Source organism: Falsiroseomonas ponticola, from assembly GCF_016805305.1.
Taxonomy (GTDB): Bacteria; Pseudomonadota; Alphaproteobacteria; order Acetobacterales; family Acetobacteraceae; genus Falsiroseomonas; species Falsiroseomonas ponticola.
On record NZ_JAERQN010000001.1, the window covers coordinates 1,105,152 to 1,161,330 of the forward strand.

Consider the following 56,179-nt stretch of genomic DNA (forward strand, 5'->3'; position numbering starts at 1 on the left):
ATGAACACCATGCCGTTCACCTTCACAGCCTGGCTGAAGAAGGGCGGGGTCGGCGCGCATTCCGCCGACTTCACAACCTCACGCGGCATCCACTAGGCTCCTTCACGGGGAAACGAGGCATCATCGCATGAAATCCGCAGGCCGCATCATCGCCGCCGCGCTGCTGGCCGCGACACCCGCGCTGGCGCAGCAAGCGGGCACGCTGCGCATCGGCCTGGCGTCGGATATCGATACGCTCGATCCCGTGCTGTCCAACACCATCGCGGGCCGCAGCGTGCTGACGGCGCTCTGCGACAAGCTGCTCGACGTGGATGCGAACCTGAACTTCGTACCGCGCCTGGCGGAGCGCTGGGCCTGGAGCGAGGATCGCCGTGCGCTGACCCTGACGCTGCGGGCCGGCGCCACCTTCCATGACGGCACGCCGGTCGATGCGGAAGCCGTGCGCTTCAGCCTCACCCGCGCCGCGACGCTCCCTTCCTCCCGACGCCGCAGCGAGATCGCGGAGATCAGCGCGATCGAGGTGCCGGATGCGCGCACCGTCGTGCTGCGCCTCTCCGCCCCCTCCGCGCCCCTGCTGGCACAACTCGCGGATCGCGCGGGGATGGTGATGTCGCCAAGCGCCGTGCAGGCTGCTGGCAACGACTTCGCCCGCGCCCCCATCTGCTCCGGCCCCTTCGCCTTCGTGGCCCAGGTGCCGCAGGAACGGATCGACTTCCGTCGGTTCCCTGGCCACTGGAATGCGGCCGAGGTGAAGGTGGAAAGCGTCAGCTTCCGCCCCATCCCCGACAGCACGGTGCGCATCCTCAACCTGCGATCCGGCACGCTAGATCTGGTGGAGCGCGTGGCGGCGAATGACGTCGCCGGCCTGCGCCGCGACACGCGGCTGCGCTATGCGGAGGCGCGGGGCTTCGGCTTCACCTCCATCATCGCCAATGTCGGCAACGGCCCGCGCGCCCAGAACCCCTTCGGCCAGGATGCACGGCTGCGCCAGGCCTTCGACCTGGCGCTGGATCGCGAAGCGCTGAACCAGGTGGTGTTCGAGGGTGCGAATACCCCCGGCAACCAGCCCATCCCGCCCGGCAGCCCCTTTTACGCGGCTTCCTTCCCGATGGCGCCGCGCGATGTCGCGGCCGCGCGCCGCTTGCTGGCTGAAGCCGGCCAGCCCAGCCCGCAGGTCACGATGCTGGTCCCCAACATCCCCGAATTCCGCCAGATGGCAGAGGTGATGCAGGCCATGGTGCGCGACGGCGGCTTCGACCTGCGGATCGAGGTGCGCGAACTCGCCACCGCGGCCGGCATGATGAATCGCGGCGAGTTCCAGGCCTTCCTGATCGGCTGGTCCGGCCGCGTCGATCCCGATGGCAACATCTTCGCCTTCAACCACTGCCGCGGTGCCAACAACGACAGCAAATTCTGCGACCCGCGCGTGGATGCCGCGCTGGAAGCCGCGCGCGCCAGCGTCGAGCCCGCGGAGCGTGCGCGCCACTACGCGGCGGCACTCGGCATCGCGCTGCCCGACCGCCACCGGATCTACCTCGTGCATGAGGGCTGGCGCTTCGCCCACGCATCGCGCCTGTCGGGCTTTCGGGCCTTGCCCGATGGCATCATGCGGCTCGAGGGTATTTCCCTTAACTAATCCAGCTTGAGGCCCGTCCGCGCGCCGACCTCCGCCCAGTCCCGCGTCTCCGTCGCCAGCAACTCGGCAAATTCGGCGGCGGAGGAAGCCACCACTTCGAGCCCGGCCTCCAGCGCACGCCGCCGGAAGTCGGGTACCGAGGAAACCTCCCGGATCGCATCGCCCAGCACGGCGCGGATGGAATCCGGCGTCGCGGCCGGCACCAGCACGCCGAACCAGGCGCTGGTGACGAAGCCCGGCACGCCGCTTTCCACCAGCGTCGGCACGTCGGGCGCCAGCGCCGTGCGCGTGGGCGCGCTGACCGCGATCAATCGCGCGCTGTCCCCGCGGGACTGCGCCAGCGCCACGGGCAGGCTTTCGAACACCAGCTGCACCAGCCCCGCCGCGAGGTCCGGATAGACCGCGCCGCTGCCGCGATAGGGCACATGCACCATGTCCACGCCGGCGATGAGCTTGAGGCGTTCCGCCAGCAGATGCGTCGCCGATCCCGTGCCGCCGGAGGCGATGTTCAGCGCCCCCGGCCGCGTCCGCGCCATGGCCAGCACCTGCGGCAGGTCCACCGCCCCCAGCCGTGGCGAGGCCAGCAGCCCATGCCAGGCCCGCATCACCAGGCTTACCGGCGCGAAGTCCCGCGCGGGGTCATAGGGCAGCCGTCCGCGCAGCGCCGCCGCGATGGACAGCACGCCCGACGATCCCCAGAGCAGGGTCAGCCCATCCGGTGCCGCCTTCGCCACGCTATCCGCGCCGATGGCGCCGCCCGCACCGGTGCGGTTCTCCACCACCACGGATTGCCCAAGCCGCTGCCCCAGCGGCTCTGCGAGCAATCGCGCCGCGAGGTCCACGCTGCCGCCCGGCGCGAAGGGCACCACCAGCCGCAACGGCCGCGACGGCATCCAGCTTTGCGCGACCGCGGGCGAGGCGACGGTCGCCAGCAGCAGCGCGCGGCGTTTCATGCACCCGCCCTGTCGCGCGAAAGCTGCTCCAGGATCGCCGGCATGCGTGCCGTCGCGTCGGCGGCGATGCTCTCGAACAGGCTGTTGCCATGGGCGTCGATGCCGACGGTGACGGGCCCCAGCCCCTCCACCGCCACGCGCACCAGGCGGTAATGCGCGACCAGGTCATTCCACGCGACCTGCTTCACTGCCTTGATCGCGGCCGAATGCAGCGGCGCGCCGCCGCCGAGGAAGGAGAAATAGACGCAGCCCACCTCCTGCATCGCCTCCCTGCACGCCGCATCCAGCCCGCCCTTGCCGCCAACGGATGTCAGCCCGTAGTGGCGGATCAGCCGCGGCATCAGCGGATTGAAGCGCGTGCTGGTGGTGGGGTTCATGTAGAGGATCTCCAGCCCCCCATCCTCCGCATCCCGGCTGTAGGAGCCGAGATGCAGCAGCGACCCGTTCTGCAACTCGATCGGCGGCTTCTCGCCCTTCTCCATGCAGGCGAGAATGCGGTGATGCGTCGGCAGCCCCGCCGTGATGACGATCTCCCCATCCAGCAGCACCATGTCCCCCGCCCGCAGGCTCCGCGCGTCTTCGCGGGAGAGCGGCATCCGTACACGACGGTACTCGAGCAAATTCATTCAATGCGCTCCACGGAGCCATCCGCATGCAGCCGGGCGCGGGTGCGGCGGTTGATCCAGCAATTGAAGCAGACGGCGACGGGCGTGTAGCCATGGCCGCTGGCGTAATCGACATGCACCGCCAGTGCCGTGGTGTCGCCGCCCGTACCCATCGGCCCGAAGCCGGTGGCGTTGACCGCGCGCAGCAGCCTCTCCTCCATCGCCGCCAGCACGGGCTCGGGATTGGTGCTGCCGATGGGGCGATAGGTCGCCTTGCTCGCGATCTTCGCGGCCACGTCGAAGCTGCCGCCGATGCCGACGCCGATGATCACCGGCGGGCAATGCTGCGACCCCGCCTGCATGACCACCTTCATCACATAGGCCTCGATATCCGCGAGCGACGGGAAGCTGAAGGTCTCCGCCGCCGCCCAGCGGCCGGACCCCAGCGCCTTGGGCTGGCAGGCGAACTCGAGATAATCGGCGCCGCTGATCATGTCCCAGCTCACAAGCGGCATGTCCTTGCCCTTGTAGCCGCGCTCATTCGTCAGCGGGTTCGTCACATGCTTCAGCAGCGGCGGCCTGATCGTCTCCACCAACTCATCGAAGCCATCGACGATGGCGGCCTTGATATCGCCTTCCCACTTCGCGTTGGTCCCGATGCCGACCTGGAAGACGGGCACGCCGGAATCGGAGCACACGAAGCGGTCCGTCTGCTCGGCCCGCAACGCGCTGCCCAGCATGATCTCCAGCACCCGTTGCGCGCCCGGGTGGGTCTCCGTCTGGCGGGCGCGGCGCAGCCCTTCCTTCGTATCCTCCGGGATGCGGCGCAGCGACCAGTCATAGAGCTGCGCCGTCAGGGTCTTCACGCCCTGGTAGGTGATCGCCATGGCGGCTGGCCTATCCTTCCCCTGAAAAGGCCACTACCCTGACCTTTAAGGCAGTATAGACCGAGGAAACGCCCATGCCGCAACCCGCCGGGGAGAAAGTCCTCGCCATCGTGCCTGCCGCCGCCGACCTGAAGGCCGCGATCGAGGCGCAGGGGCATGTGATCACCGACCTCGCCACCCTGCCGCCCGGCCCCGTGCCCGGCTTCCGCGTGCTGCTCGGCACCGCCATGGCCGGCGCCTCCGCCGAGACCTTCGCGCGCTTCCCGGATGCGAGGCTGCTGGCCAGCATGGGCACGGGGCTCGACCGCATCGACCTCGACGCGGCCCGCGCCCGCGGAATCGCCGTGCTGAACACGCCGGATGTGCTGACGGAGGACACGGCCGATTTCGCGATCGCGCTGCTCTACGGCATCGCCCGCCGTGTGGTGGAGGCCGATGCCTTCGTGCGGTCCGGCGCCTGGGCGAAGGGGCGCCTCTCCCCCTCCACGCGCCTCATCGGCAAGACCTGCGGCATCTTCGGGCTCGGCAAGATCGGCCAGGCCGTGGCGCGGCGGGCTCAGGGCATCGGGATGCACGTCATCTGGTCCGGCCCGCGCCCGAAGCCGGAGGTCACCTGGCCCTATGTCGCGGACCTCGCTGCCATGGTGGATCAGTGCGACGTGCTGGTGCTGACCTGCCCGGGTGGGGCGGAGACTGACCGCATCATCGATGCCGCGATGCTCCAGCGCCTCGGCCCCAAGGGGTTTCTCGTCAACATCTCCCGCGGCACCGTCGTCGATGAACCCGCTCTGGTCGCGGCGCTGAAGGCCGGCACCATCCGCGGCGCCGCCACCGATGTCTTCCGCGCCGAACCCGTGCCCGACCCCGCCATGCTGGAAGCGCCCAACCTGGTGGTCGCGCCGCACTACGCGACCGTGACGCACGAAACCCGCGCCGACATGATCGCCATGCTCGCCGATGGCATTTCGGCCTTCGCCGCCGGCCGCTCCCACCACGACGCCACCAAGGGCTGAGACTGGACGCCGGGCCGGGCTTCCGCCATAAGGTCATAGTCCTGACCTTTTGGCCCGGTCCGGATCGCGCCTGCCTGGAGGAAACCAACCGTGACGACCACCCCGCCGCCGATGACGCTGCATTGGTCGCCGCGCTCGCCCTTCGTGCGTAAGGTGATGGTCTTCGCGCATGAGGTCGGGGTGGTGGATCGCCTGCGCACGGTGCGCACGCCCGTCGCCATGACCAAGCCGAACCATGACCTGCTGCCGCTGAACCCCATCGGCAAGATCCCGACGCTGGAACTGGGCGATGGCAGCGTCCTCTACGACAGCGGCGTCATCTGCGAATACCTCGACACGCTGCATGGCGGCCCGCGCCTGATCCCGGTGGAGGGCCCCGCGCGCTGGCTGGAACTCCGCCGCCACGCCATGGCGACGGGCTTCCTCGACACGCTCATCCTCTGGCGGAACGAGCGGGACAAGCAGCACGCCCTGCCCGAACTCCTCGACGCCTTCGCGCTGAAGACGCAGCACGCGCTGCGCGCCATCGACGCGGAGATCGCGGACATCGCCTCGCGGCCGATCGGCCTCGCGCAGGTCACGCTCGGCGTCGTCGGCGCCTATCTCGATTTCCGCTTCGCCGATATCGACTGGCGCACCGCCTGCCCGCGCTTCGCCGCCTGGCATGCCGAATTCGCGAAGCGGCCCTCGATGATGGCGACCGTGGTGGCTGAGGGCTGATCGCCATGGCCGGCCCGCTCTCCCACCTCCGTGTCCTCGACCTCGGCCGCATCATGGCCGCGCCCTGGGCGACGCAGATCCTGGCCGATCTCGGCGCCGACGTGATCAAGATCGAACGTCCCGGCGCCGGCGACGACACGCGCGCCTGGGGCCCGCCCTTCCTGAAGGATCGCGACGGGAACGCGACGAAGGAGGCCGGCTACTACCTCTCCGTCAACCGCGGCAAGCGATCCGTCACCATCGATATCACGCGGCCCGAGGGGCAGGCGGTGGTGCGGAAGATCGCAGAGACGGCGGACATCGTCGTGGAGAACTTCAAGGCCGGCGCGCTGACGCGCTACGGGCTGGATGCCGACAGCCTGCGCAAGCTCAAGCCCAGTCTGATCTGCTGCTCCGTCACCGGCTTCGGCCAGGACGGCCCGCGGCGCGACCAGGCGGCCTATGACTTCATGATCCAGGCCATGGGCGGGCTGATGTCCGTGACTGGGGAGAAGGAGGGCCCGCCGCAGAAGGTCGGCGTTCCCATCGTCGATCTCATGACCGGCATGTACGCCGCGACCGCGATCCTCGCCGCCGTCGCGCATCGCGACCGGACGGGGCAGGGGGAGACGATCGACCTCGCCATGCTGGACGTGCAGACGGCATTTCTCGCGAACCAGGCGATGAACTTCCTCGTGGGCGGCAAGGTCCCGCACCGCGCCGGCAACCGGCACCCGAACATCCAGCCGCAGGATGTCTTCCCCTGCGCGGATGGCTACATCGTCCTCGCCGTCGGGAATGACGGGCAGTTCGCGAAACTCTGCGAGGCGATCGGGCGCCCCGACTGGGCGCAGGACCCGCGCTTCATCAAGAACGCCGATCGCGTGAAGAACGAACTCGTGCTGACGCCGATGCTGACGGAGCGCTTCGCCGATTTCACGCGGCTGGAGCTGACCACGATGCTGGATGCCGCCGGCGTCCCCTGCGGCCCGATCAACACCGTCCCCGACGTGTTCCAGGACCCGCAGGTCAAGCACCGCGACATGCTGCGCATGGTCCCGCATCCCCATGGGCAGGTGCCGCAGGTGGTCAGCCCCATCCGCCTCAAGGACAATCCACTGAGCTTCGATCGCCCGCCGCCGCTGCTCGGCCAGCACACGGCGGAGGTGCTGCGCGAACTCGGCATCGATGACGACGAACAGGCGGCGCTCGCCGCCGCGAAGGTGACCTGACCATGCCGCGCATCCCGCTTCCCTCATCGCGTGACGAGCTGGACGAGGCGCAGCGCAAGGTCTGGGACAGCGTCGTCTCCGGCCCCCGCGGCCAGGTGATCGGCCCGCTGCGCGCGGCCATCCACAATGCCGAACTTGCCGGGCGCTGGTCCGCGCTGGGCGAGTCGCTGCGCTTCTCCACCAGCCTCGACAAGCGCCTGTCCGAACTAGCGATCTGCGTCACGGGCCGCCGCTGGAGCAGCCAGGTGGAGTGGTTCGTCCATGCCGCCACCGCCGCCAAGGTCGGCGTCTCCGCGGCGGTGCTCGATGCCATCCGCGAAGGCCGCGCACCGGCCTTCGACAAGCGCGACGAGGCGGTGGTCTATGAATTCGCCCGCACGCTGCAGGAAGATGGCCGCGTGCCCGACGCGATCTATGACGAGGCGCGCACGCTGTTCGGCGTGAAGGGTGTGGTCGAGCTGACGGCGCTGGTCGGCTACTACACCATGGTCTCCATGACGCTGAACGCGCATGGCGTGCCGCTGCCGGAGGGAGAGGCGGAGCCGCTGGTGCCGCCGCCCTCCGGCCTCTTCACCCTGGCGCCGCTGCCGTGAACGCGACCGTCCCCGCGCCGAGCCTCTCCCGCCCACGCCAGGCGGTGCCGGATGGCGCCTGGGACACGCATACCCATGTCTTCGATGCGCGCTTTCCCGCCGGCGCCTCGCCCTATGCGCTGCCGGAGGCGATGCTGGAGGTGCATGCGGCGATGCGCGCGCAGCTCGGCACCGCCCGCGCCGTGCTGGTGCAGCCCGCCCCCTATGGCCGCGACCCCGCCTGCCTGCTGGACGCGCTGCGCCGCGATTCCGCGCTGCGCGGCGTGATGATCGCCGATGAGACCGTCACCGACGCCACGCTGCGCGATTGGCACGAGGCCGGCATCCGTGCGCTGCGTTTCGTGGAGATGCGCGCCCCCGGCGGCACCGGCCGCTATCCCGGCGCCATCGGCGTGGACACCTTGAAGCTGCTCGCCCCGCGGCTCCGCGCGCTCGGGTGGCAGGCGCATCTCTGGGCCAGCGCGTCCCAGCTCGCGGAACTGCTGCCGGACCTCGCGCCGCTCGGCGTGCCGCTCGTCATCGATCATTGCGGCATGCCGGCCGGGGCCGATGATCCCGGCTTCGCGCAGCTGCTGAGCCTGCTGCGCGATGGCCTGGCCTGGGTGAAGATCACCACCTGCCGCCTGTCCTGCGACCCGCGCCCCATCCAGGATGCGCTGGTGGCCGCCAATCCGGACCGGCTGCTCTGGGGCTCCGACTGGCCCTATGTGCGCATGACGCCGCCGCCCGATGCGGGGGCGATGATGGATGCCTTCAGGGCCGCGCTGGGCGACCCGGACCTGGCGCGCCGCATCCTGGTGGAGAACCCCACCCGGCTCTTCGACTAGAACGAATGAAACAACGGCGGAGGAAACACCCATGAACATCGGACGACGCGGCGCCCTCGGCGCGATGGGCCTGCTGGCCATGCCCGGCCTGGCCCAGGCGCAGGCCACCTTCCCCGACCAGCCCATCCGCATGATCGTGCCCTTCGCGGCCGGTGGTCCCGCCGACATCATTGCCCGCGTCGTCGCCCGCGCCATGTCGGAACGCCTCGGCCGGCCCATCGTGGTGGAAGCGCGCGCCGGCGCGGGCGGCCTGATCGGCGTCGATGTCGCCTCCAAGTCGCGGCCGGATGGCCACACGCTGGTCATGGCGTCCTCCGGCGCCATCGTCATCATCCCGCATATGCGCAGCAACATGCCCTACGACCCGCTGCGGGACCTGACGCCGGTGACGCAGGTGCTGGCGGTGCCGCAGATCGTCTCCGTCGCGCCGAACCTCGCCGTGCGCAACCTGGCGGAGCTGGTCGCCATGGCGAAGGCGAAGCCGGGCGAGCTCACCTTCGGCTCCGCCGGTATCGGATCCTCGCTGCACATGGCGGGTGAGCTGCTGAAGCTGCGCGCCGGCATCGACATCACCCACATCCCCTATGGCGGCGCCGCGCCGGCGGTGACGGATCTGCTCGCGGGCCGTATCCAGATCCTGGCCGCCGACGTCCCCGCGCTGATCGGCCAGGTCCGTGCCGGCGCGCTCCGCGCCCTGGCCGTGACGGCGCAGGAGCGCCTGGCCATCCTGCCGGACGTGCCGACCGCCATCGAGGCCGGCGTGCCCAACATGATCAGCGAGACCTGGTATGGCCTCTTCGGCCCCGCCGCCATCCCGCAGGACCGCGTGGACATCCTGGTCAACGCGGCGCGCGCTTCCCTGCAGGATGCGGAGGTGCGCCGCGTGCTCGGCGAACAGGGCGGCCGCATCGTCGGCAGCACCCCGGCCGAATTCAACACCTTCATCCGCGAGACGAATGCCACCTGGGGCGACGTGGTCCGCACCACCGGCGCGCGGCTGGAGTAGCGCCATGCGGCGACGCACCCTCCTCGCCGCGCCGCTGCTGCTGCCCGCGGTGGCGCGTGCGCAGGCGCCCGGGGCGCCCCCCTGGGCGCCGACGCGCAGCCTCCGCATCATCGTGCCGCAGGCGCCGGGCGGCACGGCGGATACGCTGGCCCGCCTGGTGGCCGTGCCGCTCGGCGCGGCCTATGGCCAGGCCGTGGTGGTGGAGAACCGGCCCGGCGGCAACCAATCCGTGGGCGCCATCGCCGTCGCGCAATCGCCACCCGATGGCCACACCATGCTCTACGCGCCGCCCGGCGTGCAGATCCTGAACCCGCTGATGATGCGCAGCGTCCCCTACGACGCCTTCAACGATTTTTCTCCCGTTATCGCCCTGATGAGGGCACCGAAGCTGCTCGTCGTGCGCGGCGACTCGCCCGTGCGCAGCACGGCGGAGCTGATCGCGCTCGCCAAGGCGCGCCCCGGCCAGCTCACCTATTGCAGCGCCGGCATCGGCTCCGCCGGGCACCTCGCCGCCGCCCTCTTCTCCCAGATGGCGGGGATCGAGATGCTGCACGTCCCCTATCGCGGCACGGCACCCGGCGTGCAGGACCTGCTCGCGGGCCGCATCGACCTCACGCTCGACACCGCCGCGGCGCTGCTGCCGCTGGTGCGGGAAGGGCGGCTGCGCGCGCTCGCCGTCAGCACGCGGGACCGGGCGGAGGCCGCGCCCGACCTTCCGCCGATCGCCGACACGCTGCCCGGCTTCCATGACGCCAGCTTCAACTACCTGCTCGCCCCCGGCCGCACCCCGCCCGAGATCACCGCCAGCCTGAACACCACGCTCGACCGCGTGCTGAAGGACCCCGCCATCCGCGCCCGCTTCGCGACCCTCGGGGCCGAGGCGCTGGGCGGCACGCGGGAGGAACTGGCCGCGATGATCCAGGAGGAGATCGCGCGCTGGCGCGGCGTCATCACCGCCCAGGGGATCACCCTCGAATGACCGCGCGCCGCACGCTCCTCCTCTCCAGCCTCGCGCTGCCCGCCTTTGTCCGGAAGGGGTGGGCGCAGGCGCCCTGGGCCCCGTCCCGCCCCATGCGCATGGTGGTGCCCTTCGCGCCCGGCGGGGCGGCCGATACCGTCGGGCGCCTCATCGCCGAGCAGCTGGCCGCACAGCTCGGCCAGCCCATGACGGTGGAGAACCGCCCCGGCGGCGGCACCACCATCGGCGCCGTCGCCGTGGCGCGCGCGGCGGCCGATGGGCACACGCTGCTCTACGCCACGCCCAATGTGCAGATCCTCAACCCGCATCTCATGCGCTCCCTGCCCTATGATCCCGTCGCGGATTTCGCGCCGGTGATCGCGGTGCTGAAGGCGCCGAAGCTGCTGGTGGTGCGGCCCGATTTTCCCGCGCGCGACATCCCGGGCCTCATCGCGCTGGCGCGGCGGGAAGCGAATGCGCTGACCTTCGCCTCCGCCGGCGTCGCCTCCTCCGGCCACCTGGCCGCCGCCATGCTAGGCCAGATGGCGAATGTGGAGATGCTGCACGTGCCCTTCCGCGGCACCGCCCCCGCGGTGCAGGAGGTGATGGGCGGCCGCGTCGATTTCATGATGGACAACATCGCGACGCTGCTGCCGCTGGTGCGGGACGGCAGGCTGCGCGCGCTGGCCGTCTCCACCGCCGATCCGGCGGCCGCAGCGCCCGAATTGCCGCGGGTGGCGCAGACGCTGCCGGGCTACCACGACGCCAGCTTCAACTACCTGCTGGCGCCGGCGCGCACGCCGCCGGAGGTGATCGCCGTGCTCAACGCCACGGTCAACGCCATCCTCGACCAGCCGGCGATGCGCGCGCGGTTCGAGGCGCTGGGCATCGAGAAGCTGGGCGGCACGCCGGAGGCGCTGGCCGCCATGGTGCGGGAGGAATCGGATCGCTGGGGCCCGGTGATCCGCAGGGGAGGGATCACCGCCGAATGAGCATCACCCGTCGCGCCGCCATCGCCGCGGCGCTCGCCACGCCCTCCCTGGCCCTGGCGCAGGCCTTCCCCAACCGCCCGCTGCGCATGATCTGCCCCTTCGCCGCCGGCGGCTCCGCCGATGCCAGCGCGCGCCAGGTCTCGGAAGCGCTGGCGCCGGTCCTCGGCCAGCCCGTGGTGGTGGAGAACCGCCCGGGCGGCGGCGCCACCATCGGCGCGCAGGTGGTGGCGCGCGCGCAGCCGGATGGCCACACGCTGCTCTACGGCACGCCCGGCCCGCAGATCATCAACCCGCACCTCATGCGCAGCGTGCCCTATGACCCGGAGCGCGATTTCGCCCCCGTCGCCGGCTACAAGCGCGCGCCGAACCTGCTGGCCGTGCATCCGGGCCTGCCCGTGCGGAACGTCCAGGAGCTGATCGCGCTGGCCAAGGCGCGGCCCGGCACGCTGACCTTCGCCTCCTCCGGCATCGGGTCATCCTCCCATCTGGCGGGGGAGATGCTGAAGTTCCTCGCGCAGATCGACATCACCCATGTCCCCTATCGCGGCACCAGCCAGGCGCTGACGGACCTCATGGGCGGCACGGTCAGCATGGCGCTCGACACGCTTTCCATCCTGCTGCCGCCGTCGCGTTCCGGCCATCTCCGCGCGCTCGGCGTCACCACGCCGCAGCGCTCCGCCCTCGCGCCCGACCTGCCGGCCCTGGCGGAGGCGCTGCCCGGCTTTGATGCCGCGCCCTTCAACTACATCGCCACCACCGGCGGCACGCCGGCGCCCATCGTCGCGCGGCTGAACCAGGCCGTGGTCGGCATCCTCAATGATCCCGCCTACCGCGCCCGCATGGAAGCGCTGGGCGAGGAAGCCACGCCCTCCACGCCGGCGGAACTGGCAGCGACCATCCGCGCGGAGAGCGCGCGGTGGAAACAGGTGATCGAGGCAGCGGGGATTCGAGCGGAATGAGTGAGTATGAAACGCTGACGCTGGAGGTGGCGGACTACGTCGCCACCGTCACGCTGAACCGCCCGCCGGTGAATGCGATGAACCTCGCCATGCGGCAGGAGATCGTGCGCGTCTTCGACGAGCTGCATGACCGCGCCGATGTCCGCGCCGTGGTGCTGACGGCGAATGGCAAGGCCTTCTGCGCCGGCGCGGACCTCAAGGAACGCCCGAACATCGCGGGTGAGCCCGGCGCCTATCCCCGCCACAACCGCCTGACGCGCGCCGTCTTCGACAGCGTGATGGAATGCGGCAAGCCCGTCATCGCCGCGGTCAACGGCCTCGGCATCGGCGCGGGCTGCGTGCTGGCGCTGAGTGCCGACATCATCCTGGTGGCGGAGGAAGCCTACCTCGCCATGACGGAGGTCGATGTCGGCCTGGCCGGCGGCGTGCGCCATGTGCTGCGCCATCTCGGCCAGTCCGATGCGCGGCTGATGATCTACACCGCGCGCCGCTTCACCGGCCCCGACCTGCTGCGCATGGGCGCGGCCTCGCTCTGCCTGCCGCGCGATGCGCTGCTGGCGGAGGCGCAGAAGATCGGCCGCGAGATCGCGGGCAAGGTGCCGCTCGCGGTCCAGGCCGCGAAGAAGAGCTTCCAGGTCACCGAATACATGCCGCTGCATGAGGGCTACCGCTTCGAGCAGTCGCAGACCGTCGCGCTGGCCTCGACGGAAGACACGCAGGAAGCCTGGAAGGCCTTCGCGGAGAAGCGCAAGCCTGCCTTCAAGGGACGCTGACGCCATGCATCGCCGCGCGCTCCTCGCCACGCCCCTGCTGCTGCCCGCGCTGGCGCGGGCGCAGGAGCCCTGGCCACAGCGCGCGGTGACGCTGGTGGTGCCCTTCGCCCCCGGCGGCCCGGTGGACAACATCGCCCGCCCGGCGGCGGAGGGGCTGCGCCGGCGCCTCGGCCAGCCGGTGGTGGTGGAGAACCGGGCGGGGGCAGGGGGCGTCGTTGGCGCCCGCTACGTCGCCGCCGCCAGGCCGGATGGCTATACGCTGCTCGTCGGCTCCTCCGGCCCGCTGGTCATCGCGCCGGCGGCGGGGGGTGCCGGCGCGCCGGACCTGTTGAATGCGCTGGCGCCGGTCGCGCTGATCGCGGACAGCCCGCAGATGCTGGTCGTCACGCCCGGCCTGCCCGCCCGCAACCTGGCCGAATTCGTGGCCCTGGCGAAATCGCGGCCGGGCGAGATCAACATGGGCTCCGCCGGCATCGGCACCACGCCACACCTGGCGGCCGAACTGCTGGGCCAGCTCGCCGGCATCCGCCTGGAACACGTGCCCTATCGCGGCACCGGCGCCGCGCTGCCGGACCTCATGGGCGGCAAGATCGAGGCCCTGTTCGGCGACATCTCCGCCGTGCTGACCCTGGTGGAGAATGGCCGCCTGCGCGCGCTGGCCACCACCGCGCCGCGCCGTTCACCCCTTGCCCCCGCCATTCCGACCACGGCGGAGGAAGGCTTCCCGCAGCTGATCGTCCGCAACTTCCAGGCGCTGCTCGCCCCCGCCGGCACGCCGCGCCCGGTCCTGGACCGCATCGCCGGCGCGCTGGCGGAGGCGCTGGGCGAGGAGGCGGTTCGCGGCGCGGTCGCCCGCCAGGGCGCCGAGCCCGCCGCCAGCGGGCCCGAACACCTGGCCGCCTACCTGGCCGAGGAACGCGCGACCTGGACGCCGGTGATCCGCGCCATCGGCCTGCGGCTGGATTGACGCCCCGGGGATTGATGCACGAAACGGCACGGCCCGCGCATTCTTTCCATTTGTCGCATGGCGCGCCCGGGGACAGGATGCCCCGCTTTGCACGAGGCGGCATCACGACCGCCCGACGGGAGAATGGAACGACCATGACGATCGCGCGGCGCGCCTGCCTCGCCCTGCCCCTGCTCGCCGCCCCCGGCCTGGCCCGCGCGCAGGGCGCGCCCTGGCCGAACCGGCCGGTGCGCATCGTCGTCGCCTTCACCCCGGGCGGCACCACCGACATCATCGCCCGCCTGATCGGCGCCCATCTGGCGGAGCTATGGGGGCAATCCGTCGTCATCGACAACCGCCCGGGCGCGGGCGGCAACATCGGCACGGAGCATGTCGTCCGCTCCGCCCCCGATGGCTACACGCTGATGGTGGGCTCCGTCGGGCCGCTGGCGGTCAACCAGTCCCTCGTCCGCAACATGCCCTATGACACGCTGCGGGACCTGGCGCCGGTCACGCTGCTGGCCGGCGTGCCGAACATCCTCGTCGTCGCGCCCAACCATCCCGCGCGGGATGTCGCGGGGCTGGTGGCGGAGGCGAAGCGCCGGCCCGGCCAGCTCTCCTACGGCTCGACGGGTGTGGGCACCTCCTCCCACCTCTCCGGCGTGATGCTGGACCAGATGGCCGGCATAAGGACGGAGCATGTGCCCTATCGCGGCGCCGTCGCGCTGAATGACCTGCTGTCGGGTCGGCTCGACTTCATGTTCGCCACCATCCCCTCCGTCATGGAGCAGATCCGGGGCGGGCGCCTGCGGCCGCTCGCCGTCTCCTCCACCCAGCGGTCGCGCTCCAACCCGGATGTGCCGACCATGGTGGAACTCGGCTATCCCGAATTCGACGCCTCCTCCTGGTTCGGCATGGTGGCGCCGGCGCGAACCCCGCCCGAGATCATCCGCAAGGTGGCGGAGGATTGCCACGCGGCATTGCGCGTGCCCGCCATCGAACGCACCATGATCGAACAGGGCGCCGACCCCGTGGGCAATGGCCCGGAGGCCTTCGGCGCCTTCATCGCCCATGAGATCCGCCGCTGGTCCGCGATCGTCCGCGCCTCCGGCGCAACCCCTGAGTAAGTCACGAGGGAACCGTCCCATGCCCGACAGCGCCGCCGAACGCTTCCAGATCCCCTCCATGCGCGACCGCGTCTCGCCGGAGGAATGGCAGGCCCGCGTGGACCTCGCCGCCTGCTACCGCCTCGTGGACCTCTACGGCATGTCCGACATGGCCGCGAACCACATCTCCGTCCGTGTGCCCGGCGAGGAAGGGGCGTTCCTGATCAACGCCTACGGGATGCTGTACGAGGAGATCACGGCGTCCTCGCTGGTGAAGATCGACGTGCACGGCAACGTCCTGGCGAAGCCGGACTTCCCGGGCGGCCTCTCCTACGGCGTCAACCGCGCCGGCTTCGTCATCCATGGCGCGATCCATGAGGCGAAGCACGAGATCGCCTGCGTCATCCACACCCATACCTGGCCGGGCATGGCGGTCTCCTCGCTGGAATGCGGGCTGCTGCCGATGAACCAGACCTCCATGCGCTTCGCGAAGATCGGCTATCACGATTATGAAGGCGTGGTGCTGGACCTGGAGATGCAGGAACGGCTGGTCCGCGACCTCGGCGACAACAACGCGCTGATCCTGCGCAACCACGGGCTGCTGACGATCGGCCGCACGGTGGGGGAGGCGTTCAACGCCATGCACCGCCTCGAACTCTCCTGCCGCGCGCAGCTCGCCGCGCAGGCGACGGGGCAGAAGCTGGTGGAGGTGCCGCAGGCCGTGGTGGACGCCACCTGGAACAACTACCAGCCCGGCACGCGCCGCCCCTATGGCGTGATGGAATGGCCGGCGCTGCTGCGGAAGCTGGACCGGCTCGACCCCTCCTACCGCGACTGATGCCAACGGCCGCCTCCGGCGACCCGCTGGCATCGCTTTTCGTGCCCTCGGATGCCGGGCGCCGGCTGCGCGGCCCTTGCCGCGGCGCCCGTTCGGGCGCTCGGACCGGTCGTTCGACCGGTCCGGCGGCCTGAGATGCCATTCCCTTCCCTGCTCTGGACGCCGCCCGGTACAGCCGGACGGCGATGAGGACCGCCTTGCCCCTCACCACGCTCCGCGCCGCCATCGGCGCCTATCCCGAAACCGCCGCGCTGCTGGAAGGCCGCCTGGGGTCGGACCTGCTGGCGCTGGACAACATCCGCCACACGCCGCCGAGCAAGGCCTTTCCCGCCATGGTGCGGCAATCCGCCTTCGAGGTCAGCGAGATGGCGATCGCCACCTTCCTGATGGCCAAGGCCTATGGGAAGCCCATGGTGCTGCTGCCCGTGGTGCTGGCCGAACGCGCGCAGGAATCGGCGCTGCTGACGGCGGTGGATGGCCCCGTGCGCGGCCCCGCGGATCTGGCCGGCGCCCACATCGCCGTGCGCGCCTACAGCCAGACCACGGGCATGTGGCTGCGCGGCAGCCTGGCGGAGTTCCACGGCATCCGCGCCGACCAGCAGCGCTGGACGACCTTCGAGGATGCGCATGTCCCCGAATTCACGGACCCGCCCTGGGTCACGCGCGGCACGCCCGGCCAGGAGCTGCTGGCGATGACACGATCGGGAGAGGCCGCGGCCGGCATCTTCGGGAACGACCTCCCGGAGGGCCTGCGCACCGTCTTCCCCGACCCGCAGGCAGCCGGCGAGGAATTCCGCCGGAAGCACGGCTTCATCCCCGTCAATCACCTGGTCGTGGTGCGGCGCGATGTGGCGGAGGCCCGGCCGGAACTGCTGGTCGAATTGATGCGGCTCTTCGCCGCTTCCGGCGCGCGCGTGCACCGGCGGGAAAGCCTGCGGCCGGCCCTGGCGCTGGCCATCCGCTACTGCACGGAACAGGGCATGATGCCGCGGCCGCTTTCCGTCGAGGAAGCCTGGGAAGGCCTGCCGGCCGCGATCGCGTAGCGGGGAAGGGGCGGCCGGCCGGCCCGGCCGCCCGCCCGGTCAGCCCTGGGTCTTCAGGTAGGCGATCAGGTCGTTCAGCTGCTGCTCGTTCCGCAGGCCCGGATAGGACATGCTGCCGCGCGGCAGGACGTCCTTCGGGTTGGTGATGTAGCGGCGCAGGTTTTCCTCGGTCCAGGTCTGGCCCGTGCGCCATTCCTGCATGTTGGCGGAGTAGCGGAAGCCCTCGATGGACCCCGCCGCGCGGCCGACGATGCCATGCAGGTTCGGGCCCACGCCGTTGCGGCCCCCGGCATCGATGGTGTGGCAGGCACGGCACTGGTTGAACACGCGGCCGCCGGCGGCGGCATCCTGCGCCTGGGCGGCGAAGGGGGCGATGGCAAGGGCCGTCACCATGGCCAGGGTCACATGTCGCATCCGAGCGATCCTCCTTGAACGTGTCTCGTCGAAACGGCCCCGCCGCTGGCGTGGTCGGGCGCGGCGCAGGTGGAACGAGCCTCAACGCTTATGGCGTCTTTCCCGCCCGGCGCAAGGTGGCGCCAGCACCGGAGGGCGCAACCCTCCCAGCGCATGAAACTGCCTACAGGTTGCCACCCGCCGCGCTACGATTGCGTGCTGAAGGGCAGGAATGCGCGCATGGATGACTTCTTCGCCTCCGGGCGCGTCGCCGACCTGGTGCTGCTGGTGCTGCTGCTGGAAGCGGCGCTGCTGCTGGCCTGGCACCGCCGCACCGGCCGCGGCCTGGCGCCGGCCGCCATCCTCGGCCTGGCCCTGCCGGGCGTGGCGCTGGTGCTGGCCCTGCGGGCCGCCCTGGTCGGTGCGGGCTGGCCCTGGGTGGCGGCGGCGCTCAGCGCCGCCTTCGCCGCCCATCTGTTCGACCTCCGGCTGCGGCTGCGCCGCTGAGGACGAGCCTCAGCCGAAGATGTCGGCCGGGCTGTCCCGGCGCAGGCTCTCGCCCAGTTCCCGCCCCAGCGCCGCGGCATCGGCCTTGGCGCCCCAGAGCTTCCGCTTCAGCAGGAAGGACCCGTCCGGCCGCGCCACCAGGCCCGTCAGCATCAGGCGCCCATCAGGCATCACCTGCGCATGGCCGCCGATCGGCGTGCGGCAGGACCCGTCGAGCGAGCCCAGCAGCGCACGCTCCGCCGCGCTGACATGGGCGGCCTCCCCATCCTCGATGGCGGAGAGAAGTTCGCGCAGCTCCACGTCATCGGCGCGGACGGTGACGCCGACGATGCCCTGGCAGGCCGCCGGCACCATCGTCTCCGCATCCAGCACCACCGCGGCCTCGTGCTCCATCTCCAGCCGCTTGAGCCCCGCGATGGCGAGCAGCGAGGCCTGCGGCCCGCCCTCCGCCCGCACCTTGGACAGGCGCGACTGCACGCTGCCGCGGATGATCTCCACCTGCAGGTCGGGCCGCGCATGCAGCAGCTGGCTCTGCCGGCGGACGGAAGCGGTGCCGACCAGCGCGCCCTTCGGCAGGCAGGCATAGGGATCGTCCCGCGTCACGCCGGCGCAATCCGGGCCGATGACGATGGCGTCGCGGCTGTCCTCCCGCTTCAGCGCGCAGGCCAGCACGATGCCGGGGGGCAGCTCCGTCTCCAGGTCCTTCATGCTGTGCACGGCGAAGTCCACGCGGCCATCCAGCAGCGCCTCATGGATCTCCTTCGCGAAGAGCCCCTTGCCGCCGATATCGGCCAGGCGCTTGTCCTGGATCTTGTCGCCGCTGGTGGCGATGACGCATTCCTCGAAGGCCTTCACCTCCCGCAGCAGCGGGCAGACCTTGGTGATGAGGTCGAGGAAGTGCCGCGTCTGCCACAGCGCGAGCGGCGAGCCGCGCGTGCCCACCTTCAGCGGCAGGGTACGCGTGGACTGGCGGTGATGCGGCGAATGCCCGTGCAGCGCGCCCCGGTGCCGATGGCCTTCCTGGGTCTGGTCGAGTGAGGACAGCAGCATGCTCAGGCGTCTCCGCGCGCGGGGAGGAAGGGGAGGTGCGTCATGCCCGGGCGAAGCCGAACAGATGCGCGAGGTCCTTGAAGAAGATCCGCACATGCGCCAGCGGGTCGCGGCGCACGAGTTCCTTGTTCATGTAGGATTCCCAGGTCAGGCGCTGGACGTCCTTGTCCTGGCAGATCTTGACGAATTTCTCCCGCCGCTTGTCGGAGGAGTACCAGAAGTACTGCATGATCCCGAGGATCCAGAAGACGCGCCCATGCGCCTTCATGAAGCGCTTGCGCGCCGTGGCCAGCGCCCGCGGATCGCCCGTGGCGACGAATTCGGCGGCGGATTCCGCGGCGAGCCGCCCGCAGAGCATGGCGTAGTAGATGCCCTCGCCGGAGGCCGGCGCGACCACGCCCGCGGCATCGCCGGCCAGCACCACGTCGCGGCCGTTGTCCCACTTCTTCAGCGGCTTCAGCGGAATGGGCGCGCCCTCCCGCCGGATGGTCTTCACCTTGTCGAAGCCCGTCGCGGCGCGCAGCTCGCCGACCGAACCGCGCAGCGAGAAGCCCTTATGCGCCGACCCCGTCCCGATCGAGACCTTGTCGCCATGCGGGAAGATCCAGCTGTAGAAATCCGGCGAGAAGCGGCCGTTGTAGACGACGTCGCAGCGCTGCCCGTCATACTTCGCGACCTCGCCCTTCGGCGCCTCCACGATCTCGTGGTAGGCGAAGACGCAGGGGATCTTCTCCGCCCCCGGCACGGTCTGCTTGCCCACCTGGCTGCGCGCGCCATCGGCACCGATGACGCAGCGCGTGCGCAGCCGCTGGGGCGTGGTGCCGTCCGGCGCGCCCTTCGGCATCCACGTCACGACGGTGACGCCATCGGCGTCGCGCTCCACCGCCTCGAAACTCCCGGTCAGGCGCTCGGCGCCCGCCTCCGCCGCGCGGGCGCGCAGGAATTCGTCGAAGACGTCGCGGTCCACCATGCCGACGAAGCCGTTCTCCACCGGCATGTCGACCTCCTTGTCGGTGGGGGAGATCATGCGCGCGGCGTTGATGCGGGCGACGATCAGGTGGTTCGGGATGTCGAAGTCCCGGATCGCGCGCGGCGGGATGGCGCCGCCGCAGGGCTTGATGCGCCCCGCCTTGTCCAGCAGCGCCACGGTGCGGCCCTGCCGCGCCAGGTCATGCGCGGCGGTGGCGCCCGCGGGGCCGCCCCCCACCACCACCACGTCGAAGATCCCGGCGCTGTCCATGGAGGCCATCCTTCCGTTCAGTCGCCACTGGCCAGCCGCGCATCGCGGCCGTTCATCGGAGCGTAATCGTGTGACTTTTCCGTTGCCGCCCGCCCGATGCGCATCGCCAGCGCGGCGGAGGCCAGGAACAGCAGCCCATCCGCCACGAAGACGGTGACGTAGCCGCCCCCCGCGCTGCCCGTGACCAGCCGCCCGAGGTCCAGCACCACCGTGCCCGCGAGCCCGCCCGCGCCGAAGGCGATCGCCTGCGCCGCGCCGAACATGCCCATCCGCACGCCTTCGCGCCCGTCCCGCCCGCGGGAGACCAGCTGCATCATCGCGGCGATGGCCGCCGCGGCGAAGGCGCCATTGGCGACGCCCAGCGCGAAGAAGGCTTCCCGGATCGGGAAGCCGAGGCCCGCCATCCCCGCGCCCGCCAGCGTCGCCAGCAGCGCCGCCGCCACCAGGCAGCCGCCGATGATCCAGCGCCGCAGCACCGCCACGCGCCCGCCGGACAGGCTGCCGACGATGGCGATGACGATCATCCCCGCCAGCACGCCGCCATGCTGCAGGGAGGAAAGCCGCGTCGTCTCCCCCAGCGTCATGCCGAAGACGGTGCCGGCGAAGGGCTCCAGGATCAGGTCCTGCGCGCTGTAGGCCAGCATGGAGACGAAGACGAAGATGGTGAACTGCCGGGCCTCGGGCTCCGCCCAGACCTGCTTCAGCGCCACCATGAAGGGCGCCTTCGACGCCGCCTCGGCCTGCCGCCGCGCCGCGCCAGGCCCCTCGATCCCCGCCACCGCGAGCACCGCCAGCATGAAGGCGAGCACGGAGACGCCCGCCGCGACGGCCACCAGCCGCGGCCCCGAATAGGGGTCGAGCAGCCGGCCGGAGATCGCCGTCGTCACCACGAAGCCCGCGATCATCATGATCCAGACCAGGGAGGCCGCCGCCGGCCGCCGCGCCGGCGCGACCCGCGCCGCCAGCAGCACCAACAGCGAGGTCCCCGCCGCGCCCACGCCGACCCCCACCAGCAGGAAGGCCAGCACGGCCAGCGCGATGCCCGGCACCAGCGCCGTGCCCATCCAGGCCGTCGCCACCGCCGCCAGCACGCCACCCAGCCCCAGCACCGCCATGCCACCGATGATCCAGGGCGTGCGCCGCCCGCCCTGGTCCGACCCGTGGCCGAGCCGCGGCCTGAGCATCTGCACGGCGTAGTGCAGCGCCACCAGCACGCCCGGCAGCGTCGCCGGCAGGGCGTGTTCCACCACCATCACGCGGTTCAGCGCCGCCGTGGTCAGCACCACGATCGCGCCCAGCGCCGTCTGCACCAGGCCGAGGCGCAGGATGCCGAGCCAGCCGAGCGGCGGCAGCGCGTTCACGGCAGGCCGCCAGACAGCGCCACCGCGCTCACCATCATGCCCGACACATAGAGCGTGATGCCCGTGCCGTTGTACCAGGGCGCCAGGCCGCGCGGGTCCCGCAGCAGCTTCCGCATCAGCAGCCCCTGCGCCACCAGCACGCCCGCCACCATCGCCGCCTGCAGCGGTGCGCCCCAGGCCAGCAGCAGCGCCACCACCACCGCCTGCGGCGCCGCCATGAACAGGCAGGCGACCTTCGCCGCGCGTTCCGCCCCCAGGATCACCGGCAGGGACCGCAGCCCGAAGCGCGTATCGCCCTCGATCGACTTGAAGTCGTTCAGCGTCATGATGCCATGCGCGCCGAGCCCGTAGAGCACGGCGACGATGACGACCTTCACATCCGGCGCGCCGCCGGACAGCACCGCCGTCGCGGTGATCCAGGGCAGGGTCTCGTAGCTCATCCCGCAGGCCAGGTTGCCCCACCAGCCATTCTGCTTCAGCCGCAGCGGCGGCGCGGAATAGATCCAGGCCATCACCACCGCCAGCACCGTCGCGGCCAGGCCCCAGGGCCCCAGCGCCGCGCCCACCAGCAGGGAGGCGAAGGTCCAGCCGATCGCGACGTAGAGCCCGCTTCGCCCCGGCATCCGGCCCGACGGGATCGGCCGCTGCGGTTCGTTGATGGCGTCCACATGCCGGTCGAACCAGTCATTCACCGCCTGGCTCATGCCGCAGACCATCGGCCCCGCCAGCAGGATGCCGAGTGCGATCATCGGCCAGACATCGAGGAAAGCGGCGCCCGAGGCCACCGCGCCGCAGGCGAAGGCCCACATGGGCGGGAACCAGGTGACGGGCTTCAGCAGCTCCAGCACCGCCGAGGGCTGCAACCGCTGCCCCCCCACGCGCCCGGCGATCTCGGTCCCGCTCGGCATGGTCAGTCCTGCGCCTCATCGGCGCCGAGGTCGCCAAGCCCGTAGCGCCGCAGCTTCACATAGAGCGATTGCCGCGACAGCCCGAGCATCTCCGCCGCCGAGGCGCGGTTGTCGCCCGTCAGTTCCAGCGCGGCCTCGATGCACAGCCGCTCGATCGCGTCGGTGGCTTCCCGCACCAAATCCTTCAGCGGCACGCGGCCGATCAGCTCCGTCAGCTGTTCCACCGACCGCGTGGCGCCTTCCTGCGCGCGCACCGGCGGGCGCAGCCGCGGGCCGATGTCGCGGATGGCGAAGCCGAAGCAGGGCTGGCCGCCATTCATCACGGAAACGGCGGAGATCTCGACCTCCGACTGCCCGCCCAGCTCGCCGCGCAGCGTGGAGGCATAGAGCCGCACGGAACCCCGGCTGCGCAGCGTGGAGAGCAGCACCTCCACCTCCACCCCCTGCCGGCCCAGCCAGCGGTCCAGCGGCTCGCCCCGCGCCTGCTCCTCCGTCGTCACCTGCGCCATGTCGAGGAAGGCGGCGTTGGCCGTCAGGATTCGGGCGGTATTGTCGGTGACGACGAAGGCGTCCGGCACCACCTCCACCACCTTCAGCAGCTTGGTCTTGGCCTCCGGCAGCACCAGCGCCTGGCCGGCATCGCCGACCAGGGAGAAGCGCACCAGGAACAGCAGCCCGCCTTCCTGCCGGAAGGTGGAGGCGGAGACGAGGACATCCTGCGCGCCTTCCGCCAGCCGCGCGCGCACATCATCCGCGCGCCCTGCGCTGCGGACGGTGGCCAGCAGCGCCTGGACGGCGGCGCGATCCTCGGGCGCGAAGACATCGGACAGCACGCGCCCCGGCATGCGCCGCGCGGTGCGGCCGAACAGGCGCTGGGCGGAGGGATTGGCCTCCATGATCCGCTGCGACTCGGCATCCAGGATCAGGACGGGGTCCACGGACATCTGGAACAGCAGGCGGTAGCGGGTTTCCGCCTGGCGCAGGCGGGAATAGTCCCGCTCCATGGATTGCTGGACCTCGACCAGCCGCTGCTGCAACTGGGAGACGGGGCGGAGGTCCCGCCCGAACACCACGCGGCGCCCCTGCCCGCCGACGGGCGCCACGGAACACAGAAGGGGGATGGAGGTGCCGCGCGCCGAAAGCTGGTTCACATGCCGCCAGCGCGGGGCCTCGCGGGCCGGCGGCTGTTCCAGCATCGCCTCCACCTTGGGCCGGCTGTCCTTCGCCACCGTCTCGGCCCAGGGACGCCCGAGCCAGCCATCATGCGTGTCGAACTCGCGGGCGAGTTCCTCGCTGCTGAAGGCCAGGTCACGGATGGCCCCCGTCTCGTCAAGCACGAGCGCGATGTCCGCGGCAGCCGCGATCAAGCCCGCGGTTGCATCCGCATCGAGCTGACCGAGCGACGTCCTTGGGGCATTGAACGATTTCACGAGGCATCCCGTCCTTCATCCCAGGGGCCCCCCTTCTCAACCCACCCCTCACGGTCGTCAACATACTGATCCAATGTGTAAAAACCGGCCGACCTTCCGGCCGGTCAAGCTTCCCGCATCAGCAGCGCCAGCAGCGTCTCCGCCTTCAATGCTGCCTGCTGCCCGTCCGGAGCCGTGGCATCGGCGCCAACCAGCGCCGCCAGCTCCGGCCGGTCGATGAACACCCGTCCGCCGACGAGCACACCGATCTGCGGATTCCGCGAGGCCCTGCGCACCTCCCGGATCGTCGTCGCCAGCACCTCCAGCCGTTCCTCGCAGGCCAGCGAAAAGCCGACCGCGGCGAACCATTGCCGCCGCACCATGGCGGCCAGTTCCTTGGTGGTGGTGCCGCTGCCGGACGTCACGTCCCAGCCCTGGCGGCGGAAGAACTCGCCCACCATCAGCAGCCCGAAGCTGTGCTGTTCACCCGGCACCGGCGCCAGCAGGATGCGGCGATCGACATCGGCGCGGCCGATGCGGGGCTGGAAGGCCGGGCTGTTCTCCAGCACCACCTGCTGCAGGCAGCACAGCCCCACCGTCACGGCCGTGAAGTCGCAGCGATCCTGTTCCCACAATTCGCCGAGGCGCCGCGCCACCGGCGCCAGCAGCTGCAGATAGACCATCTCCAGCGGCATGCCGCGGGCGCGAAGCCCGCCGATATACTCCAGCGCCCCGGACAGGTCGCCCGTCATCGCCAGGCCGGCGACCACCGAAATATCCTCGGGCTGCGGGAAGGCGCCGCCCGGCGTCTCGATATAGGCGGGGGCATTCGCCTCCCGCCGCGCCAGCACGAGACGGGGAATGACCTCCGTCTCGAGCGTCCGGGCCAGCAGCGCCACGCGCCGCCTCTCGCCGCCCGGGGGCTTGGCCTGCCGCGGGGGTGCCCGCGGATTGGATGGCGGGGATTGTCGATCGCCATCGCCGGCCTGGTCGCGCGACAGGCCCGTGGAGCCGGATGCCCCACCCTCCCTGGCCTGTGTGCCGACCTCGCTCATGGCGCTTCCCGTATTGGTGGGCTTCGGCGACATCGCCCTGCTCCCGTGATGACACTTCAACCGCCACGCCCCGTCCTGTCAATCGTGATTTACGTCAATCGCGCTTGACACTGTGAGGTCGGGGCTTCTAGCCTCCCTGAACAAGGACGAGTGGGAGAGAAAGAAATGCGCGGTTCCAGGCCTTCGGGGCCAGTCAGCGCAGCCTTTCTCGGTGATTCCTCCCCTCGTCGGCCGTCGTGCAGGGGCAGCGGCGGCCTCAACGGGCCAACGGACCGCCTTTGACGGAGGGTTGTCAAGCAATGCTTACAACGAACGGTTTGGCTGGCCTTCTGGACGCGCTCGATGCCTCCCCCTGGGGTGCAACCAGCGGTCGCTCTGCCCGCCATGCGCGGGCCCAGGCCGGCCAGCGTCAACCGCTCTACACGGCGGAGGAACGGCGGCGCCGTGACGCCTCTCCCTGGACGCTGGTCCAGGGCATCCTGGCGCCGCTGCAATTCGCGGTCTTCCTGGTCAGCCTCGGCCTGGTGCTCCGCTACCTCGGCACCGGGGAAGGCCTGGCCGTCGCCACCGCCTCGGTCGTCGTGAAGACTCTCGTCCTCTACGTCATCATGGTCACCGGCTCGATCTGGGAGAAGGTGGTCTTCGGCCGCTGGCTCTTCGCCCCCGCCTTCTACTGGGAAGACGTCTTCTCCATGCTCGTGCTGGGCCTGCACACGGCCTATCTCGGCACGGTCCTGTTCGGCATCGGCGATGGCCAGGGGCAGATGTTCCTCGCCCTGGCCGCCTATGCGGCCTACGTCGTCAACGCGGCCCAGTTCGTCCTGAAGCTGCGCGCCGCCCGCCGGGATGAAGCCCAGGCCCGTGGTGGCCCGGCCGGGATGTCGGCCGCATGAGCGCCGCCGCAGCCTTCCCCGTGTCTTCCGTGCCCGGCTGCGGGGATGCCCCCGTCCTGCGGGAGCGGGGGCAGCGGGAAGTGTTCTGCGGCCTCACCGGCATCGTCTGGCTGCACCGCAAGATCCAGGATGCCTTCTTCCTGGTGGTGGGCAGCCGCACCTGCGCCCACCTCCTCCAATCCGCCGCCGGCGTCATGATCTTCGCCGAGCCCCGCTTCGCCACCGCCATCATCGATGAGCGTGACCTGGCGGGCCTCGCCGATTGCAATGACGAGCTGGACCGCGTGGTCACGCGGCTCATCGAGCGTCGCCCCGACATCAAGCTGCTCTTCCTGGTCGGCTCCTGCCCGAGCGAGGTCATCAAGCTCGACCTCTCCCGCGCCGCGCAGCGCCTGTCCCGCCGCTTCAGCCCCGGCGTCCGCGTGCTGAACTACAGCGGCAGCGGCATCGAGACGACCTTCACGCAAGGGGAGGATGCGTGCCTCGCCGCCCTGGTGCCGGAGATGCCCGCGGAGCCCGGCACGGCGCGGTCCCTGCTGGTGGTCGGCGCCCTGGCCGAGGTGGTGGAGGACCAGTTTCTCCGGCTGTTCGCCGCGCTCGGCGTCGGCCCTGTCCGCTTCCTGCCCAGCCGCCGCGCCGCCGAACTGCCGCCGATCGGCCCCGGCACGCGCTACATCCTGGCGCAGCCCTTCCTCAACGATACGGCTCGTGCCCTCGAAGCCCGCGGCGCCACCCGCATCGCGGCGCCCTTCCCGCTGGGCGTGGAGGGCACCACGGCCTGGCTGACCGCCGCCGCGGAAGTCTGGGGCACGCCCGCCGCCCGCATCGCGGAGGCCATCGCCCCCGCCGCGACGCGCGCCCGTGCGGCACTCGGCCGCATCAAGGAACGACTCCAGGGCAAGAGCATCTTCTTCTTCCCCGACAGCCAGCTGGAAATCCCGCTGGCGCGCTTCCTCTCCCGCGAACTCGGCATGAAGCTGACGGAGGTCGGCACCCCCTACCTCCACAAGCAGCATCTGGCCGAGGAACTGGCCATGCTGCCGGAAGGCACGATGCTGTCCGAAGGCCAGCATGTGGAGCGCCAGCTCGACCGCTGCCGGGCGGAGAAGCCGGACATCGCCGTCTGCGGCCTCGGCCTCGCGAACCCGCTGGAGGCCGAGGGCATGACGACCAAATGGTCGATCGAGCTGGTCTTCACCCCCATCCAGGGCTTCGACCAGGCCGCCGACCTCGCCGAACTCTTCGCGCGGCCGCTCGTGCGCCGCGCCAAGCTGATGGTGTAGCGCCATGCAGCTCGCCGTCTGGACCTATGAAGGCCCGCCCCATATCGGGGCCATGCGCATCGCCACCGCGATGGAGGGCGTGCACTACGTCCTGCACGCGCCGCAGGGCGATACCTATGCCGACCTGCTCTTCACGATGATCGAGCGCCGGTCGAAGCGCCCGCCCGTCACCTACACCACCTTCCAGGCGCAGGACCTCGGCGGCGATACCGCCAACCTGTTCCGCGAAGCCGTGCTCGATGCCTATGAACGGTTCCGCCCGCAGGCGCTGCTGGTCGGCGCCAGCTGCACGGCGGAACTCATCCAGGATGATCCCGGCGGGCTTGCGAAGACGCTCGGCCTGCCCATCCCCGTCGTGCCGCTCGAACTCCCCGCCTATCAGCGGAAGGAGAATTGGGGCGCCTCCGAGACCTTCTACCAGCTCGTCCGCGCCTGCGCGGCGCCGCATGTGCCCCCGCCCGGCACCAGGCGCCTCCGCGGCGCCGTGCCCCGCTGCAACATCCTCGGCCCCACCGCGCTCGGCTTCCGCCACCGCGACGACGTGCCGGAAGTGGAGCGGCTGCTGGAGACGCTGGGCATCGAGGTGAACGTCATCGCGCCCATGGGCGCGACGCCGGCGGACCTCGCGCGACTCGGCGATGCCGATTTCAACGTCGTGCTCTACCCGGAGGTGGCGGGGCAGGCGGCCTCCTGGCTCAAGCGCAGCTTCGGCCAGCCCTTCACCACCATCGTCCCGATCGGCGTCGGCGCCACGAAGGATTTCGTGGCGGAGGTCGCGCAGATCGCCGGCGTGGCGGCCGCCACCGCGAACGGCACGCTGCGCCTGCCCTGGTATTCGCGCTCCGTGGACAGCACCTACCTGACGAACAAGCGCGTCTTCATCTTCGGCGATGCGACCCACGCCATCGCCGCCGCGCGCGTCGCCAGCCAGGAACTCGGCTTCCAGGTCGTGGGCCTCGGCAGCTACTCCCGCGAATTCGGCCGGGAGATCCGCGCCGCCGCCACCGCCCATGGCGTGGAGCCGCTGATCACCGACGACTACCTGGAGGTGGAGCAGCAGATCGCGGCGCTGCAGCCCGAACTGGTGCTGGGCACGCAGATGGAACGCCATGTGGCCAAGCGCCTCGGCATTCCCTGCGCGGTCATTTCCGCCCCGGTCCATGTGCAGGACTTCCCCGCCCGGCATTCGCCGCAGATGGGGATCGAGGGTGCGAACGTGCTGTTCGACACCTGGGTCCACCCCCTGATGATGGGGCTGGAGGAGCATCTCCTCGGCATGTTCCGGGAGGATTTCGAGTTCAACGACGGCGTGTCTCCTTCGCACCTCGGCGGGCATGCCATGCCCCGCCCCGGGCATGGCGCGCCGTCCGAGCTGGGTAAGGAGGCAGCGCCCGCCGCGCAGCCCCTGCCCGCGCCCGCGGCAGTGACTCCCCACGCTGCCGCGGGCGACCCCTCTGCTGCCGTCACCGGCACGCTGGTGGTCGCCTGGGGTGCCGATGCCGAGAAGGAGCTGAAGAAGATCCCCTTCTTCGTCCGCGGCAAGGCGCGTCGCAACACCGAACGGTTCGCGCAGGAACGCGGGATCGGGACCATCACGCTCGAGACGCTCTACGATGCCAAGGCGCATTACTCGAGGTGACATTCGACCACACACGCAGGGGGCACCATGCCTGAGGGCGTGAACAGAGTAGGCACCGCGATGCGCGTCGTGGTCGTCACCATGGATAGTCACCTGGCCGGCGCCATGATGCAGGCGCGCGCCACGCTGCGGCGGGAGATCCCGGGCCTCGAACTCTCCGTCCATGCCGCCGATGAATGGGGCGCCGATGCCGCGGCGCTGGAACACTGCCTGGCCGACATCGCCCGCGGCGACATCGTCATCGCCACCATGCTGTTCCTGGAAGACCACATCCGCCAGGTCCTGCCCGCGCTGAAGGCGCGGCGCGATGCCTGCGACGCCATGGTCTGCTGCATGTCGGCGGGCGAGGTGATGAAGCTGACCCGCATCGGCCGCTTCGACATGGGCGCCGAGGCCACCGGCATCATGGGCATGCTGAAGCGGCTGCGCGGCGCCAGGAAGGAAGGCGCGCCGGCCTCCGGCAAGGGCCAGATGAAGATGCTGCGGGAGCTGCCGAAGCTCCTCCGCTTCATCCCCGGCACCGCGCAGGATGTGCGCATCTACTTCCTCGCGCTGCAGTACTGGCTGGCCGGCAGCCAGGCGAACCTGGCGAACCTGGTCCGCATGCTGGTGAACCGCTACGCCGCGGGCCCGCGCGCGGGGCTGGCCGGCACGCTGAAGGTCTCGCCCCCCGTCGAATATCCCGAAGTCGGCCTCTACCACCCGCGGCTGCGCGGCCAGGTAACGGAACGCGTGGACCAGCTGCCGGCCGAGGGTCGCCTCGGCACCGTCGGGCTGCTGGTGATGCGGTCCTATGTGCTGGCCGGCAATGCCGCGCATTACGATGGCGTGATCGCGGCGCTGGAGACCAAGGGGCTGCGCGTCATTCCCGCCTTCGCCTCCGGCCTCGACAATCGCCCGGCGATGGAACGCTTCTTCATGCGGGATGGCGCGCCGGCGGTGGACGCCGTGCTGTCCCTCACCGGCTTCTCGCTGGTCGGCGGCCCCGCCTACAACGATGCCCATGCGGCGGAGGAGATGCTCTCCCGCCTCGATGTCCCCTACCTCGCCGCCCACCCCCTCGAATTCCAGACCATCGAGCAGTGGAACGAGGATGCGCGCGGCCTGACGCCGGTGGAGGCGACCATGATGGTCGCGATCCCGGAGCTGGATGGCGCGATCTGGCCGATGACCTATGGCGGCCGCTCCACCGCGGGGGCCGAGGATGTGCGCCGCGACATGATCCCGCATCGCGAACGCGCCGCCACGCTGGCGGACCGCGTGGCGAAGCTGGTGGCGCTGCGCCGCGCCGCGCGGCGGGACCGCAAGGTGGCCGCGGTGGTCTTCAACTTCCCGCCCAATGCCGGCAATACCGGCACGGCCGCCTATCTCTCGGTCTTCCAGTCGCTGTTCAACACGCTGAAGGCCATGAAGGCCGCCGGCTACACGGTGCACGTGCCAGCGGATGTGGATGCGCTGCGCGACGCCATCATCCTCGGCAACGCGGCGCAGTTCGGCGCCGTCGCCAATGTCGCCGCCCGCATCCCGGCCGATGACCATGTGCGGCGCGAACCCTACCTGCGCGACATCGAACGCCAATGGGGCCCGGCCCCCGGCCGCGCGCAGTCGGATGGCGCGACGATCCATGTGCTGGGTGCCCGCTTCGGCAATGTCTTCATTGGCGTGCAGCCCGGCTTCGGCTGGGAAGGCGACCCGATGCGCCTGCTCTTCGAACGCGGCTTCGCCCCCACCCACGCCTTCAGCGCCTTCTACCGCTGGATCCGGGAGGATTTCGGCGCCCATGCCGTGCTGCATTTCGGCACCCATGGCGCGCTGGAATTCATGCCGGGCAAGCAGGCGGGGCTGTCCGCCGATTGCTGGCCGGATCGCCTGATCGGGGACCTGCCCAACCTCTACCTCTACGCCTCCAACAACCCGTCGGAGGGCATGCTCGCCAAGCGCCGCGCGGGCGCGGCGCTGATCAGCTACCTGACGCCGCCGGTGACGAATGCCGGCCTCTATCGCGGCCTGCTGGACCTCAAGGCCTCGCTCGATCGCTGGCGGGCGCTGGAGCCGGATTGCGACGCCACCATCCGCGCCTCCCTCGCGCAGCTGGTCCAGGCGCAGGCCTCCGCGGTGGATCTCGCCCCGGCGGAGCCCGCCTGGACCGCCGATGCGGCGCCGGAGGCGATCCGCCTGCTCGGCAACGCGCTGCTGGAGTTGGAATACACGCTGATCCCGCACGGCCTGCATGTGGTCGGCGAGGTGCCGAACCGCGAACAGCGCGCCGCCATGCTGGATGCCGCCGGCGTGCCGCTGGGGGAGGAACGCTCGCGCCTCGATGCGCTGCTGGCGGCGGAGCATGAGATCCCGGCGATCCTGCATGCGCTGGATGGCGGCTATATCCGCCCCGCGCCCGGCGGCGACCTGCTGCGCAACACCGCCGTGCTGCCCACGGGCCGCAACCTGCACGGCTTCGACCCCTTCAAGATCCCCTCCGCCTTCGCGGTGAAGGATGGCGCCCGCCAGGCGGATCGCCTGCTGGCGCGCCACCAGGCCGATGGCAAGGGCCTGCCGGAGACGGTGGCGATCGTCCTCTGGGGCACCGACAACCTCAAGACCGAAGGCGGCCCCATCGCCCAGGCGCTGTGGCTGATGGGCGCGGAGCCGCGGCATGACAGCTATGGCCGCCTGACGGGGGCGAAGCTGATCCCGCTGGAGGCGCTGGGCCGCCCGCGGATCGACGTGATGGTCACGCTGTCCGGCATCTTCCGCGACCTGCTGCCTCTGCAGACCCGCCTGCTGGCCGAAGCCGCGCTGCTGGCCGCCGAGGCCGACGAACCCGCGGAGCGCAACTTCATCCGCAAGCACGCCCTCGCCTTCATCGCGACGCATGGTGGCACGATGGAACAGGCGGCGCTGCGGGTCTTCGGCAATGCGGAAGGCGCCTATGGCGCCAACGTCAACCAGATCCTCGATGCCGGGCTCTGGACGGATGAGGACGAGCTGGCCGAGGCCTATGTGAAGCGCAAGGGCTTCGCCTATGGCATCGACGGCAAGGCCGCGCGGCAGGACAAGGTGCTGGGCCACATGCTCGGCAGCGTCGATGTCACCTACCAGAACCTCGACAGCATCGAGGTCGGTCTGACCACCATCGACCAGTATTTCGACACGCTCGGCGGCATGTCCCGCGCCGTGCGCCGCGCCCGCCACGGCCAGGAAGCCGCCGTCTATGTCGGCGACCAGACGCGCGGCGAGGGCACCATCCGCACCGTCGCCGAACAGGTGGCGCTGGAGACGCGGACGCGCGCCCTGAACCCGAAATGGTTCGAGGCCCTGCTGGCGCATGGCTATGAGGGCGTGCGCCAGATCGAGGCGCAGGTCACCAACACCATGGGCTGGTCCGCCACCACCGGCCAGGTCGCGCCCTGGATCTACCAGCAGATGGCAGAGACCTACATGCTCGACCCCGCGATGCGGGAGCGGCTGGCGAAGCTGAACCCCACCGCATCCGCCAAGATCGCCAACCGCCTGATCGAGGCGCAGGAGCGCCGCTATTGGGAACCGGATGCCGAGGTCCTGGAGGCGCTGAAGCGCGCCGGCGAGGAACTCGAGGACCGGATCGAAGGAATCACCGTGGAGATGGCCGCATGACCGTGATCATGAGACCACCGCCGGGCACCAGCATCTCCCGCCGCGGCGATGGCGATGGCAGCGTGCAGGTCCATATGGACGACCCGCTGAAGATCGAGGGCGCCAAGGTCTTCGCCGTCTATGGCAAGGGCGGCATCGGCAAGAGCACGACGAGCTCCAACCTCTCCGTCGCCTTCGCCAAGCTCGGCAAGCGCGTGCTGCAGATCGGCTGCGATCCCAAGCACGACAGCACCTTCACCCTGACCGGCCGCATGATCCCGACGGTGATCGATGTGCTGGACGGCGTCGGCTTCCATTCGGAGGAGCTGCGGCCGGAGGATTTCGTGGTGGAAGGCCGCCACGGCGTGATGTGCGTGGAAGCCGGCGGCCCGCCGGCCGGTACGGGCTGCGGCGGCTATGTCGTCGGCCAGACGGTGAAGCTGCTGAAGGAGCATCACCTGCTGGAAGACACGGATATCGTGATCTTCGACGTGCTGGGCGACGTGGTCTGCGGCGGCTTCGCGGCCCCCCTGCTGCATGCCGATCGCGGCGTGATCGTCGCGGCCAACGATTTCGACAGCATCTTCGCGATGAACCGCATCGTCGCCGCCATCAAGGCGAAAGCGGCGAATTACGGCGTCAGGCTGGGGGGCGTGATCGTCAACCGGTCGAAGGACACCGACCAGATCCAGAAATACAACGAGGCGACGGGCATGAAGATGCTCGCGCATCTCCCGGACCTCGACGTCATCCGCCGCTCCCGCCTCAAGAAGGCGACGCTGTTCGACATGGACAGCTCGCCGGAGGTCGAGGCCGTGCGCGCCGAATATCTCCGCCTCGCCGCCGGCCTGCTGGCGGGCGTCACGCCGCTGGACGCGACGCCGCTGAAGGACCGGGAGATCTTCGACCTGCTGGGGTATGACTGACATGCCGACCGCGACCTACCAGACGCGCCGGGGCGAGCTTGAGACCTACTTCGACCGGACCGCGGTCAAGGCATGGGAGAGGCTGACCTCCGACGCCCCGGTCGGGCGCATCCGCGCGACGGTGCGGAAGGGGCGGGAGGAGATGCGCAACACGCTCCTCTCCTGGCTGCCCGCCGACCTCACCGCGCGCCGCGTCCTGGATGCGGGCTGCGGCACCGGCGCGCTGGCGGTGGAAGCCGCGCGGCGCGGCGCCGATGTCGTCGCCGTCGATATCTCACCGACGCTGGTGCAGCTCGGCCGTGACCGCACGGCGGGCCGGCATGGCACCGGCCAGGTCAGCTTCCATGTCGGCGACATGCTGGATGAGGGCTTCGGCGCCTTCGACCACATCGTCGCCATGGACATCCTGATCCATTACCAGCCCGCCGACGTCACGCGCGTGCTGGGCCTGCTGGCGAAGCGCACCGCGGGCTCCATCGTCTTCACCTTCGCGCCCCGCACGCCGCTGCTGGCCGCCATGCACAACGTCGGAAAGCTGTTCCCGCGCGGCGATCGCGCGCCCTCCATCGTCCCCGTCGCGCCCGGCCACCTGCGCGCGCTGATCGAGGCCGATCCCGCGCTGCGCGACTGGACCATCGGGCGGGAGAGGCGCGTCGCCGGCGGCTTCTACATCTCCCAGGCCCTGGAGCTTCGCCGGCGATGAGCAACCAGCCCGGCCGCATCATCCGCCTCTGGCAGGGCGTCGGCCCGCACCTGCTCCCCTTCGCCAGCGCGACCTCGGATCGCCTGCCGATGTCGCGGCTGCTGCGCCTGTCGCTGTTCCAGATCTCCTGCGGCATGGCCGCCATCCTGCTGGTCGGCACGCTGAACCGCGTGATGATCGTGGAGCTGAAGGTGCCGGCCTGGCTGGTGGCCAGCATGGTGGCGCTGCCGCTGGTCTTCGCGCCGCTCCGCGCCCTCATCGGCTTCCGGTCCGACAACTACAAATCGGTGCTCGGCTGGAAGCGCGTGCCCTATCTCTGGCTCGGCACCACCATCCAGTTCGGCGGGCTCGCCATGATGCCCTTCGCGCTGCTGGTGCTGTCTGGCGATACCTGGGCCGATCCCTGGGCCGGGCAGCTCGCCGCCGCCATCGCCTTCCTGATGACGGGGGCGGGGATGCACATGGTGCAGACGGTCGGGCTCGCCCTGGCGACGGACCTGTCGCCGCGCGACCAGCAGCCCAATGTCGTCGCCATGCTCTCCGCCATGCAGCTCTTCGGCATGGTGCTGGCGGGGCTGATCTTCGGCGCGCTGCTGGCGGATTTCTCGCAGCTCCGCCTCATCCAGGTGGTGCAGGGCGCAGCCGCGCTGACGCTGGTGCTGAACTTCATCGCGGCCTGGCAGCAGGAAGCGCGCGACCCCAGCCGCACCGCGCAGACGGATGCGGAGGAGCCGGGCTTTCTCGAAAGCTTCCGCATGCTGCGCCGGACCGGGCCCTGGAACCGGCGGCTGCTCGGCGCGGGGCTGGGCACTGCGGGCTTCGCCATGCAGGACGTGCTGCTGGAACCCTATGGCGGGCAGATCCTCGGCCTCAGCGTCGGCGGCACCACGGCGCTCTCCGCGGGCCTCGCCGCCGCGGCGGTCTGCGGCTTCCTGCGCGCGGCGCGGCGGCTCAGCCAGGGGACCGATGCCCATATGGTCGCGGCCCATGGCGCGCTGTTCGGCATCGCGGGCTTCACGCTGATCGTCTTCGCCGCGCCCTTCGACACGATCATCCTCTTCGCCCTCGGCATCCTGCTGATCGGCTTCGGCGCGGGGCTCTTCGGCCATGCCACGCTCACCGCCTGCATGGCCTCCGCGCCGGCGGACCAGGTGGGCCTGGCGCTCGGCGTCTGGGGCGCCGTGCAGGCCACCGCCGCGGGCTGCGCCATGGCCTTCGGCGGCGGGCTGCGGGATGCCGTCTCCTCGCTCGCCGAATCCGGCGCGCTGGGCGATGCCATGATGAGCCCCGCGACCGGCTATGTCGGCGTCTATCTCATCGAGATCGCGCTGCTCTTCGTCACTCTGGCCGTCGTCGGTCCGCTGGTGCGCAGGCACCACCAGGCCGCGCTGCGGTCGCAACCCGGGACCGGCCTCGCCGGCCCCGCGCCCGTGTAACCCGAACAGGATCCAAGGAAGCGGAGGCCGCATGTCCACGCCCGTCAACTTCGATATCGCCGCGATGTCGCTCTACGTCTTTTTCGCCTTCTTCACGGGGCTCGTGCTCTGGCTGCACCGGGAAGGGAAGCGGGAAGGCTATCCGCTGGTCTCCGACCGGCCGGAGAAGCCGCTCCGCGCGCCCATCCAGGGCTTCCCGGGCGTGCCGGAGCTGAAGACCTTCAAGCTGGCGCATCCCGAGCACATCCCGGCGCGGGAGGCCGAGCGCGACATCAGCGCCCATGTCGTGGCCGCGGACCCCTATCCGGGCGCGCCGCTGATCCCGACCGGCAACCCGATGCAGGACGGCATCGGCCCGGCATCCTGGGCGCATCGCGCCGATGTGCCGGACATGACCTTCGACGACAACGTCCCCAAGATCGTGCCGCTGCGCGCCGCCGCCGGCTGGTCGGTGGAGGAGGATTGCCCCGATCCGCGCGGCAAGCCCGTGCGCACGCTGGATGGCAAGATCGCCGGCGTGGTCGTCGATCTCTGGGTGGACAAGTCCGAATACATCCTCCGCTACCTGGAGGTGGAGGTCACCGGCAGCGACCGCCGCGTGCTGGTGCCCATGTTCCTCGCCACCGTGAACGGCAACGGCGTGGTCCGCGTCGTCTCCGTCACGGCGGAACAGCTGGCGGCCGCGCCCGGCATCAGGAATCCCGAGCAGATCACGCTGCTGGAGGAGGACAAGGTCTCCGCCTATTTCGGCGGTGGCCACATGTACGCCACGCCGGACCGGATCGGGCCCTTCGTATGAGCAACCCGGCGAAGCTGCCCATCTTCGAGCATGACGGGGAGCCCATTCCGGGCCTCCCGGCCGTGCTGCCGGAAGGGGAGGTGATCCTCTGGCAGGGTGCCCCCCGCTGGGGTGGCATCGCCCGCCGCGCGCTCCATCTCCGCGGCCTCGCGCTCTACTTCGCCCTCATCGGCGTGCTGCGCGGCACGGCGATGGCGGCGGAGGGCGCCTCCACGCTGGATGCCACGCTGGGTGGCCTGCTGATGCTGGTGGTCGGCGCCGTGCCGATCGGCCTGCTGGCGGGCTTCGCGGTGCTGGCCGCCAGGACCACGCTCTACACCATCACCAACCGCCGCGTGGTGATGCGCGTCGGCGTGGCGCTGCCCATGACCATCAGCCTGCCCTTCGCCCTGATGCAGAGCGCGGGCGTGATGAAGCATGCGGATGGCACGGGCGACATCAGCATGGCGCTCGCCGCGCCGCACCGCGTCGCCTGGATCGCGATCTGGCCGCACACGAAAAGCTTCCGTGTGGCGCGGCCGGAGCCCACACTGCGCGCACTGGCCGATGCGGACCAGGCCGCGCAGATCCTCGCCCGGGCGCTTGCCGCCCATGCGGCGATGCCGGTCCCCGCGATGGCGGCGGACAGCAACCGCCAGGCCGCGCGCCCCGGCGCCGCGGCCCTGGCCTGAGAAGGGGAGGGAGGACCATGGCGCAGGCGATCCGGCATCCGCTCTCCGGCAAGGGCCCGCTCCTTGCCGCCGCGCTGCTCATCGCGGCGACGCTTGCGCTGACCACGGCGCCGCCGCCCGGCGGTGGCGTGCAGTACCAGGGCGAGGTTTCCGCGCAGCGGGAGCTGCTCTTCGCCGATCGCGCCGATGGCGGCGTCACCGTCACCGATGCGCGGACCGGCCAGGCGATCGGCGAACTCGCCCCGGGCGAGGATGGCTTCATCCGCGGCGCGCTGCGCGGCCTGGTGCGCGAACGCCGCATCGGCGGCCTGGGGCCGGAGGCACCCTTCCGCCTCACCGGCTGGTCGGATGGAAGACTGACGCTGGAGGATCCCGCAACCGGCACGCGGCTCGACCTTGCCGCCTACGGCGCCACCAACGCCGAAGCCTTCGCACGCTTCCTGTCAACCAAGGAGAACCAGAGATGAACGGCCACTGGGGAGTGGGCCGGGCGATCTTCGGTGGGAACGAAACCCTCGAAGTGCCCTGTTCAGTGGATATCGAACGCACCGCCGACAGCTTCCACGCCTATGCGGTGCCGGAGGACGTGTTCCTCAAGCCCGGCGACCAGGTGATCGTGCACGGCACGACCGGCCGCGTGGAGTTCGGCGAACGCTACACCTTCGAGACCAGCGCGACCGTCATCCGCGCCAACGCCTTCCAGCGCTTCTGGACGCAATGGGTCGCGATCTTCGAACTGACGGAGCTCTACCATTGCGGCTTCGAGCCGAAGGAGGTGGCGTGATGGACTCGCTTCCCCCGAACAACATGACCCCCGGCGGCATGACGCCCGGCGGAAGGCCGGATGCCGATGGCGTCGCGACGCGGATGGCGCTGACGGAGACGGTGCTCTCGCCGCGCTTCTACACCACCGATTTCGACGCGATGGACAACATCAGCATCGAGCCCGTGCGCAAGCAGTGGGACGAGATGATGGCCGAGTTCCACGCCGACCCGAATCGCGGCCACTTCACCCGCACCGCGGAGTTCGACGAATTCGACCTGAGCGCGCTGCCGGAGCCGCTGCAGAAGGAGCTGCTGGAATTCCTGGTCAGCTCCGTGACGGCGGAATTCTCGGGCTGCGTGCTCTATGCCGAGATCAAGAAGCGCGTCACGAATCCCGACATGAAGGACATCTTCAGCGTGATGGCGCGGGATGAGAGCCGGCATGCCGGCTTCATCAACGACGCGCTGAAGGACCTCGGCGTCGGCGTCGATCTCGGCTTCCTGACCAAGGCGAAGAAGTACCACTACTTCCAGCCGAAGTTCATCTTCTACGCCACCTACCTCAGCGAGAAGATCGGCTACGCCCGCTACATCACCATCTTCCGCCAGTTCGAACGGCATCCGGAGCTGCGCTTCCACCCGATCTTCAAGTGGTTCGAGAACTGGTGCAACGACGAGTTCCGGCACGGCGAGGCCTTCGCCCTGCTGATGCGCGCCAACCCGCACCTTCTTCATGGTTTCAACACCTATTGGGTGCGATTCTTCCAGCTCGCGGTCTTCGCCACCATGTATGTGCGCGACCATGCGCGGCCGGAATTCCACAAGGCGCTCGGCATGACGCCGACGGAGTACGACATGCGGGTCTTCCGCATCACGGAGGAGATCTGCCGCCAGGTCTTCCCCGCCACGCTGGACATCGACAACCCGTCCTTCCTGCGCGGGCTGGAGCGGCTGCGGAAGATCTCCGACGCGCTGGGTGAGGCGAAGCGCCAGGGCGGCGTGATGGGCCGCGTCAAGCGCATCGGCCTCTCGGCCGCGGCGGCGGCCAGCTTCGCGCGGCTCTACTTCCTGAAGCCCCGTCGCCACGCCCTGCCGGACGATGCCCGGCTGGCGCCGGCCTGGTAGGCGGGGCCGCATTCCATGGCCGAGCATGGCCTGCCCGCGCTGTTCACCCTGTTCCTCTGGTGGTTCAGCACGGGCGTGATCCTCTACCTCGATGGCCTCCGGCAGGAGACCTTCCGGTGGACGATGCTCGGCGCCTCCACCCTGGCGCTGGCGGGCCTCGCCGGCCTGCACGCCACGGCCTGGGACACGACGACGCAGGGGGCCTACATCGCCTTCGTCTGCGGCGTGCTGGTCTGGGGCTGGATCGAGACGGCCTTCCTGACCGGCATGGTCACCGGCCCGTCCCGCCGCGCCTGCCCGCCCGGCGCCACCGGCTGGGTCCGGCTGCGCGCGGCGCTTGCCGCGATCCTCTGGCATGAACTGGCCATCGTGGCCGGCGCCCTGCTGATCCTGGCCGTCACCTGGGGCGGATCCAACCAGGTGGGATTCTGGACCTTCATCGCCTTCTGGGTGATGCGGCAGAGCGCCAAGCTCAACGTCTACCTCGGGGTGCGCAACCTGGCGGAGGCTTTTCTTCCCGACCATCTGCGCTATCTCGAAAGCTTCTTCCGCCGGCGGCGGATGAATGCGTTGTTCCCGGTCTCCGTCATCGCCGGCACCGCGGCCTGCGTGCTGCTGTCGATGAAGGCGGCCGCGCCGGGGGCAACGCCGCATGAGGTGGCGGGCTACTCGCTGCTCGCGAGCCTCGTCGCGCTGGGGCTGCTGGAGCACTGGTTCATGGTGCTGCCGGTGCCCGCGGATGCGCTGTGGCGCTGGGGGCTGGCCTCCCGTTCTGCCGCGCAACGGGAAGGGCGCCCCGCGCCCGCGCCCGTGGCTTGATGCTGCGCAAGGCCAAGGCGGAAGGCCGTTGGCAGGCTGCGCGGAAGACTAACCCGCCGGGGCGGTTCCCGGCGGCTGCCAGACCGGCCATGGGGGGTCCGAGATGAACTACGAGTCCTTCTTCCGCGCCCAGCTCGATGGCCTCCGGCGCGAGGGCCGGTACCGCGTCTTCGCCGATATCGAACGCCGCGCCGGCGACTACCCGAAGGCCATCCGCCACCGCAACGGCCGCACCTCGGAGGTGACGGTCTGGTGCTCCAACGACTATCTCGGCATGGGGCAGCACCCGAAGGTGCTGGCCGCGATGCATGCGGCGCTGGACCGCTACGGCGCCGGCGCCGGCGGCACGCGCAACATCTCCGGCACCAACCACGAACACGTCCTGCTGGAACGGGCGCTGGCCACGCTGCACGGGACGGAGGACGCGCTGCTGTTCAACAGCGGCTACATGTCCAACTGGGCCTCGCTCTCCACCCTCGCCTCCCGCATGCCGGGCTGCGTGATCGTCTCCGATGAGATGAACCACGCCTCGATGATCGAGGGCATGCGCCACAGCCGCGCGCAGCGCCGCATGTTCCGCCACAACGACGTGGCGGACCTGGAGCGCGTGCTGGCGGAACTCGACCCCGCCTGCCCGAAGCTCGTGGCGTTTGAGAGCGTCTATTCCATGGATGGCGACATCGCCCCCATCGCCGCCATCTGCGACGTGGCCGACAAATACGGCGCCATGACCTATTGCGACGAGGTGCATGGCGTCGGCCTCTATGGCGCGCATGGCGGCGGCATCACGGACCGCGACGGCGTCTCCCACCGCCTGACGGTCATCGAGGGCACGCTCGCGAAGGCCTTCGGCGTGATCGGCGGCTACATCGCCGGCAGCAACGCGATGTGCGATTTCGTCCGCAGCTTCGCCTCCGGTTTCATCTTCTCCACCGCGCTCCCCCCAGCCGTCGCCGCCGGCGCGCGGGCGAGCATCGAGCATCTCATGGTCTCGAATGCCGAGCGTGAGCGGCTGCACGAGCGCGCCGCAACGCTGCGGAAGCGGCTGGATGCCATCGGCGTGCCGCATCTCGACAACCCCAGCCACATCGTCCCCGTGATGGTCGGCGATCCCGTGGTCTGCAAGTCGATCAGCGACATCCTGCTGGATGAACACGGGGTCTATGTGCAGCCCATCAACTACCCGACCGTGCCGCGCGGCACGGAAAGGCTGCGCATCACGCCCGGCCCGGTGCACAGCGACGCGGATATGGACCATCTGGTGGCCAGCCTGCACGCGGTGTGGTCGCAATTCAGCCTCAGGCGGGCCGCCTGATGGACCAGGCGCCGGGCACGCTTCCCGCGCAGGGGGCAGACACGATGGCCAGTGCCGCCACGCGGCGCCGGCGCTTCGCACCGCCGGCGCCCACGGGGAAGCCCGTCTTCCCCTTCGATGCCATCGTGGGGCAGGACGAGATGAAGCTCGCCCTGCTCATCGCCGCCGTGGACCAGTCCGTGGGCGGCGTGCTGGTCTTCGGCGATCGCGGCACGGGCAAGTCCACCGCCGTCCGGGCGCTCGCCGCCCTGCTGCCGCCGATGGAGGTCGTGGCCGGCTGCCGCTTTGGCTGCGACCCGGCGAAGCCTGCCCGCGACTGCGCCCATTGCCGCGGCCTCACCGCCCCGCCCGCGCAGACCGTGCCGGTTCCGGTGGTGGACCTGCCGCTCGGCGCCACGGAGGATCGCGTCGCCGGCGCGCTCGACATCGAGCGTGCGCTGGCCGAGGGCGTGAAGGCCTTCGAACCCGGCCTGCTCGCCCGCGCCCATCGCGGCTTCCTCTATATCGACGAGGTGAACCTGCTGGAGGACCACCTGGTGGACCTCCTGCTCGATGTCGCGGCCTCCGGCGAGAATGTCGTGGAGCGGGAGGGCATCAGCATCCGCCACCCCGCGCGCTTCGTGCTGATCGGCTCCGGCAACCCGGAGGAGGGCGAGCTGCGCCCGCAGCTGCTGGACCGCTTCGGCCTGAGCGTCGAGGTCCGCACGCCGACCGACCTGCCGACCCGGGTCGAGGTGGTGCGCCGCCGCGATTCCTTCGAGCATGACCCCGAGGGCTTCGTCGATCGCTGGCACCGCGCCGCGCAGGCGACGCGCAAGAAGATCCTCGCCGCCCGCCGCCTGCTGCCGCGCATCACCGTGCCCGATGCAACGGTCGAGAATGCCGCGCGGCTCTGCCTCGCGCTCGGCACCGACGGTCTGCGCGGCGAGCTGACGCTGATCCGCGCGGCGCGCGCGCTGGCGGCGCTGGAGGGGGACCGGGAGGTCACCCTGGCGCATCTGCGCCGCATCGCCGCCCCGGCGCTCCGCCATCGCCTGCGCCGCAACCCGCTGGACGAGGCCGTCGCCACCACCCGTGTGGAACGCGCGCTGACCGAGGTCTTCGGCGCGTGACGGAAGCGGCGGGCCACCCGCCGGCCGAGGATGCGGCCCGCGCCGCGCTTCTGCTGGCCGTGGATCCCGCCGGCCTCGGCGGTGCCGCGCTGCGCTGCGCGCCCGGTTTTCCGCGCGACCGCTGGCTCGGCCTGCTGCGCGTGGCGCTGCCCGAAGGCGCCCCCTTGAAGCGCCTGCCGACCGGCGTGCCGGATAGCCGCCTGCTGGGTGGCCTCGACCTGACCGCGACGCTCAGCGCCGGCCGTCCCGTGGTGGAACGCGGCGTGCTGGCCGATGCGCATGGCGGCCTGGTGCTGGCCGCGATGGCGGAGCGGATGGACAGCGCCACCGCCGCCAAGATCGCCGCCGTGCTCGATGCCGGGCAGGTCGCGGTCCAGCGCGATGGCCTCGGCATCACGCTCCCCGCGCGCATTGGCCTGGTGGCGCTGGACGAAGGCGCGTCGGAGGAGGAGCAGCCCCCGCCCGCGCTGCTGGAACGCCTGGCCTTCCGCCTCTTCCTCGATGAATTGCCGCAGCAGGCGGTGCTGCGCTGGCCAGTGCCGGACCGCGCCGCCATCGCCGCCGCCCGCGCGCGCCTGGCCCGCGTGACGGTGCCGGAGGCAACGCTGGAGGCCCTGGTTGCCGCCGCGCTGGCCTTCGGCATCGACAGCGCCCGCGCGCCCCTGCTGGCGCTCCGTGCCGCCCGCGCCGCCGCGGCGCTCGCGGGGCGTGACACGGTGGGGCCGGAGGAGGCGGGCCTTGCCGCGCGCCTCGTCTATGGCCATCGCGCCACGCGCCTGCCGGCCGCGGAAGAAGCGCCGCCCGAGCCGCCACCCTCTGACCCGCCGCCGCACGACGAAAACAGCGCGGACCAGAAGCCGGAAGGCGGGCCGGACCCGCAAGCGCTGCAGGAGATGCTGCTGGCTGCGACCCAGGCGGCGCTCCCCGCCGGCCTGCTCGCCGCGCTCGGCGCCGATGCCCGCAACGCCGCCCGCCGCAGCGCCGGCGCGCAGGGAAGGGAAGGGCAGCGCCGCCAGTCGCGGCTGCGTGGCCGCCCCATCGGCACCCGCGCCGGCACGCTGCGGGATGGCGCGCGGCTTTCCATCGTGGAGACGCTGCGCAGCGCCGCGCCCTGGCAGCCGCTGCGCCTGCGCGAACGGGCGGGCCGCCCCGGCCCGCGCATCCTGGTCAAGCGCGACGACATCCGCCTGATGCGCTTCCAGCAGAACACGGAGACGACGGCGATCTTCGTCGTGGACGCCTCCGGCTCCGCCGCGCTGCATCGCCTGGCGGAGGCGAAGGGCGCGGTGGAGATGCTGCTGGCGGATTGCTATGTCCGCCGCGACCGCGTCGCGGTCGTTGCCTTCCGCGGCCAGGCGGCGGAGCTGCTGCTGCCGCCCACCAACTCCCTCGTCCGCGCCAAGCGCAGCCTGGCCGGGCTGCCCGGCGGCGGCGCGACGCCGCTGGCCCTCGGCCTCGATGCCGCCATGGCGCTGGCGGAGGAGGAGCGGCGCCGCGGCCGCACGCCGCTGGTCATCCTGCTGACGGATGGGCGGGCCAACATCTCCCGCGCCGGCACGCCGGGCCGCCCGCAGGCGGAGGCCGATGCGCTCTCCGCCGCCGTGCCCTTCCGCCTGGCGGGCCTCTCGACCCTGCTGGTGGACACGGCGCCACGCCCCGCCCCCTTCGCGAAGCAGATGGCGACCGCGATGGGCGCGAAATACCTCGCCCTGCCGGCGGCGAATTCGGAAAAACTCTCGGCCGCGGTCACCGCCACCCGCGGCGCGGCGTGACGCGCCATGGCCCAGTATCCGGCATGGGATCGCGAGGGCCGCGACTGGCCCAACCGGGAGGCCAGCCGCTTCGTGCAGGCTGCCGGGCTGCGCTGGCATGTGCAGGTGATGGGGCAGGGGCCCGTGCTGCTGCTGCTGCACGGCACCGCCGCCGCCACCCATTCCTGGCGCGCGCTCATGCCGCTGCTGGCGGAGCATTTCACCGTCGTGGCGCCGGACCTGCCGGGCCACGGATTCACGCAAGCGGTGACGGGCGCGCGGCAATCGCTGCCCGGCATGGCGGCCAGTGTCGGCGCGCTGCTGCAGGTGATGCAGCAGCAGCCCGCCTTCGCCGCGGGCCATTCCGCCGGCGCCGCCATCCTGCTGCGCATGGCGCTGGACCAGCGGATCGCGCCGCAGGCGATCATCAGCCTCAACGGCGCGCTGCAGCCGCTCGGCGACCAGCACGCCGCCTTCTTCACCCGCACCGCGCGGCTGCTGGTCGGCCTGCCCTTCGTGCCGAGCCTCTTCGCCTGGCGCGCCGCCGACAAATCGGTGGCGGAGCGGCTGCTGACGGATACGGGCAGCCGGATCGACGCCCAGGGCGTCGATTACTACGCGCGGCTCTTCCGCCATTCCGGTCACCTCGCCGCGGCGCTCGGCATGATGGCGAACTGGGACCTGGTGCCGCTGCTGCGGGACCTGCCGCGCCTCGCGCCGCGACTCGTCCTGGTGGTGGGGGCGAAGGACCGCGCCGTGCCGCCCGCCCAGGCCGATCGCGTCCGCGCCCGCCTGCCATCGGCGCGCATCGTGACGCTGCCCGGCCTCGGCCACCTGGCGCACGAGGAAGCGCCGGGCCAGGCCGCCGCGATCATCCGCGCGGAGGCCGGGCCATGACCCTTTCACGCTCGCATCCCATCCTTCCGCGCGCTAGCCTGCCGCCATGGCAGGGAGGTCCGACATGACGAACGCCGAGGACCTTGCCGTCTGCCATCGCCTGCTCTCCGGCGGGTCCAAATCCTTCCGCGCCGCCTCCCTGCTGCTGCCCGCGCGCATCGCCGATCCCGCCGCCGCGCTCTACGCCTTCTGCCGCGTCGCGGATGACGAGATCGATGAGGCGACGGCGACGCAGGATGCGCTGGCCGGTCTCCAGCGGCGGCTCGATGACATCTATGCCGGCCGGCCCCAGCCCCATGCGGCGGATCGCGCCTTCGCCGGCGTGGTCGCCGCCTTCGGCATCCCCCGCGTGCTGCCGGAGGCGCTGCTGGAAGGCTTCGCCTGGGATGCGGAGGGCCGGCACTACCGCGACCTCGCCGCGCTGCAGGATTATGCCGCGCGCGTCGCCGCCGCCGTCGGCGCGATGATGACGCTGCTGATGGGCGTGCGCGATCCGGTCGCCATGGCGCGGGCCTGCGACCTCGGCGTCGCGATGCAGCTCACCAACATCGCCCGCGACGTGGGGGAGGATGCGCGCAACGGCCGCCTCTACCTCCCGCTCGACTGGATGCGGCAGGAAGGCGTGAACCCCGCCGATTTCCTGGCCGATCCCGTCTTCACCCCGGCGCTCGGCCGCGTCGTGCAGCGGCTGCTCGATGCCGCGGATGCGCTCTATGAACGGGCGGAGCAGGGCATCCCGCTGCTGCCGCGCGATTGCCGCGCGGGCATCGGCGCGGCGCGGCACGTCTATGCGGAAATCGGCCGCGCCGTCGAACGCCAGGGTCTCGATTCCATCAGCCGCCGCGCCACCGTCTCCGGCCGCCGCAAGGCCTGGCTGCTGGCGCGCGGCATGGCGGCGCTGGCGCTGCGGCCGGCGGTGGATGCCGCGCCGCCGCTGCCGGCCACGCGCTTCCTCGTCGATGCCGTCTCCGCCACGCCGGCGCCGGCGGATCGCGCCCCGCCGCAGCGCCTGCCGGACCGCATCGCCTGGGCCGTGCAGGTCTTCGACCGGCTGGACCACGACCCCGGCCATTACGCGCGTTGACGCTTCCGCCTGTGGCGTTGGGTTGACACACATCAAGGCCTGATCGCCTGGCGCTGCGCCAGACTTCCCCGCCGGCCAACGGAGGGAAGCGTCGATGCGCATTGTCCTGGTCCACCCGAACTACCACTCCGGTGGCGCGGAAATCGCCGGCAACTGGCCGCCCGCCTGGGTCGCCTATCTCGCGGGCTATCTGAAGAACGCCGGCTACACCGACGTCACCTTCATCGACGCGATGACGGACCACATGAGTGACGACCAGGTGCGCGATGCGCTGCGCCTGCTGCAGCCGGACCTGGTCGGCGCCACCGCCATCACCCCCGCCATCTACGCCGCCGAATCCCTGCTGAAGCTGGCCAAGGAATGCTGCCCCAAGGCCGTCACCGTGCTGGGCGGCATCCATGGCACCTTCATGTACCCGCAGGTGCTGACCGAAGCGCCCTGGATCGATGCCATCGTGCGCGGGGAAGGGGAGCAGGTGCTGCTCGACCTGGTGCGCTGCATCGATGGCGGCGCCTGGCCGGCGGCGCGGGGCACGGTGAAGGGCATCGCCTATCTCGAGGACGGCAAGGTCACCGCGACGCCGGCCGCCAAGCCCATCGCGGATCTCGACCTGATCCAGCCGGATTGGGGCATCCTCGACTGGAAGAAGTACATCTACATCCCGACCGGCAAGCGCGTCGCCATCCCCAACATGGCGCGGGGCTGCCCCTTCACCTGTTCCTTCTGCAGCCAGTGGAAATTCTGGCGCGACTATCGCGTGCGCGACCCGAAGAAGGTGGTGGACGAGATCGAGACGCTGGTCCGCGACCATGAGGTCGGCTTCTTCATCCTGGCCGATGAGGAACCGACCATCCACAAGAAGAAGTTCGTCCAGTTCTGCGAGGAGATGATCGCCCGCGGCCTGCCGGACAAGGTGCAATGGGGCATCAACACCCGCGTCACCGACATCCTGCGGGACGAGGCGCTGCTGCCCTTCTACCGCAAGGCCGGCCTCGTCCACGTCTCTCTCGGCACGGAAGCCGCGGCGCAGCTCAAGCTCGACCGCTTCAACAAGGAAACCACCGTCGCCCAGAACAAGCGCGCCATCCAGCTGCTGCGCGAAGCCGGCATCGTGACCGAGGCCCAGTTCATCGTGGGGCTGGAGAACGAGACGGTGGAGACGCTCGAGGAAACCTACCGCATGGCGCTGGACTGGAACCCGGACATGGCGAACTGGGCCATGTACACGCCCTGGCCCTTCAGCGACCTGTTCCAGGAACTCGGCGACAAGGTGGAGGTCTTCGACTTCTCCAAGTACAACTTCGTCACGCCGATCATGAAGCCGGATGCGATGGACCGCGCCACGCTGCTCGATCGCACCATGGCGAACTACCGGCGCTTCTACATGCGCAAGGCGTTCCTGGGCTATCCGTGGGAGAGGGACAAGCGCCGGCGCAGCTACCTCGTCGGCTGCCTCAAGGCCTTTCTCAAGTCGGGCTTCCAGCGGACCTTCTACGACCTCGGCAAGGTCGGCTACTGGGGCCCGCAATCGAAGAAGCAGGTGGATTTCCACTTCGACGAAAGCCGCACGCTGGCCGCGCGCAACCCCGTGGCCGTGCCCCACAACGCGATGTGGAAGACGATGCACCGCCCGAAGGTGAAGCTGCCCGCCGCCAACGCGGCCAGCACGCCCCACGCGGCCAGTGCCGCGATGGCCTGCGGCGGCGGCAAGGAACAGCTGGAGGAGGATGAGCCGCCCCGCATGAAGGCCTGCGGCGGCGGCACGCAGCAGCTGCCGGAATCCGTGCAATCCCCGGTGCGGGAATAGCGCGATGGATGGCGGCGCGGGGATGGCGGGCGGCCGCATCGGCCCCAACGCCATCACGCGCATGGCGGAAGCCATGCGCAACTCGATCGGGGAGGAACGCACCCGCGCCATCTTCGCCGCGGCGGGGCTGGAGGAGCGGCTCGACCATCCGCCGGAAGCGATGGTGCCGGAGCGGGAGGTGACGCTGCTGCATCGCGCGGCGCGCGAAGCCCTCGGCACCGCCCATGCCACGCAGCTGGCGCGACGGGCGGGGATGCTGACGGGACAGTATCTGCTGGCCCATCGCATCCCGAAGCCCGTGCAGTGGCTGCTGCGCGCGCTGCCCGCGCCGGTGGCCGCGCGGCTTCTGGTCAAGGCCATCGCGCGCCATGCCTGGACCTTCGCCGGCAGCGGCCGCTTCAGCGCGCGGCCCGGCAATCCGCTGGTGCTGGAAGTGGCGGGCGGGCCCATCGCGCTGGCGGGCCCCGCCGAACAGCCAGTCTGCGACTTCTACACCGCGACCTTCGGCACGCTGTTCCGCGCGCTGGTCAATGCGGAAGCGCAGGTGGTGGAAACCCAGTGCACCGCCATGGGCGCCACCTCCTGCCTCTTCGAGGTCCGTTGGTAGCGCGCTACTTCGCGACCACCAGGCGGTACAGGTGCCAGGTCGCATGCCCCAGCACCGGCAGCGCGACCGCGAGCCCGATGAACAGCGGCAGCGACCCCAGCAGCAGCACCACCGCCACCACCAGGCCCCAGCCCAGCATCGCCACCGGATTGGCCGCGAAGGCCCGTACCGAGGTCGAGACCGCCTGCGCCACCCCGCCATCGCGGTCCAGCAGCATGGGGAAGGACACCACCGTCAGCACCAGCACCGCCAGCGCGAAGCCGAGCCCCGCCAGGTTGCCCCACAGCAGCAGCCGATGCCCCGCTGGCGTGGCGAAGACCACGCGCATCGCATCCCCCGCATCCGCCGGCAGCGTGCCAACCGTGGCGGCGAAGATCAGGTGCGCCACCCAGAGCCAGGCGAGGAAGATCGCCGCCAGCAGCAGCGCCAGCCCCGCGATGCTGGCGATGGCCGGGGACCGCAGCACGTCGAAGACGTTCCGCCACCCCGCCGCCTGCCCGCGTTCCCGCCGCCGGCTGATCTCATAAAGCCCGAGCGCCGCCACCGGCCCCACCAGCGCGAAGCCCGCCGCCATGGGGTAGAGCAGGTGCATCGCATCGCCGCCCGCCGCCAGCGTGCCCGCCAGCAGCCCGATCAGCGGATACAGCACGCAGAGGAACATCAACTGCGTCGGCGCCGCCACGAAATCCGCCCAGCCGCGCCTGAGCGCGGTGCCGAGCGCCTCCATCCCGATCCGTCGCACCTCAGGGCGATCGGCCACCATCGATGCCGTCGCCGTGGTCCAAGCCTCAGCCATCGCGTGATCCTCCGGGGAGGGTTGCGCGGACGGCCCGCTGCCGGAGCACCAGACCCCGCATCCCGGAGATTGGCGCGAATCCCGCGGCTTCCCGTTCAACCCGCCGTGAGGGTTGTCAATGCAGCTTCACACCGGGCTCCGCCCGCTGGCTGACCAGTCCGGCCAGCGTCCGCCACAAGGTCGGCGCGCTGCCATGCAGCGCCGTCTGGTGCATCTTGTAGAGCGACCGGTACATCAGCCGCGCGAAATAGCCCTCGATGAACATGGATTTGCCGACCAGGAACCCCATCAGGCTGCCGACGGTGCTGTACTTGCCGAGCGAGACGAGCGAGCCGAAGTCCCGGTAGACGAAGGGCGCCGGCGTGCCGCCCGCGATGATGGTCTCGATCTGCGTGAACAGATGCGCGGCCTGCTGGTGCGCCGCCTGCGCCCGCGGCGGCACCCAGGCGCCTTCCCCTCGCGGGCAGGCCGCGCAATCGCCGATGGCGAAGACCGATGGATCGCGCGTCGATTGCAGCGTCGGCTGCACCACGATCTGGTTGATGCGGTTGGTCTCCAGCCCGCCGATCTCCTTCAGGAAATCCGGCCCCTTCACCCCCGCGGACCACACCGTGAGTTCCGCCGGCAGCAGCGAGCCATCGGCGAAGACCACGCCATCGGCCCGCACCTCCGCCACCCGCGTGCCGGTCTTCACCTCCACCCCCATCTGCTCCAGCAGCCGGGTCGTGGCCTCGGAGATCCGCTCCGGCAGCGCGGGCAGGATGCGCGGCGCGGCCTCCACCAAGACGATGCGGATGTCCTGCTCCGGCTTGATGCGATCAAGGCCGTAGGCGACCACGGCGCGCACCGTGCGGTGCAGCTCCGCCGCCAGCTCCGTGCCCGTGGCGCCGGCGCCGATGATGGCGATGTGCAGCTGGCCCGGCCGCACCGGCTCCTCCTGCGCATTGGCGCGCAGGCAGGCATTCACCAGGCGGCGGTTGAAGCGGCTGGCCTGTTCCGGCGTCTCCAGCGGGATGGCGTGGCGCGCGGCGCCGGGCGTGCCGAAATCATTCGTCACGCTGCCCACCGCCATGATCAGCGTGTCGTAGCCCAGGCGGGACGCCGGCGTGATCTCCCGCCCCTCCTCGTCCAGCATGGCGCCGAGCTCGATCTCCTTCGCCGCGCGGTCGAGCCCCACCATCTCCCCGAAGCGGTAGGTGAAATGGTGCCAATGCGCCTGGGCCAGGTAGTTCAGCTCATGCTGCGCGCGGTCCATGCTGCCGGCGGCGACCGCATGCAGCAGCGGCTTCCACAGATGGGTGCGCGCCTTCTCCACCAGCGTGACGGTCGCGCGCCGCCCGTCCCGGTAGCGGTCGCCCAGCCGGGTGGCGAGTTCCAGCCCCGCCGCCCCGCCCCCCACCACGACGATGCGATGGGGCGAACCCCCGGCCGGCCCAGCCGCGGCACCTGCTTCCATGGGAAGGCTCCTGGGTGATGTGCCATCGGGCAGTCAGGCCGAAAGCCGTTGACTTCAGTGTCAAGATAGACTGACAGTAGAAACTGACAAGCAAAGATGACGGCTCGCCTGTTCGCGACCCCATCGCCGCCCCGTCCGGGGCGGTTGACGCATGGAGGATAGCCGCATGGACGCCATGACGCGCATCGAATCGAGCCTGGCCGATGCGGTGCTCTACGCGGAGGCGACCGGCGCGCCGCCGCGCCTGGCCTCCGCCCTGCGCCATGCGGTCTTCCCCAAGGGCGGCCGCATCCGCCCGCGCCTGACGCTCGCCGTCGCCGCCGCCTGCGGGGATGACCGGCCGGCGCTCTCCTCCGCCGCCGCCGCGGCGATCGAGCTGCTGCACTGCGCCAGCCTGGTGCATGACGACCTGCCCTGCTTCGACGATGCCGCGACGCGCCGCGGCAAGCCCAGCGTCCACCGCGCCTATGGCGTGCCGCTGGCGGTGCTGGCCGGCGATGCGCTGATCGTCCTCGCCTTCCAGACCCTCGCCCGCGCCGCCGCGACGGCGCCGGAGCGGCTGGGCCCCGTGATGATCGCGGTGGGGGATGGCGTCGGCGTGCCCTTCGGCATCGTCGCCGGCCAGGCCTGGGAATGCGAACCGCGCGCCGACCTCTCCGAATACCAGCGGCAGAAGACCGGCAGCCTCTTCGCCGCCGCCACCATCGCCGGCGCCGCCGCCTGCGCCCATGCGGAGCCCGAGGCCTGGCGCCTGCTGGGCGACCGGCTGGGGGAGGCCTACCAGGTGGCCGACGACCTGCGCGACGCCGTGGAGGATGAGGCCACGCTCGGCAAACCCGTCGGCGTGGACAAGGCGCTGGGCCGGCCGAGCGCCGTCGCGGAATTCGGCCTGATGGGCGCGGTCGCGCGGCTGCGCCGCCTGTCCCAGGATGCGGTGGAAAGCATCCCCGAATGCCGCGGCCAGGCCATGCTGCGCGGCCTGATCCTGCAGGAAGCCGGGCGCCTCGTGCCGCAGAAGCTGGCCGCCTGACGCCACCCATGTCGGACGTCATGGCCGCCTCCCCGGGCTGGCGGGACCGCTTCCGCGAATGGCGGGAAGGCGTCACCGCCAATCCGCGCTTCCGCGCCTGGGCCGCCCGCTTCCCGCTGACGCGCCCCATGGCGCGCAAGCGGGCGGGGCAGCTCTTCGACCTCTGCGCCGGCTTCGTCTATTCGCAGGTCCTCTTCGCCTGCGTGCGCCTCAAGGTCTTCGACCTGCTGCATGAAACGGGCCCGATGGCGGAGGCCGCGCTGGCCCATCGCCTGTCCCTGCCGCCGGAAGGGGCGTCCCGCCTCCTCAATGCCGCCGCCGCGCTGCAGCTCACCCATCGCCGCGATGACGGGCTCTGGACGCTCGGGCCGCTGGGTGCGGCCATGATCGGCAATCCCGGCATCAGCGCGATGGTGGAACACCACGCGCTGCTCTACGCCGACCTCGCGGATCCCGTCGGCATGCTGCGCCGGGAACGCGGCGGCAACGCGCTCTCCGCCTACTGGGCCTATTCCGGCGCCGACAGCCCGGACCAGCTCGCCCCGGACCGGGTCGCCGACTACTCCGCCCTGATGGCCGCCTCCCAGCCCATGGTGGCGGAGGAGGTGATCGTCGCCTTCGACTTCCGCCGCCACCAGGTCCTGCTCGATGTCGGCGGGGGGGAGGGCGCCTTCCTCTCCCATGTCGCCGCCGCCGCGCCCGCGCTCCGCCTCATGCTGTTCGACCTGCCGCCGGTCGCCGCGCGCGGCGCCGCGCGCTTCGCGCAGGCGGGCCTGGCCGCGCGGGCGGAGACCTTCGGCGGCGACTTCACGACGGATGACCTGCCCCGCGGCGCCGACCTCATCAGCCTGGTGCGCGTGCTGCACGACCATGACGACGACGTGGTGATGGGCCTGCTGCGGCGCGTGCGCGCCGCGCTGCCGCCGGGCGGCCGGCTGCTGGTGGCGGAACCCATGGCCGGCACGGCGGGGGCGGAGGCGATGGGCGATGCCTATTTCGGCTTCTACCTCCTCGCCATGGGCCGCGGCCGCCCGCGCCGGCCGGCGGAGCTGCAGGCCATGCTGGCCGCCGCCGGCTTCGCCGCCTCGCGCCTCATTCCCACGGGCACGCCGCTGCTGACGCGCGTGCTGGTCGCGGAAGCGGGTGTGGCCTGAACGCCGCTGTCGTGCCCGCGTGACGAAGGGGTGTCAGTTTCCCTTGACATTGCCCAGCGTCAATTTACCCTGACAAACAACCAGAGGGAGCGGTCAGTCCAAGTGGACACCGTCGCAGTCATCCTAGAAGCGCCCGAGCGCCTCATCCTCAGCCGGCTCGAACTCTCGCCCCCGGGCGATGACGACGTGGTGGTGGATGTGGAGTGGAGCGGCATCAGCACCGGGACGGAGCGCCTGCTCTGGTCCGGCCGCATGCCGCCCTTCCCCGGGATGGGCTACCCCCTGGTTCCCGGCTACGAGACCGTCGGCCGCGTCAGCGCCGTCGGCCAGCGCGCGGATCGCCGCGTCGGCGAACGCGTCTTCGTCGCCGGCGCCAAGTGTTTCGGCCAGGTGCGCGGCCTGTTCGGCGGTGCCGCCGCCCGCCTCGTCGTCCCCGGCGCGCGCGCCGTGCCTATCGATGAACGACTCGGCGCCGATGGCGTGCTGATGGCGCTGGCCGCCACGGCGCGCCACGCCATCGCGGCGGAACATGCGGAGCTGCCGGACCTCATCGTCGGCCATGGCGTGCTGGGTCGCCTCGTCGCGCGCCTCGTCGTCGCCGCCGGCGGCGCGCCCATGGTGTGGGAGACGAACCCGACCCGCGCCGATGGCGCCATCGGCTACAAGGTCGTGCAGCCGGAGGATGATCCGAGGCGCGACTATCGCTGCATCTGCGACGTCTCCGGCGATGCCGGGCTGATGGACCTGCTGGTGCAGCGCCTGGCGCCGCAGGGGGAGATCGTGCTGGCGGGCTTCTACAGCGCGCCCATCAGCTTCTCCTTCCCGCCCGCCTTCATGCGCGAAGCCCGCTTCCGCATCGCCGCCGAATGGCGGGAGCCCGACCTGATCGCCGTGCGTGACCTGGTCGCCGAGGGCAGGCTCAGCCTCGAAGGCCTCATCACCCATACGCGCGACGCCGCCGCCGCGCCGGAAGCCTATCGCACGGCCTTCGGTGATCCCGCCTGCCTCAAGATGATCCTCGACTGGAGACAGACGCAATGAACGGCCCCGCCGCCATCACGCCCGTGCGTTCCGCCCAGTCCACGATGGCCGATGCGCTGCGTGCCGAGGCCGAGCAGGGCCCGGACCCCGTGCACACCGCGCCGCCGAAGAAGGAAACGCAGATCATCGCGATCTACGGCAAGGGCGGCATCGGCAAGTCCTTCACCCTGGCCAACCTCAGCTACATGATGGCCCAGCAGGGCAAGCGCGTGCTGCTGATCGGCTGCGATCCGAAGTCGGACACCACCAGCCTGCTCTTCGGCGGCCGTTCCTGCCCGACCATCATCGAGACCTCCTCCCGCAAGAAGGCGGCCGGCGAGCCCGTCGCCATCGGCGATGTCTGCTTCAAGCGCGATGGCGTCTTCGCCATGGAGCTGGGCGGCCCGGAAGTCGGCCGCGGCTGCGGCGGGCGCGGCATCATCCACGGCTTCGAACTGCTGGAGAAGCTCGGCTTCCACCAGTGGGATTTCGACTACGTGCTGCTCGACTTCCTGGGCGACGTGGTGTGTGGCGGCTTCGGCCTGCCGATCGCGCGCGACATGTGCCAGAAGGTGATCGTCGTCGGCTCGAACGACCTGCAGTCGCTCTATGTCGCGAACAACGTCTGCAGCGCGGTCGAGTACTTCAAGAAGCTCGGCGGCAATGTCGGCGTGGCCGGCATGGTCATCAACAAGGATGACGGCACGGGCGAGGCGCATGCCTTCGCGGCAGCCGCCGGCATCCCGATCCTCTCCGCCATCCCGGCGGATGACGATATCCGTCGCAAGTCCGCGAATTACGAGATCGTCGGCGTCCCGGGCGGCCCCTGGGCCAGCGTCTTCGAACAGCTGGCGACGCAGGTGGCGGAAGCGCCGCCGCTGCGGCCGAAGCCGCTGACGCATGACGCGCTGCTCGGCCTGTTCAAGGGCGATGCGGTCGGCCGCGGCGTGGTGCTGAACCCCGCCACGATGGAAGACATGTGCGCGGCGGATGTGCTGAACAAGCCGTCCCTCGAAGTGGTCTACGAGGGCGCCTGATCCCATGGACCAGCTCCCCCTCAACGCCGTGCCTGCGGCCGCGCCCGAAGGGGCCAGCGGTTCCGGCTGCCATGGCGGCCGGGAGACGCTGGAGAATGCGGCGCGCGCGGCCGGCAAGTCGGAGACGATGGACAAGCTGGCCGCGGATTACCCGCGCGGCCCGCATGACCAGCCGCAATCCATGTGCCCGGCCTTCGGGTCGCTGCGCGTGGGCCTGCGCATGCGGCGCACCGCGACGATCCTCTCGGGCAGCGCCTGCTGCGTCTATGGCCTGACCTTCACCAGCCATTTCTACGGCGCCCGCCGCACCGTGGGCTATGTGCCCTTCAACTCGGAAACGCTGGTCACCGGCAAGCTGTTCGAGGATATCCGGGACGCCGTCCACGCCACGGCGAAGCCGGAAGACTACGACGCGGTCGTCATCATCAATCTCTGCGTGCCCACCGCCTCCGGCGTGCCGCTGGACCTGCTGCCGAAGCAGATCGACGGCGTCCGCATCATCGGCATCGATGTCCCGGGCTTCGGCGTGCCGACGCATGCGGAAGCGAAGGACGTGCTGGCCGGCGCCATGCTGCGCTATGCGCGGAACGAGGCCGAATCCGGCCCCGTCGCCCGCCCCCGCCAGATGGTGGATGGCGAACGCACCGTCGCCCTGATCGGCGAACTCTTTCCCGCGGACCCGATGGGCGTCGGCGCCATGCTGGCGCCGATGGGCCTGGCGCTGGCGCCGCAGACCCCGGCGCGCGAATGGCGCGACCTCTACGCCGCGCTGGATTGCGAAGTCGCCGCCGCGGTGCATCCCTTCTACACCGCCTCCATCCGTGAATTCCGCGCCGCAGGCCGCCCGGTGGTGGGATCCGGCCCGGTGGGGCTGGAGGGGACGGAAGCCTGGCTCGGCGCCATCGGCCGCGCCGCCGGCATCGCCGACAGCGTGGTGGACCTGGCGAAGCAGCGCGTGCTGCCCGCGATCCGCGCGGCGCTGGCGAATGCCCCCATCAAGGCGCGCGTCACCGTCTCCGGCTACGAAGGCTCCGAACTGCTGGTCGCGCGCCTGCTGAGCGAGGCCGGCGCCGAGGTGCCCTATGTCGGCACCGCCTGCCCGCGCACGGAATGGAGCGAGGCGGACCGCCAGTGGCTCGAGGCCCGCGGCACGCATGTGCAGTACCGCGCGAGCCTGGAACAGGACGTCGCCGCCATGCGCGACGCGAAGCCGGATCTGGCCCTCGGCACCACGCCGCTGGTGCAGAAGGCGAAGGAGCTCGGCATCCCCGCGCTCTACTTCACCAACATGGTCTCCGCCCGTCCCCTCTTCGGCCCCGCCGGCGCCGGCTCCATGGCCGCCATCGTGGCCGCGCAGACCAAGGGGCGCGAACGCTTCTCCCGCATGGTCAGCTTCTTCGACGGCGTCGGCACGCCGGATGGCGCGGGCTACGGCTTCAAGGACAAGCCCGTC

The 56,179-nt window shown here is 71.0% G+C and carries 54 protein-coding genes (2 of these 54 only partly in view); 41 read left to right on the forward strand and 13 right to left on the reverse strand.

Features of this window, described 5'->3' with window-relative positions; genetic code table 11:
* Window positions 1-89, reverse strand: partial view of a RidA family protein gene (locus tag JJI54_RS05340; protein ID WP_203071630.1) — the 5' portion only. It extends 301 nt beyond the left edge of the window; 89 of the gene's 390 nt are visible here — the first part of the coding sequence; it begins with the start codon at window positions 87-89; its stop codon lies off the left edge, out of view.
* A gap of 38 nt (window positions 90-127) precedes the next feature.
* On the opposite strand from JJI54_RS05340, the gene JJI54_RS05345 reads away from it, so the two are divergent.
* On the forward strand, window positions 128-1,636 hold the full coding sequence (locus JJI54_RS05345; protein WP_203071632.1) for an ABC transporter substrate-binding protein: 1,509 nt from the start codon (window positions 128-130) through the stop codon (window positions 1,634-1,636).
* On the opposite strand, the gene JJI54_RS05350 is transcribed toward JJI54_RS05345, so the two are convergent.
* From JJI54_RS05350 to JJI54_RS05360, 3 genes are read right to left on the reverse strand one after another with little or no spacing between them, the layout of a single operon-like run.
* Window positions 1,633-2,589, reverse strand: coding sequence for a Bug family tripartite tricarboxylate transporter substrate binding protein (locus JJI54_RS05350; protein WP_203071634.1), 957 nt, complete (start codon window positions 2,587-2,589; stop codon window positions 1,633-1,635). The genes JJI54_RS05345 and JJI54_RS05350 overlap by 4 nt on opposite strands.
* A complete protein-coding gene (locus JJI54_RS05355; RefSeq protein ID WP_203071636.1) occupies window positions 2,586-3,215 on the reverse strand; it encodes a fumarate hydratase C-terminal domain-containing protein in 630 nt (209 codons plus the stop codon). The genes JJI54_RS05350 and JJI54_RS05355 overlap by 4 nt, the downstream gene beginning before the upstream one ends.
* Window positions 3,212-4,081 (reverse strand): fumarate hydratase, encoded by an 870-nt coding sequence (locus JJI54_RS05360; RefSeq protein WP_203071638.1) that lies wholly within the window; start codon window positions 4,079-4,081, stop codon window positions 3,212-3,214. The genes JJI54_RS05355 and JJI54_RS05360 overlap by 4 nt, the downstream gene beginning before the upstream one ends.
* Before the next feature lie 74 nt (window positions 4,082-4,155).
* On the opposite strand from JJI54_RS05360, the gene JJI54_RS05365 reads away from it, so the two are divergent.
* The 14 genes from JJI54_RS05365 to JJI54_RS05430 all read left to right on the forward strand — a co-directional run bounded on the left by JJI54_RS05365 (window position 4,156) and on the right by JJI54_RS05430 (window position 17,066).
* Complete coding sequence (locus tag JJI54_RS05365) at window positions 4,156-5,094, forward strand: 2-hydroxyacid dehydrogenase (protein WP_203071640.1); 939 nt, start codon at window positions 4,156-4,158, stop codon at window positions 5,092-5,094.
* 90 nt (window positions 5,095-5,184) lie between these two features.
* A complete protein-coding gene (locus tag JJI54_RS05370; protein WP_318987447.1) occupies window positions 5,185-5,814 on the forward strand; it encodes a glutathione S-transferase family protein in 630 nt (209 codons plus the stop codon).
* 5 nt (window positions 5,815-5,819) lie between these two features.
* Entirely contained in the window at window positions 5,820-7,025 is a 1,206-nt protein-coding gene (locus tag JJI54_RS05375) for a CaiB/BaiF CoA transferase family protein (protein ID WP_203071642.1), read from the forward strand.
* 2 nt (window positions 7,026-7,027) lie between these two features.
* Window positions 7,028-7,618, forward strand: coding sequence for a carboxymuconolactone decarboxylase family protein (locus JJI54_RS05380; protein WP_203071644.1), 591 nt, complete (start codon window positions 7,028-7,030; stop codon window positions 7,616-7,618).
* Window positions 7,615-8,445 (forward strand): amidohydrolase family protein, encoded by an 831-nt coding sequence (locus tag JJI54_RS05385; protein WP_203071646.1) that lies wholly within the window; start codon window positions 7,615-7,617, stop codon window positions 8,443-8,445. The genes JJI54_RS05380 and JJI54_RS05385 overlap by 4 nt, the downstream gene beginning before the upstream one ends.
* A 31-nt stretch (window positions 8,446-8,476) precedes the next feature.
* Complete coding sequence (locus tag JJI54_RS05390; protein WP_203071648.1) at window positions 8,477-9,451, forward strand: Bug family tripartite tricarboxylate transporter substrate binding protein; 975 nt, start codon at window positions 8,477-8,479, stop codon at window positions 9,449-9,451.
* A gap of 4 nt (window positions 9,452-9,455) precedes the next feature.
* Window positions 9,456-10,430, forward strand: coding sequence for a Bug family tripartite tricarboxylate transporter substrate binding protein (locus JJI54_RS05395; protein ID WP_203071650.1), 975 nt, complete (start codon window positions 9,456-9,458; stop codon window positions 10,428-10,430).
* Entirely contained in the window at window positions 10,427-11,401 is a 975-nt protein-coding gene (locus JJI54_RS05400) for a Bug family tripartite tricarboxylate transporter substrate binding protein (RefSeq protein ID WP_203071652.1), read from the forward strand. Before JJI54_RS05395 ends, JJI54_RS05400 begins: the two co-directional genes overlap by 4 nt.
* Window positions 11,398-12,360, forward strand: a complete 963-nt coding sequence (locus JJI54_RS05405; RefSeq protein WP_203071654.1) for a Bug family tripartite tricarboxylate transporter substrate binding protein — start codon at window positions 11,398-11,400, stop codon at window positions 12,358-12,360. Before JJI54_RS05400 ends, JJI54_RS05405 begins: the two co-directional genes overlap by 4 nt.
* Window positions 12,357-13,133 carry an enoyl-CoA hydratase/isomerase family protein gene (locus JJI54_RS05410; RefSeq protein ID WP_203071655.1) on the forward strand — a complete coding sequence of 259 codons (777 nt, stop codon included), beginning with the start codon at window positions 12,357-12,359 and terminating at the stop codon, window positions 13,131-13,133. Before JJI54_RS05405 ends, JJI54_RS05410 begins: the two co-directional genes overlap by 4 nt.
* A 4-nt stretch (window positions 13,134-13,137) precedes the next feature.
* Complete coding sequence (locus JJI54_RS05415) at window positions 13,138-14,100, forward strand: Bug family tripartite tricarboxylate transporter substrate binding protein (protein WP_203071657.1); 963 nt, start codon at window positions 13,138-13,140, stop codon at window positions 14,098-14,100.
* 134 nt (window positions 14,101-14,234) lie between these two features.
* Window positions 14,235-15,206, forward strand: coding sequence for a Bug family tripartite tricarboxylate transporter substrate binding protein (locus tag JJI54_RS05420; protein ID WP_203071658.1), 972 nt, complete (start codon window positions 14,235-14,237; stop codon window positions 15,204-15,206).
* Between the two features lie 19 nt (window positions 15,207-15,225).
* Complete coding sequence (locus JJI54_RS05425) at window positions 15,226-16,023, forward strand: class II aldolase/adducin family protein (protein WP_203071660.1); 798 nt, start codon at window positions 15,226-15,228, stop codon at window positions 16,021-16,023.
* A 197-nt stretch (window positions 16,024-16,220) separates the two neighbouring features.
* The gene (locus JJI54_RS05430) at window positions 16,221-17,066 is read left to right on the forward strand and encodes a type 2 periplasmic-binding domain-containing protein (protein ID WP_226381377.1); all 846 of its coding nucleotides are present in this window, start codon (window positions 16,221-16,223) and stop codon (window positions 17,064-17,066) included.
* 39 nt (window positions 17,067-17,105) lie between these two features.
* Here JJI54_RS05430 and JJI54_RS05435 read toward each other — a convergent pair whose 3' ends face one another.
* Complete coding sequence (locus JJI54_RS05435; RefSeq protein WP_203071663.1) at window positions 17,106-17,480, reverse strand: c-type cytochrome; 375 nt, start codon at window positions 17,478-17,480, stop codon at window positions 17,106-17,108.
* 219 nt (window positions 17,481-17,699) lie between these two features.
* Here JJI54_RS05435 and JJI54_RS05440 point away from each other — a divergent pair, with 219 nt between their 5' ends.
* A complete protein-coding gene (locus tag JJI54_RS05440) occupies window positions 17,700-17,966 on the forward strand; it encodes a hypothetical protein (RefSeq protein WP_203071665.1) in 267 nt (88 codons plus the stop codon).
* 9 nt (window positions 17,967-17,975) lie between these two features.
* Here the strand turns inward: JJI54_RS05440 and hemC are convergent, their stop codons facing one another.
* The 6 genes from hemC to JJI54_RS05470 form a co-directional block, all read right to left on the reverse strand.
* The gene (gene hemC / locus JJI54_RS05445) at window positions 17,976-19,016 is read right to left on the reverse strand and encodes a hydroxymethylbilane synthase (RefSeq protein WP_203071666.1); all 1,041 of its coding nucleotides are present in this window, start codon (window positions 19,014-19,016) and stop codon (window positions 17,976-17,978) included.
* Between the two features lie 40 nt (window positions 19,017-19,056).
* Window positions 19,057-20,256, reverse strand: coding sequence for a geranylgeranyl diphosphate reductase (locus tag JJI54_RS05450; RefSeq protein ID WP_203071668.1), 1,200 nt, complete (start codon window positions 20,254-20,256; stop codon window positions 19,057-19,059).
* Between the two features lie 17 nt (window positions 20,257-20,273).
* Window positions 20,274-21,617: a BCD family MFS transporter gene (locus tag JJI54_RS05455; RefSeq protein WP_318987448.1), complete on the reverse strand. Its 1,344-nt coding sequence runs from the start codon at window positions 21,615-21,617 to the stop codon at window positions 20,274-20,276.
* Window positions 21,614-22,525 (reverse strand): chlorophyll synthase ChlG, encoded by a 912-nt coding sequence (gene chlG / locus JJI54_RS05460; protein ID WP_203071670.1) that lies wholly within the window; start codon window positions 22,523-22,525, stop codon window positions 21,614-21,616. Before chlG ends, JJI54_RS05455 begins: the two co-directional genes overlap by 4 nt.
* Window positions 22,526-22,527: 2 nt before the next feature.
* Window positions 22,528-23,892 carry a transcriptional regulator PpsR gene (gene ppsR / locus JJI54_RS05465; RefSeq protein WP_226381378.1) on the reverse strand — a complete coding sequence of 455 codons (1,365 nt, stop codon included), beginning with the start codon at window positions 23,890-23,892 and terminating at the stop codon, window positions 22,528-22,530.
* A gap of 167 nt (window positions 23,893-24,059) precedes the next feature.
* Complete coding sequence (locus tag JJI54_RS05470) at window positions 24,060-24,989, reverse strand: cobalamin B12-binding domain-containing protein (RefSeq protein ID WP_203071673.1); 930 nt, start codon at window positions 24,987-24,989, stop codon at window positions 24,060-24,062.
* Between the two features lie 317 nt (window positions 24,990-25,306).
* Between JJI54_RS05470 and bchF the strand changes: the two genes are divergently transcribed.
* The 20 genes from bchF (at window position 25,307) to bchJ (ending at window position 48,233) form a co-directional block, all read left to right on the forward strand.
* Window positions 25,307-25,882 (forward strand): 2-vinyl bacteriochlorophyllide hydratase, encoded by a 576-nt coding sequence (gene bchF / locus JJI54_RS05475; protein ID WP_226381379.1) that lies wholly within the window; start codon window positions 25,307-25,309, stop codon window positions 25,880-25,882.
* Window positions 25,879-27,165 carry a ferredoxin:protochlorophyllide reductase (ATP-dependent) subunit N gene (locus JJI54_RS05480; RefSeq protein ID WP_203071675.1) on the forward strand — a complete coding sequence of 429 codons (1,287 nt, stop codon included), beginning with the start codon at window positions 25,879-25,881 and terminating at the stop codon, window positions 27,163-27,165. Before bchF ends, JJI54_RS05480 begins: the two co-directional genes overlap by 4 nt.
* 4 nt (window positions 27,166-27,169) lie before the next feature.
* Window positions 27,170-28,804: a ferredoxin:protochlorophyllide reductase (ATP-dependent) subunit B gene (gene bchB, locus JJI54_RS05485; protein WP_203071677.1), complete on the forward strand. Its 1,635-nt coding sequence runs from the start codon at window positions 27,170-27,172 to the stop codon at window positions 28,802-28,804.
* A gap of 27 nt (window positions 28,805-28,831) precedes the next feature.
* Window positions 28,832-32,437 (forward strand): magnesium chelatase subunit H, encoded by a 3,606-nt coding sequence (locus tag JJI54_RS05490; protein WP_203071678.1) that lies wholly within the window; start codon window positions 28,832-28,834, stop codon window positions 32,435-32,437.
* Window positions 32,434-33,342 carry a ferredoxin:protochlorophyllide reductase (ATP-dependent) iron-sulfur ATP-binding protein gene (bchL, locus tag JJI54_RS05495; protein WP_404817595.1) on the forward strand — a complete coding sequence of 303 codons (909 nt, stop codon included), beginning with the start codon at window positions 32,434-32,436 and terminating at the stop codon, window positions 33,340-33,342. Before JJI54_RS05490 ends, bchL begins: the two co-directional genes overlap by 4 nt.
* 1 nt (window position 33,343) lies before the next feature.
* A complete protein-coding gene (gene bchM / locus JJI54_RS05500) occupies window positions 33,344-34,045 on the forward strand; it encodes a magnesium protoporphyrin IX methyltransferase (protein WP_203071679.1) in 702 nt (233 codons plus the stop codon).
* The gene (locus JJI54_RS05505; protein WP_203071680.1) at window positions 34,042-35,481 is read left to right on the forward strand and encodes a BCD family MFS transporter; all 1,440 of its coding nucleotides are present in this window, start codon (window positions 34,042-34,044) and stop codon (window positions 35,479-35,481) included. The genes bchM and JJI54_RS05505 overlap by 4 nt, the downstream gene beginning before the upstream one ends.
* A 31-nt stretch (window positions 35,482-35,512) precedes the next feature.
* Window positions 35,513-36,280 (forward strand): photosynthetic reaction center subunit H, encoded by a 768-nt coding sequence (puhA, locus tag JJI54_RS05510; protein ID WP_203071681.1) that lies wholly within the window; start codon window positions 35,513-35,515, stop codon window positions 36,278-36,280.
* Entirely contained in the window at window positions 36,277-36,951 is a 675-nt protein-coding gene (gene puhB / locus JJI54_RS05515) for a photosynthetic complex putative assembly protein PuhB (protein ID WP_203071682.1), read from the forward strand. Before puhA ends, puhB begins: the two co-directional genes overlap by 4 nt.
* Window positions 36,952-36,968: 17 nt before the next feature.
* Window positions 36,969-37,418, forward strand: coding sequence for a photosynthetic complex assembly protein PuhC (puhC, locus tag JJI54_RS05520; RefSeq protein ID WP_203071691.1), 450 nt, complete (start codon window positions 36,969-36,971; stop codon window positions 37,416-37,418).
* The gene (locus tag JJI54_RS05525; protein WP_203071693.1) at window positions 37,415-37,735 is read left to right on the forward strand and encodes a hypothetical protein; all 321 of its coding nucleotides are present in this window, start codon (window positions 37,415-37,417) and stop codon (window positions 37,733-37,735) included. The genes puhC and JJI54_RS05525 overlap by 4 nt, the downstream gene beginning before the upstream one ends.
* Window positions 37,735-38,841, forward strand: coding sequence for a magnesium-protoporphyrin IX monomethyl ester (oxidative) cyclase (gene acsF, locus JJI54_RS05530; RefSeq protein ID WP_226381380.1), 1,107 nt, complete (start codon window positions 37,735-37,737; stop codon window positions 38,839-38,841). Before JJI54_RS05525 ends, acsF begins: the two co-directional genes overlap by 1 nt.
* A gap of 15 nt (window positions 38,842-38,856) precedes the next feature.
* Complete coding sequence (puhE, locus tag JJI54_RS05535; RefSeq protein WP_203071695.1) at window positions 38,857-39,660, forward strand: putative photosynthetic complex assembly protein PuhE; 804 nt, start codon at window positions 38,857-38,859, stop codon at window positions 39,658-39,660.
* A 103-nt stretch (window positions 39,661-39,763) separates the two neighbouring features.
* Window positions 39,764-40,975 carry a 5-aminolevulinate synthase gene (hemA, locus tag JJI54_RS05540; RefSeq protein WP_203071697.1) on the forward strand — a complete coding sequence of 404 codons (1,212 nt, stop codon included), beginning with the start codon at window positions 39,764-39,766 and terminating at the stop codon, window positions 40,973-40,975.
* Window positions 40,975-42,087: a magnesium chelatase ATPase subunit I gene (gene bchI, locus JJI54_RS05545; RefSeq protein WP_404817596.1), complete on the forward strand. Its 1,113-nt coding sequence runs from the start codon at window positions 40,975-40,977 to the stop codon at window positions 42,085-42,087. Before hemA ends, bchI begins: the two co-directional genes overlap by 1 nt.
* Window positions 42,084-43,859: a magnesium chelatase subunit D gene (locus tag JJI54_RS05550; protein ID WP_203071699.1), complete on the forward strand. Its 1,776-nt coding sequence runs from the start codon at window positions 42,084-42,086 to the stop codon at window positions 43,857-43,859. The genes bchI and JJI54_RS05550 overlap by 4 nt, the downstream gene beginning before the upstream one ends.
* A gap of 6 nt (window positions 43,860-43,865) precedes the next feature.
* Window positions 43,866-44,735 (forward strand): alpha/beta fold hydrolase BchO, encoded by an 870-nt coding sequence (bchO, locus tag JJI54_RS05555; protein ID WP_203071701.1) that lies wholly within the window; start codon window positions 43,866-43,868, stop codon window positions 44,733-44,735.
* 64 nt (window positions 44,736-44,799) lie between these two features.
* Complete coding sequence (locus JJI54_RS05560) at window positions 44,800-45,819, forward strand: phytoene/squalene synthase family protein (protein WP_203071703.1); 1,020 nt, start codon at window positions 44,800-44,802, stop codon at window positions 45,817-45,819.
* Window positions 45,820-45,913: 94 nt separating this feature from the next.
* Window positions 45,914-47,626, forward strand: a complete 1,713-nt coding sequence (bchE, locus tag JJI54_RS05565; protein ID WP_203071704.1) for a magnesium-protoporphyrin IX monomethyl ester anaerobic oxidative cyclase — start codon at window positions 45,914-45,916, stop codon at window positions 47,624-47,626.
* Between the two features lie 4 nt (window positions 47,627-47,630).
* Window positions 47,631-48,233, forward strand: coding sequence for a bacteriochlorophyll 4-vinyl reductase (bchJ, locus tag JJI54_RS05570; protein ID WP_226381381.1), 603 nt, complete (start codon window positions 47,631-47,633; stop codon window positions 48,231-48,233).
* 4 nt (window positions 48,234-48,237) lie between these two features.
* Here bchJ and JJI54_RS05575 read toward each other — a convergent pair whose 3' ends face one another.
* Entirely contained in the window at window positions 48,238-49,029 is a 792-nt protein-coding gene (locus JJI54_RS05575; RefSeq protein ID WP_226381382.1) for a DUF2189 domain-containing protein, read from the reverse strand.
* A 115-nt stretch (window positions 49,030-49,144) separates the two neighbouring features.
* Window positions 49,145-50,485 carry an NAD(P)/FAD-dependent oxidoreductase gene (locus JJI54_RS05580; protein ID WP_203071706.1) on the reverse strand — a complete coding sequence of 447 codons (1,341 nt, stop codon included), beginning with the start codon at window positions 50,483-50,485 and terminating at the stop codon, window positions 49,145-49,147.
* Window positions 50,486-50,651: 166 nt separating this feature from the next.
* On the opposite strand from JJI54_RS05580, the gene JJI54_RS05585 reads away from it, so the two are divergent.
* From JJI54_RS05585 to bchY, 5 genes are all read left to right on the forward strand, one after another.
* Window positions 50,652-51,515, forward strand: coding sequence for a polyprenyl synthetase family protein (locus JJI54_RS05585; protein WP_203071707.1), 864 nt, complete (start codon window positions 50,652-50,654; stop codon window positions 51,513-51,515).
* An 8-nt stretch (window positions 51,516-51,523) separates the two neighbouring features.
* Window positions 51,524-52,669 carry a methyltransferase gene (locus JJI54_RS05590; RefSeq protein ID WP_203071709.1) on the forward strand — a complete coding sequence of 382 codons (1,146 nt, stop codon included), beginning with the start codon at window positions 51,524-51,526 and terminating at the stop codon, window positions 52,667-52,669.
* A 102-nt stretch (window positions 52,670-52,771) separates the two neighbouring features.
* Window positions 52,772-53,710 (forward strand): chlorophyll synthesis pathway protein BchC, encoded by a 939-nt coding sequence (bchC, locus tag JJI54_RS05595; protein WP_203071711.1) that lies wholly within the window; start codon window positions 52,772-52,774, stop codon window positions 53,708-53,710.
* Window positions 53,707-54,726, forward strand: a complete 1,020-nt coding sequence (locus JJI54_RS05600; protein ID WP_226381383.1) for a chlorophyllide a reductase iron protein subunit X — start codon at window positions 53,707-53,709, stop codon at window positions 54,724-54,726. Before bchC ends, JJI54_RS05600 begins: the two co-directional genes overlap by 4 nt.
* Before the next feature lie 4 nt (window positions 54,727-54,730).
* Window positions 54,731-56,179 carry the 5' portion of a chlorophyllide a reductase subunit Y gene (gene bchY, locus JJI54_RS05605; RefSeq protein ID WP_203071712.1) on the forward strand. The gene runs 78 nt beyond the window's last position, so the window shows 1,449 of its 1,527 coding nt (coding positions 1-1,449); it begins with the start codon at window positions 54,731-54,733; its stop codon lies off the right edge, out of view.

Bases quoted from the DNA above. Each gene is read 5' to 3' on its own strand.
- JJI54_RS05345 (WP_203071632.1), top strand. From the start codon at position 128: ATGAAATCCGCAGGCCGCATCATCGCCGCCGCGCTGCTGGCCGCGACA.
- JJI54_RS05350 (WP_203071634.1), bottom strand. From the start codon at position 2,589: ATGAAACGCCGCGCGCTGCTGCTGGCGACCGTCGCCTCGCCCGCGGTC.
- JJI54_RS05355 (WP_203071636.1), bottom strand. From the start codon at position 3,215: ATGAATTTGCTCGAGTACCGTCGTGTACGGATGCCGCTCTCCCGCGAA.
- JJI54_RS05360 (WP_203071638.1), bottom strand. From the start codon at position 4,081: ATGGCGATCACCTACCAGGGCGTGAAGACCCTGACGGCGCAGCTCTAT.
- JJI54_RS05365 (WP_203071640.1), top strand. From the start codon at position 4,156: ATGCCGCAACCCGCCGGGGAGAAAGTCCTCGCCATCGTGCCTGCCGCC.
- JJI54_RS05375 (WP_203071642.1), top strand. From the start codon at position 5,820: ATGGCCGGCCCGCTCTCCCACCTCCGTGTCCTCGACCTCGGCCGCATC.
- JJI54_RS05380 (WP_203071644.1), top strand. From the start codon at position 7,028: ATGCCGCGCATCCCGCTTCCCTCATCGCGTGACGAGCTGGACGAGGCG.
- JJI54_RS05390 (WP_203071648.1), top strand. From the start codon at position 8,477: ATGAACATCGGACGACGCGGCGCCCTCGGCGCGATGGGCCTGCTGGCC.
- JJI54_RS05395 (WP_203071650.1), top strand. From the start codon at position 9,456: ATGCGGCGACGCACCCTCCTCGCCGCGCCGCTGCTGCTGCCCGCGGTG.
- JJI54_RS05400 (WP_203071652.1), top strand. From the start codon at position 10,427: ATGACCGCGCGCCGCACGCTCCTCCTCTCCAGCCTCGCGCTGCCCGCC.
- JJI54_RS05405 (WP_203071654.1), top strand. From the start codon at position 11,398: ATGAGCATCACCCGTCGCGCCGCCATCGCCGCGGCGCTCGCCACGCCC.
- JJI54_RS05410 (WP_203071655.1), top strand. From the start codon at position 12,357: ATGAGTGAGTATGAAACGCTGACGCTGGAGGTGGCGGACTACGTCGCC.
- JJI54_RS05415 (WP_203071657.1), top strand. From the start codon at position 13,138: ATGCATCGCCGCGCGCTCCTCGCCACGCCCCTGCTGCTGCCCGCGCTG.
- JJI54_RS05420 (WP_203071658.1), top strand. From the start codon at position 14,235: ATGACGATCGCGCGGCGCGCCTGCCTCGCCCTGCCCCTGCTCGCCGCC.
- JJI54_RS05425 (WP_203071660.1), top strand. From the start codon at position 15,226: ATGCCCGACAGCGCCGCCGAACGCTTCCAGATCCCCTCCATGCGCGAC.
- JJI54_RS05435 (WP_203071663.1), bottom strand. From the start codon at position 17,480: ATGCGACATGTGACCCTGGCCATGGTGACGGCCCTTGCCATCGCCCCC.
- JJI54_RS05440 (WP_203071665.1), top strand. From the start codon at position 17,700: ATGGATGACTTCTTCGCCTCCGGGCGCGTCGCCGACCTGGTGCTGCTG.
- hemC (WP_203071666.1), bottom strand. From the start codon at position 19,016: ATGCTGCTGTCCTCACTCGACCAGACCCAGGAAGGCCATCGGCACCGG.
- JJI54_RS05450 (WP_203071668.1), bottom strand. From the start codon at position 20,256: ATGGACAGCGCCGGGATCTTCGACGTGGTGGTGGTGGGGGGCGGCCCC.
- chlG (WP_203071670.1), bottom strand. From the start codon at position 22,525: ATGCCGAGCGGGACCGAGATCGCCGGGCGCGTGGGGGGGCAGCGGTTG.
- JJI54_RS05470 (WP_203071673.1), bottom strand. From the start codon at position 24,989: ATGAGCGAGGTCGGCACACAGGCCAGGGAGGGTGGGGCATCCGGCTCC.
- JJI54_RS05480 (WP_203071675.1), top strand. From the start codon at position 25,879: ATGAGCGCCGCCGCAGCCTTCCCCGTGTCTTCCGTGCCCGGCTGCGGG.
- bchB (WP_203071677.1), top strand. From the start codon at position 27,170: ATGCAGCTCGCCGTCTGGACCTATGAAGGCCCGCCCCATATCGGGGCC.
- JJI54_RS05490 (WP_203071678.1), top strand. From the start codon at position 28,832: ATGCCTGAGGGCGTGAACAGAGTAGGCACCGCGATGCGCGTCGTGGTC.
- bchL (WP_404817595.1), top strand. From the start codon at position 32,434: ATGACCGTGATCATGAGACCACCGCCGGGCACCAGCATCTCCCGCCGC.
- bchM (WP_203071679.1), top strand. From the start codon at position 33,344: ATGCCGACCGCGACCTACCAGACGCGCCGGGGCGAGCTTGAGACCTAC.
- JJI54_RS05505 (WP_203071680.1), top strand. From the start codon at position 34,042: ATGAGCAACCAGCCCGGCCGCATCATCCGCCTCTGGCAGGGCGTCGGC.
- puhA (WP_203071681.1), top strand. From the start codon at position 35,513: ATGTCCACGCCCGTCAACTTCGATATCGCCGCGATGTCGCTCTACGTC.
- puhB (WP_203071682.1), top strand. From the start codon at position 36,277: ATGAGCAACCCGGCGAAGCTGCCCATCTTCGAGCATGACGGGGAGCCC.
- puhC (WP_203071691.1), top strand. From the start codon at position 36,969: ATGGCGCAGGCGATCCGGCATCCGCTCTCCGGCAAGGGCCCGCTCCTT.
- JJI54_RS05525 (WP_203071693.1), top strand. From the start codon at position 37,415: ATGAACGGCCACTGGGGAGTGGGCCGGGCGATCTTCGGTGGGAACGAA.
- acsF (WP_226381380.1), top strand. From the start codon at position 37,735: ATGGACTCGCTTCCCCCGAACAACATGACCCCCGGCGGCATGACGCCC.
- puhE (WP_203071695.1), top strand. From the start codon at position 38,857: ATGGCCGAGCATGGCCTGCCCGCGCTGTTCACCCTGTTCCTCTGGTGG.
- hemA (WP_203071697.1), top strand. From the start codon at position 39,764: ATGAACTACGAGTCCTTCTTCCGCGCCCAGCTCGATGGCCTCCGGCGC.
- bchI (WP_404817596.1), top strand. From the start codon at position 40,975: ATGGACCAGGCGCCGGGCACGCTTCCCGCGCAGGGGGCAGACACGATG.
- bchO (WP_203071701.1), top strand. From the start codon at position 43,866: ATGGCCCAGTATCCGGCATGGGATCGCGAGGGCCGCGACTGGCCCAAC.
- JJI54_RS05560 (WP_203071703.1), top strand. From the start codon at position 44,800: ATGACGAACGCCGAGGACCTTGCCGTCTGCCATCGCCTGCTCTCCGGC.
- bchE (WP_203071704.1), top strand. From the start codon at position 45,914: ATGCGCATTGTCCTGGTCCACCCGAACTACCACTCCGGTGGCGCGGAA.
- bchJ (WP_226381381.1), top strand. From the start codon at position 47,631: ATGGATGGCGGCGCGGGGATGGCGGGCGGCCGCATCGGCCCCAACGCC.
- JJI54_RS05575 (WP_226381382.1), bottom strand. From the start codon at position 49,029: ATGGCTGAGGCTTGGACCACGGCGACGGCATCGATGGTGGCCGATCGC.
- JJI54_RS05580 (WP_203071706.1), bottom strand. From the start codon at position 50,485: ATGGAAGCAGGTGCCGCGGCTGGGCCGGCCGGGGGTTCGCCCCATCGC.
- JJI54_RS05585 (WP_203071707.1), top strand. From the start codon at position 50,652: ATGGACGCCATGACGCGCATCGAATCGAGCCTGGCCGATGCGGTGCTC.
- JJI54_RS05590 (WP_203071709.1), top strand. From the start codon at position 51,524: ATGTCGGACGTCATGGCCGCCTCCCCGGGCTGGCGGGACCGCTTCCGC.
- JJI54_RS05600 (WP_226381383.1), top strand. From the start codon at position 53,707: ATGAACGGCCCCGCCGCCATCACGCCCGTGCGTTCCGCCCAGTCCACG.